This window comes from Cupriavidus phytohabitans (genome assembly GCF_000426345.1).
Taxonomy (GTDB): Bacteria; Pseudomonadota; Gammaproteobacteria; order Burkholderiales; family Burkholderiaceae; genus Cupriavidus.
The window spans coordinates 56,522-112,927 of the sequence record NZ_AUFE01000008.1; the positions used below are offsets into that span (position 1 = coordinate 56,522).

Annotated in this window: 51 protein-coding genes, 1 tRNA gene, 1 other RNA gene and 2 pseudogenes (1 of these 55 running past the window's edge); 34 read left to right on the forward strand and 21 right to left on the reverse strand. The window is 67.4% G+C overall.

Annotation, left to right across the window (positions count from 1 at the left end; genetic code table 11):
• Positions 1-31 precede the first annotated feature (31 nt).
• Entirely contained in the window at positions 32-748 is a 717-nt protein-coding gene (locus K309_RS0108380; RefSeq protein WP_029046002.1) for an ABC transporter ATP-binding protein, read from the forward strand.
• A gap of 251 nt (positions 749-999) precedes the next feature.
• On the opposite strand, the gene K309_RS0108385 is transcribed toward K309_RS0108380, so the two are convergent.
• Both K309_RS0108385 and K309_RS0108390 read right to left on the reverse strand, forming a co-directional pair.
• Positions 1,000-2,187 (reverse strand): acetylornithine transaminase, encoded by a 1,188-nt coding sequence (locus K309_RS0108385; RefSeq protein ID WP_029046003.1) that lies wholly within the window; start codon positions 2,185-2,187, stop codon positions 1,000-1,002.
• A 289-nt stretch (positions 2,188-2,476) separates the two neighbouring features.
• The gene (locus tag K309_RS0108390; protein ID WP_029046004.1) at positions 2,477-3,535 is read right to left on the reverse strand and encodes a CDP-6-deoxy-delta-3,4-glucoseen reductase; all 1,059 of its coding nucleotides are present in this window, start codon (positions 3,533-3,535) and stop codon (positions 2,477-2,479) included.
• Between the two features lie 9 nt (positions 3,536-3,544).
• Between K309_RS0108390 and K309_RS0108395 the strand changes: the two genes are divergently transcribed.
• From K309_RS0108395 to hutG, 11 genes and pseudogenes are all read left to right on the forward strand, one after another.
• A complete protein-coding gene (locus K309_RS0108395) occupies positions 3,545-4,531 on the forward strand; it encodes an NAD-dependent epimerase/dehydratase family protein (RefSeq protein WP_029046005.1) in 987 nt (328 codons plus the stop codon).
• Between the two features lie 368 nt (positions 4,532-4,899).
• Positions 4,900-5,835, forward strand: coding sequence for an ABC transporter substrate-binding protein (locus K309_RS0108400; protein ID WP_035877074.1), 936 nt, complete (start codon positions 4,900-4,902; stop codon positions 5,833-5,835).
• A 29-nt stretch (positions 5,836-5,864) separates the two neighbouring features.
• Positions 5,865-6,727, forward strand: a pseudogene (locus K309_RS36185) (ABC transporter permease).
• Positions 6,724-7,503 (forward strand): ABC transporter ATP-binding protein, encoded by a 780-nt coding sequence (locus K309_RS0108410; protein ID WP_029046007.1) that lies wholly within the window; start codon positions 6,724-6,726, stop codon positions 7,501-7,503. Before K309_RS36185 ends, K309_RS0108410 begins: the two are co-directional and overlap by 4 nt.
• A 6-nt stretch (positions 7,504-7,509) precedes the next feature.
• Entirely contained in the window at positions 7,510-8,268 is a 759-nt protein-coding gene (gene hutC / locus K309_RS0108415; protein ID WP_029046008.1) for a histidine utilization transcriptional repressor HutC, read from the forward strand.
• 64 nt (positions 8,269-8,332) lie between these two features.
• Positions 8,333-9,907: a histidine ammonia-lyase gene (hutH, locus tag K309_RS0108420; RefSeq protein WP_029046009.1), complete on the forward strand. Its 1,575-nt coding sequence runs from the start codon at positions 8,333-8,335 to the stop codon at positions 9,905-9,907.
• 169 nt (positions 9,908-10,076) lie between these two features.
• Positions 10,077-11,777 (forward strand): urocanate hydratase, encoded by a 1,701-nt coding sequence (hutU, locus tag K309_RS0108425; protein WP_029046010.1) that lies wholly within the window; start codon positions 10,077-10,079, stop codon positions 11,775-11,777.
• A complete protein-coding gene (locus K309_RS0108430) occupies positions 11,774-12,382 on the forward strand; it encodes a HutD/Ves family protein (protein ID WP_029046011.1) in 609 nt (202 codons plus the stop codon). Before hutU ends, K309_RS0108430 begins: the two co-directional genes overlap by 4 nt.
• Entirely contained in the window at positions 12,379-13,674 is a 1,296-nt protein-coding gene (gene hutI, locus K309_RS0108435; RefSeq protein ID WP_029046012.1) for an imidazolonepropionase, read from the forward strand. Before K309_RS0108430 ends, hutI begins: the two co-directional genes overlap by 4 nt.
• Entirely contained in the window at positions 13,671-15,077 is a 1,407-nt protein-coding gene (locus tag K309_RS0108440; protein WP_029046013.1) for a formimidoylglutamate deiminase, read from the forward strand. Before hutI ends, K309_RS0108440 begins: the two co-directional genes overlap by 4 nt.
• Positions 15,078-15,131: 54 nt before the next feature.
• Positions 15,132-15,947 carry an N-formylglutamate deformylase gene (gene hutG, locus K309_RS0108445; RefSeq protein WP_029046014.1) on the forward strand — a complete coding sequence of 272 codons (816 nt, stop codon included), beginning with the start codon at positions 15,132-15,134 and terminating at the stop codon, positions 15,945-15,947.
• 59 nt (positions 15,948-16,006) lie between these two features.
• On the opposite strand, the pseudogene K309_RS0108450 reads toward hutG, so the two are convergent.
• The 3 genes and pseudogenes from K309_RS0108450 to K309_RS0108460 all read right to left on the reverse strand — a co-directional run.
• Positions 16,007-16,189 (reverse strand): annotated as a pseudogene (locus K309_RS0108450) (bifunctional aspartate transaminase/aspartate 4-decarboxylase); the annotation flags it as partial.
• A gap of 293 nt (positions 16,190-16,482) precedes the next feature.
• Positions 16,483-17,226, reverse strand: coding sequence for a metalloprotease LoiP (loiP, locus tag K309_RS0108455; protein ID WP_029046016.1), 744 nt, complete (start codon positions 17,224-17,226; stop codon positions 16,483-16,485).
• Positions 17,227-17,425: 199 nt separating this feature from the next.
• Positions 17,426-17,510 (reverse strand) — tRNA-Leu (locus K309_RS0108460).
• A gap of 178 nt (positions 17,511-17,688) precedes the next feature.
• Between K309_RS0108460 and K309_RS0108465 the strand changes: the two genes are divergently transcribed.
• On the forward strand, positions 17,689-18,609 hold the full coding sequence (locus K309_RS0108465) for an alpha/beta hydrolase (protein WP_029046017.1): 921 nt from the start codon (positions 17,689-17,691) through the stop codon (positions 18,607-18,609).
• A 10-nt stretch (positions 18,610-18,619) separates the two neighbouring features.
• Here the strand turns inward: K309_RS0108465 and K309_RS0108470 are convergent, their stop codons facing one another.
• From K309_RS0108470 to K309_RS0108485, 4 genes are all read right to left on the reverse strand, one after another.
• Positions 18,620-19,504 carry an NAD(P)-dependent oxidoreductase gene (locus K309_RS0108470; RefSeq protein WP_029046018.1) on the reverse strand — a complete coding sequence of 295 codons (885 nt, stop codon included), beginning with the start codon at positions 19,502-19,504 and terminating at the stop codon, positions 18,620-18,622.
• Positions 19,505-19,545: 41 nt separating this feature from the next.
• A complete protein-coding gene (locus K309_RS0108475) occupies positions 19,546-20,715 on the reverse strand; it encodes an ABC transporter substrate-binding protein (RefSeq protein ID WP_084402379.1) in 1,170 nt (389 codons plus the stop codon).
• Positions 20,716-20,781: 66 nt separating this feature from the next.
• Positions 20,782-21,945 carry a methyltransferase gene (locus K309_RS0108480; protein WP_029046020.1) on the reverse strand — a complete coding sequence of 388 codons (1,164 nt, stop codon included), beginning with the start codon at positions 21,943-21,945 and terminating at the stop codon, positions 20,782-20,784.
• 102 nt (positions 21,946-22,047) lie between these two features.
• Positions 22,048-22,989: a CysB family HTH-type transcriptional regulator gene (locus K309_RS0108485; RefSeq protein WP_029046021.1), complete on the reverse strand. Its 942-nt coding sequence runs from the start codon at positions 22,987-22,989 to the stop codon at positions 22,048-22,050.
• 165 nt (positions 22,990-23,154) lie between these two features.
• On the opposite strand from K309_RS0108485, the gene K309_RS0108490 reads away from it, so the two are divergent.
• Genes K309_RS0108490 through cobA form a run of 7 tightly spaced genes read left to right on the forward strand, consistent with a single transcriptional unit; the run spans position 23,155 to position 30,189 of the window.
• Complete coding sequence (locus K309_RS0108490; protein ID WP_029046022.1) at positions 23,155-23,928, forward strand: sulfite exporter TauE/SafE family protein; 774 nt, start codon at positions 23,155-23,157, stop codon at positions 23,926-23,928.
• Positions 23,929-23,956: 28 nt separating this feature from the next.
• Complete coding sequence (gene nirA, locus K309_RS0108495; RefSeq protein WP_029046023.1) at positions 23,957-25,639, forward strand: nitrite reductase NirA; 1,683 nt, start codon at positions 23,957-23,959, stop codon at positions 25,637-25,639.
• 18 nt (positions 25,640-25,657) lie between these two features.
• Complete coding sequence (locus tag K309_RS0108500) at positions 25,658-26,242, forward strand: DUF934 domain-containing protein (RefSeq protein WP_029046024.1); 585 nt, start codon at positions 25,658-25,660, stop codon at positions 26,240-26,242.
• The gene (locus tag K309_RS0108505; RefSeq protein ID WP_029046025.1) at positions 26,239-27,042 is read left to right on the forward strand and encodes a phosphoadenylyl-sulfate reductase; all 804 of its coding nucleotides are present in this window, start codon (positions 26,239-26,241) and stop codon (positions 27,040-27,042) included. The genes K309_RS0108500 and K309_RS0108505 overlap by 4 nt, the downstream gene beginning before the upstream one ends.
• A gap of 12 nt (positions 27,043-27,054) precedes the next feature.
• The gene (gene cysD / locus K309_RS0108510) at positions 27,055-28,020 is read left to right on the forward strand and encodes a sulfate adenylyltransferase subunit CysD (RefSeq protein ID WP_029046026.1); all 966 of its coding nucleotides are present in this window, start codon (positions 27,055-27,057) and stop codon (positions 28,018-28,020) included.
• Between the two features lie 25 nt (positions 28,021-28,045).
• A complete protein-coding gene (locus K309_RS0108515) occupies positions 28,046-29,350 on the forward strand; it encodes a sulfate adenylyltransferase subunit 1 (protein WP_029046027.1) in 1,305 nt (434 codons plus the stop codon).
• Between the two features lie 38 nt (positions 29,351-29,388).
• Entirely contained in the window at positions 29,389-30,189 is an 801-nt protein-coding gene (gene cobA, locus K309_RS0108520; protein WP_029046028.1) for a uroporphyrinogen-III C-methyltransferase, read from the forward strand.
• A gap of 145 nt (positions 30,190-30,334) precedes the next feature.
• On the opposite strand, the gene K309_RS0108525 is transcribed toward cobA, so the two are convergent.
• From K309_RS0108525 to lptF, 3 genes are read right to left on the reverse strand one after another with little or no spacing between them, the layout of a single operon-like run.
• Positions 30,335-30,730, reverse strand: coding sequence for a sirohydrochlorin chelatase (locus K309_RS0108525; protein ID WP_029046029.1), 396 nt, complete (start codon positions 30,728-30,730; stop codon positions 30,335-30,337).
• An 8-nt stretch (positions 30,731-30,738) separates the two neighbouring features.
• Positions 30,739-31,908 (reverse strand): LPS export ABC transporter permease LptG, encoded by a 1,170-nt coding sequence (gene lptG / locus K309_RS0108530; protein WP_029046030.1) that lies wholly within the window; start codon positions 31,906-31,908, stop codon positions 30,739-30,741.
• On the reverse strand, positions 31,905-33,032 hold the full coding sequence (lptF, locus tag K309_RS0108535; RefSeq protein ID WP_029046031.1) for an LPS export ABC transporter permease LptF: 1,128 nt from the start codon (positions 33,030-33,032) through the stop codon (positions 31,905-31,907). The genes lptG and lptF overlap by 4 nt, the downstream gene beginning before the upstream one ends.
• A 187-nt stretch (positions 33,033-33,219) precedes the next feature.
• Here lptF and K309_RS0108540 point away from each other — a divergent pair, with 187 nt between their 5' ends.
• From K309_RS0108540 to K309_RS0108550, 3 genes are read left to right on the forward strand one after another with little or no spacing between them, the layout of a single operon-like run.
• Positions 33,220-34,758, forward strand: coding sequence for a leucyl aminopeptidase (locus tag K309_RS0108540; RefSeq protein ID WP_029046032.1), 1,539 nt, complete (start codon positions 33,220-33,222; stop codon positions 34,756-34,758).
• A 43-nt stretch (positions 34,759-34,801) separates the two neighbouring features.
• Positions 34,802-35,236 carry a DNA polymerase III subunit chi gene (locus K309_RS0108545; protein WP_029046033.1) on the forward strand — a complete coding sequence of 145 codons (435 nt, stop codon included), beginning with the start codon at positions 34,802-34,804 and terminating at the stop codon, positions 35,234-35,236.
• Positions 35,233-35,709 (forward strand): hypothetical protein, encoded by a 477-nt coding sequence (locus K309_RS0108550; protein WP_029046034.1) that lies wholly within the window; start codon positions 35,233-35,235, stop codon positions 35,707-35,709. The genes K309_RS0108545 and K309_RS0108550 overlap by 4 nt, the downstream gene beginning before the upstream one ends.
• A gap of 143 nt (positions 35,710-35,852) precedes the next feature.
• Here K309_RS0108550 and ilvD read toward each other — a convergent pair whose 3' ends face one another.
• Entirely contained in the window at positions 35,853-37,526 is a 1,674-nt protein-coding gene (ilvD, locus tag K309_RS0108555; protein WP_029046035.1) for a dihydroxy-acid dehydratase, read from the reverse strand.
• A 150-nt stretch (positions 37,527-37,676) separates the two neighbouring features.
• On the opposite strand from ilvD, the gene K309_RS0108560 reads away from it, so the two are divergent.
• Both K309_RS0108560 and lgt read left to right on the forward strand, forming a co-directional pair.
• Positions 37,677-38,609, forward strand: coding sequence for a LysR family transcriptional regulator (locus tag K309_RS0108560; protein ID WP_029046036.1), 933 nt, complete (start codon positions 37,677-37,679; stop codon positions 38,607-38,609).
• A gap of 41 nt (positions 38,610-38,650) precedes the next feature.
• Entirely contained in the window at positions 38,651-39,469 is an 819-nt protein-coding gene (lgt, locus tag K309_RS0108565) for a prolipoprotein diacylglyceryl transferase (RefSeq protein WP_029046037.1), read from the forward strand.
• Positions 39,470-39,488: 19 nt separating this feature from the next.
• On the opposite strand, the gene K309_RS0108570 is transcribed toward lgt, so the two are convergent.
• Positions 39,489-40,523 (reverse strand): M48 family metallopeptidase, encoded by a 1,035-nt coding sequence (locus K309_RS0108570; RefSeq protein WP_029046038.1) that lies wholly within the window; start codon positions 40,521-40,523, stop codon positions 39,489-39,491.
• A 26-nt stretch (positions 40,524-40,549) separates the two neighbouring features.
• On the reverse strand, positions 40,550-41,638 hold the full coding sequence (locus K309_RS0108575; RefSeq protein ID WP_029046039.1) for a YjgN family protein: 1,089 nt from the start codon (positions 41,636-41,638) through the stop codon (positions 40,550-40,552).
• Positions 41,639-42,431: 793 nt separating this feature from the next.
• Here K309_RS0108575 and K309_RS0108580 point away from each other — a divergent pair.
• The 5 genes from K309_RS0108580 to K309_RS0108600 all read left to right on the forward strand — a co-directional run bounded on the left by K309_RS0108580 (position 42,432) and on the right by K309_RS0108600 (position 48,421).
• On the forward strand, positions 42,432-43,139 hold the full coding sequence (locus K309_RS0108580; RefSeq protein WP_029046040.1) for a GntR family transcriptional regulator: 708 nt from the start codon (positions 42,432-42,434) through the stop codon (positions 43,137-43,139).
• Positions 43,140-43,229: 90 nt separating this feature from the next.
• Entirely contained in the window at positions 43,230-44,765 is a 1,536-nt protein-coding gene (locus K309_RS0108585) for a malonyl-CoA decarboxylase domain-containing protein (protein ID WP_029046041.1), read from the forward strand.
• Between the two features lie 151 nt (positions 44,766-44,916).
• The gene (locus K309_RS0108590) at positions 44,917-45,930 is read left to right on the forward strand and encodes a Bug family tripartite tricarboxylate transporter substrate binding protein (protein ID WP_029046042.1); all 1,014 of its coding nucleotides are present in this window, start codon (positions 44,917-44,919) and stop codon (positions 45,928-45,930) included.
• 45 nt (positions 45,931-45,975) lie between these two features.
• Positions 45,976-46,758: an enoyl-CoA hydratase/isomerase family protein gene (locus K309_RS0108595; protein WP_029046043.1), complete on the forward strand. Its 783-nt coding sequence runs from the start codon at positions 45,976-45,978 to the stop codon at positions 46,756-46,758.
• Positions 46,759-46,867: 109 nt separating this feature from the next.
• Positions 46,868-48,421 (forward strand): malonate--CoA ligase, encoded by a 1,554-nt coding sequence (locus tag K309_RS0108600; protein WP_029046044.1) that lies wholly within the window; start codon positions 46,868-46,870, stop codon positions 48,419-48,421.
• 119 nt (positions 48,422-48,540) lie between these two features.
• Here the strand turns inward: K309_RS0108600 and K309_RS0108605 are convergent, their stop codons facing one another.
• The 6 genes from K309_RS0108605 to K309_RS0108625 form a co-directional block, all read right to left on the reverse strand.
• On the reverse strand, positions 48,541-49,239 hold the full coding sequence (locus K309_RS0108605; protein ID WP_029046045.1) for an SIMPL domain-containing protein: 699 nt from the start codon (positions 49,237-49,239) through the stop codon (positions 48,541-48,543).
• Positions 49,240-49,333: 94 nt separating this feature from the next.
• A complete protein-coding gene (locus K309_RS0108610) occupies positions 49,334-50,158 on the reverse strand; it encodes a sulfite exporter TauE/SafE family protein (protein ID WP_029046046.1) in 825 nt (274 codons plus the stop codon).
• Between the two features lie 11 nt (positions 50,159-50,169).
• Positions 50,170-50,652, reverse strand: a complete 483-nt coding sequence (locus tag K309_RS0108615) for an EVE domain-containing protein (RefSeq protein ID WP_029046047.1) — start codon at positions 50,650-50,652, stop codon at positions 50,170-50,172.
• 98 nt (positions 50,653-50,750) lie between these two features.
• A non-coding RNA gene (ssrS, locus tag K309_RS39530) (6S RNA) lies at positions 50,751-50,968 on the reverse strand.
• A 304-nt stretch (positions 50,969-51,272) separates the two neighbouring features.
• Complete coding sequence (locus K309_RS0108620) at positions 51,273-51,605, reverse strand: cell division protein ZapA (RefSeq protein WP_029046048.1); 333 nt, start codon at positions 51,603-51,605, stop codon at positions 51,273-51,275.
• The gene (locus tag K309_RS0108625) at positions 51,602-51,919 is read right to left on the reverse strand and encodes a hypothetical protein (protein ID WP_029046049.1); all 318 of its coding nucleotides are present in this window, start codon (positions 51,917-51,919) and stop codon (positions 51,602-51,604) included. Before K309_RS0108625 ends, K309_RS0108620 begins: the two co-directional genes overlap by 4 nt.
• A gap of 581 nt (positions 51,920-52,500) precedes the next feature.
• On the opposite strand from K309_RS0108625, the gene K309_RS0108630 reads away from it, so the two are divergent.
• The 4 genes in view from K309_RS0108630 to cobO are tightly spaced (at most 15 nt apart) and all read left to right on the forward strand, a layout consistent with a single transcriptional unit that may run on beyond the window.
• The gene (locus K309_RS0108630; RefSeq protein ID WP_029046050.1) at positions 52,501-54,408 is read left to right on the forward strand and encodes a TonB-dependent receptor domain-containing protein; all 1,908 of its coding nucleotides are present in this window, start codon (positions 52,501-52,503) and stop codon (positions 54,406-54,408) included.
• Positions 54,409-54,423: 15 nt separating this feature from the next.
• Positions 54,424-55,443 (forward strand): FecCD family ABC transporter permease, encoded by a 1,020-nt coding sequence (locus K309_RS0108635; RefSeq protein WP_029046051.1) that lies wholly within the window; start codon positions 54,424-54,426, stop codon positions 55,441-55,443.
• The gene (locus K309_RS0108640) at positions 55,440-56,288 is read left to right on the forward strand and encodes an ABC transporter ATP-binding protein (RefSeq protein WP_029046052.1); all 849 of its coding nucleotides are present in this window, start codon (positions 55,440-55,442) and stop codon (positions 56,286-56,288) included. Before K309_RS0108635 ends, K309_RS0108640 begins: the two co-directional genes overlap by 4 nt.
• A protein-coding gene (cobO, locus tag K309_RS0108645) for a cob(I)yrinic acid a,c-diamide adenosyltransferase (RefSeq protein WP_029046053.1) crosses the window boundary here: on the forward strand, positions 56,285-56,406 show its 5' portion. 511 nt of this gene lie beyond the right edge of the window; 122 of the gene's 633 nt are visible here — the first part of the coding sequence; the start codon lies at positions 56,285-56,287; its stop codon lies beyond the right edge, outside the window. The genes K309_RS0108640 and cobO overlap by 4 nt, the downstream gene beginning before the upstream one ends.

Here is a 56,406-nt window from a genome sequence, read left to right on the forward strand (position 1 = left end):
TGGCGGGAGGAAAGCAATGAAACAGCCAGCAATGAAACAGACAGTACTGAAGATCTCCGGCCTGAAGGTCGCGTACGGCGGCATCCAGGCCGTCAAGGGCATCGACCTGGAAATCGAGGACGGTGAACTGGTCACGCTGATCGGCGCCAACGGCGCCGGCAAGACCACGACCATGAAGGCCATCACCGGCCTGCAGGGTTGGGCCGGCGGCGACGTGGAGTACATGGGCAAGTCGATCAAGGGCGTGCCCAGCTACGCGCTGCTCAAGCAAGGGCTGGCGATGGTGCCGGAAGGCCGCGGCGTGTTCGCGCGCATGACCATCACCGAGAACCTGCAGATGGGCGCCTACACGCGCAGCGACGAGGCCGGCATCAAGGCCGACGTCGACCGCATGTTCGGCATCTTCCCGCGCCTGAAGGAACGCGCCAACCAGCTGGCGGGCACCATGTCCGGCGGCGAGCAGCAGATGCTGGCGATGGCGCGCGCGCTGATGAGCCAGCCCAAGGTGCTGCTGCTGGACGAGCCGTCGATGGGCCTGTCGCCAATCATGGTCGACAAGATCTTCGAGGTCGTGCGCGACATCTCGGCGCAGGGCGTGACCGTGCTGCTGGTCGAGCAGAACGCCCGCCTGGCGTTGCAGGCCGCGCACCGCGGCTACGTGATGGAGTCCGGGCTGATCACCATGAGCGGGGAAGCCAAGCAGATGCTGGACGATCCCAAGGTGCGGGCGGCCTACCTGGGCGAGTAAGCGGCGCGCCGCCGCTCCCATTCCGACAACCCCGCTGCCGCAAGAGGGGTGAGGGAGAGGGCGGGCGCTCGCAGGCGCAAGGCCTTTCCCCTTGCCGCGGGGCCCCGCGCGGGCCGGCCAGGCCGGTGTGCGCGGGTTCTGCGGTGCTGGCCCTCTCCCTCACTCCTCTGCGGCGCTGATCGCTGATCAGGCTGCAAAGCAAAAAGCCTCGCGCAATGCGAGGCTTTTTGCCGTCTGCAGATCCTGAAGGATCAGGCCAGCTTCTTCAGCAGCGTGCGCAGCATGCCGATCATCTGGTCGATCTCTTCGCGCGTGACGTTCAGCGCCGGCATGAAGCGCAGCAGGTTGGCGCGCGGCGCGTTCAGCAGCAGGCCCTGCGGCGCCATGTCGCGCGCTTCTTCCACCAGCTGCGGGCCGATGTCCTTGCCCAGCAGCAGCGCGCGCAGCAGGCCCTCGCCACGTTCGCCCTCCAGGCCGAACTCGCCCGACAGCGCCAGCAGCTGTTCCTTCAGGTATTCGCCCTTGGCCTTGACGTCGTCCAGGAAACCCGGCGCGGTCAGCTGCCCGATCACTGCGCTGCCCACCGCGGTCATCAGCGGATTGCCGTTGTAGGTGCCGCCCTGGTCGCCGGCCTCGAAGCTGGCGACTTCGGCCTTGCACAGCAGCGCCGACAGCGGCACGCCGCCGCCGATGCCCTTGCCCAGCGTCATGATGTCCGGCTCGACGCCGGACAGCTCGTACGCGAACAGCGTGCCGCAGCGGCCGCAGCCGGCCTGCACTTCATCGACGATGAACAGCAGCTTGTGCTTGTCGGCCAGCGCGCGCAGGCCCTGCATGAACTCGCGCGTGGCGGGGATCACGCCGCCTTCGCCCTGCACCGGTTCCAGCATGATGCCGACGGTCTTGTCGGTGATCAGCTTCTCGACCGAGGCCAGGTCGTTCAGCTCGGCCTTGGGGAAGCCCGGCACCTGCGGCGCGAAGATGGTGTCCCAGCCGGCCTTGCCCGACGCGCTCATGGTGGCGAGCGTGCGGCCATGGAAGCTGTGGTCCATGGTGATGATCTCGTAGGCGCCGTTCTTGTGCTTGCGGCCCCATTTGCGCGCCAGCTTGATCGCGCCTTCGTTGGCTTCGGCGCCGCTGTTGGCGAAGAAGACCTTGTCGAAGCAGCTGTGGTCGGTCAGCTGTTTGGCCAGGCGCAGCATCGGCTCGTTGTAGAAGGCCGGGCTCGGGTTGATGATCTTCTTCGATTGCTCGACCAGCGCGTCGATCATGCCCTGGTTGGAGTGGCCCAGGCAGTTGACCGCCCAGCCCTGCACGAAGTCCAGGTATCGCTTGCCGTTGTGATCCGTCAGCCAGGAACCCTTGCCCTCAGTGAAGACGAGCTCGGGCCGGTTGGTGATGTACATCAGGGATTGGACGGGAAACTCAGCAAATGCCATGGCGGACTCCAGGGGTCGGCTTTAAACGATGGACGGACGGGCGAGGGGGCAAGCAAAAAGCAGCAAAAAGCAAAAAGCCACGGGGGTTGCCCGTGGCTCGTTGACCTGAACAGACGCAGTCGACGGTCAGCCGCGTGGCACCCCGGTGGGGAGCGACGTACGGAAGCTGCGGCGTCGGTTGAAGGTCGTATGCATGCGGGCAAATATAAGGCGCATGTGCCCGGGTGTCAAAACGAATTTTGGCGGACCCGGGCATTGTTGCGCTGACGGAACGGCGTGCCGGCCGCGGTCAGGCTGCCGGCGTGGCCGGGTGCATGTCGGCCTCGGAGGTGAACGAGTCAGCGAAGAAGGCGTCCTCGTGCAGCTTGCACTGGCGCGTGAAGTCGCCGCGCGCGGCGTTGATCATCACCGGCGCGCCGCAGGCGTAGACCTCGTGGCCTGACATGTCGGGATGGTCGGCGATCACGGCCTGGTGGACGAAACCGGTACGGCCCTGCCAGTTGTCTTCCGGCAGCGCGTCGGACACCACCGGCACGTACCTGAAGTTGGGCAGGTCGCGCGCCCATTGCTCGGCGAGCGCGTGCATGTACAAATCCTTGGGCCGGCGGCCGCCCCAGTACAGCGTCATCGGGCGCGTGATGCCGGTGTAGGCGGCATGCTCGACGATGGCCTTGATCGGCGCGAAGCCGGTGCCGGAAGCCAGCAGGATGATCGGGGCATTCGATTCCTCGCGCAGGAAGAAGCTGCCCAGCGGGCCTTCGAAGCGCAGGATGTCGCGTTCCTTCATCGCCGGGGCGCCTTCCTTGGCGCCGAACACGTAGTCGGTGAAGGCGCCGCCCGGCATATGGCGGATATGCAGTTCGATCGGGCCGTCCTCGTGCGGCGGCGTGGCGATCGAATAGCTGCGGCGCTTGCCGTCGCGCAGCAGGAATTCCACGTACTGGCCGGCCAGGTACTGCATCCGTTCGGTCGCGGGCAGCTGCAGCTTGATGGCGATCACGTCGTCGGCCAGGCGCTCCAGCGAGGTCACGCGGCACGGCACCTTCTTGATCGGGATATCGCCGGCGCCGTGGACTTCGCGGCATTCAATGGTAATGTCGGACGACGCGTTGGCGCAGCAGAAGAGCGCGCGGCCCTCGGTTTTTTCCTGCGCGGTCAGCGCGGCCGGGGCGTGGTCGCCCTGCACGATGGTGCCTTCAAGCACGCGGCCCTTGCACGAGCCGCAGGCGCCGTTCTTGCAGCCGTAGGGCAGGCCGATGCTGTGGCGCAGGGCCGCGCCGAGGATGGTTTCGTCCGAGGCCACTTCGAACTTGTGGCCACTGGGCATGACGGTTACTTGATAAGCCATAATCGGTCTATGAGCCAAATTCAGTCGATGCTGCAGCCCTCGCGCCTCCCGGTCCTGCCGAAGCCCAGCCGCAGGCTTGGTCGTCCGCGCCTGTTGATCGTCGGGTGCGGGGATGTGGGGACGCGCTGCCTGCGAATCCTGTCGTCGCGCATGCGCGTGTTCGCCGTCACGTCGCAGCCGGCGCGCCGCGCCGAACTGCACGCCGCCGGTGCGGTGCCGCTGGTGGCCGACCTTGACCGGCCAGCAACGCTGGCGCGGCTGCGGGGGCTGGCCACGCAGGTGCTGGACCTGGCGCCGCCGCCCGGTCAGGGCGAGGGCGATCCGCGTACGCGTGCCTTGCTCGCCGCCTTGCGCCGCAAGGCCTGGCGGCAGGGCGGCACGTTTAGCGGCGAGCCCGCCATTCTACCCGACCGGGGCCTTCGCCGCCCTGCGTTTGTCTACGCCAGCACCTCGGGCGTCTACGGCGACCGTCAGGGCGCGCGGGTGTCGGAATTCCATGCCGTGCGCCCGCAGACGGCGCGCGCGCGCCGCCGCGTGGCCGCCGAGGGCGCCGTGCGCGCCTTTGGCCGCGCTGCCGGCTGGCGCACCAGCATCGTGCGCATCCCGGGCATCTATGCCGCCGAGCGGCTGCCGGTGGCCCGGCTCAAGCGCGGCACGCCCGCGCTGGTGCCGCAGGACGATGTCTACACCAGCCATATCCATGCCGACGACCTCGCCCGCATCATGGTTGCCGCGCTGTTCCGCGGCCGCCCGCAGCGGGTGGTCCATGCCAGCGATGATACCGAGCTGCGCATGGCCGACTACTTCGACCTGGTGGCCGACCGCCGCGGCCTGCCACGCCCGCCGCGCATCACGCGGGGACAGGCGCGCGAAGTGATCGAGCCGACGCTGCTGAGCTTCATGAGCGAATCGCGCCGGCTCGACAACCGCCGCCTGAAGCGCGAGCTGCGGCTGCGGCTGCGCTTTCCCACGGTCGCCTCCTTCTTCGACGCCTGACCGCGCCTGCGCTCGCATCCCGTGCCCATGGCACGGGGTTTGCTCATCCTGCCGTCGCTTCAATCCTGTCTATACAGCAACACTTCCAGTGCGCCAACGCGGTGCTTCCTGCACCCGAGGCAAGCCGAGGCACGGTTGTAGTCGTTGATACATCCGCTCTGTAGCGCCGATTCCTGCGGTGATGTGACGTACAGTCCCTCGGTGGAAGCCCTACATTGACTTGTATATACAGGCATTGTTTAATGCCCGAAAGCGAGCGCGCCACAAGCATGGCCTGCCGTCGACGGACACACCAAAGGAGCGTATCGATGAGGATGGAAAGCCGCATGCAAGGCAGGATTCAAGGCAGGGTTCGTGGCCGCAAGGCAATGCAGGCCGCGCTATTTGCCGCGGCAGTCACCATGGCCGGCACCGGCCACGCGCAGACCACCAAGGTCACGCTCGGCATGAGCGGCTGGACCGGCTTCGCGCCGCTGACGCTGGCCGACAAGGCCGGCATCTTCAAGAAGAACGGCGTCGAGGTCGACATCAAGATGATCCCGCAGAAGGATCGCCACCTGGCGCTGGCCGCCGGTGCGATCCAGTGCGCGGCCACGACCGTCGAGACCCATGTGGCCTGGAACGCCAACGGCGTGCCGATCACCCAGATCGTGCAGCTCGACAAGTCCTACGGCGCCGACGGCCTGGCCGTGCGCGGCGACGTCAAGAGCTTTGCCGACCTGAAGGGCAAGACCATCGGCGTCGATGCGCCGGGCACCGCGCCGTACTTCGGGCTGGCCTGGATGCTGAAGAAGAACGGCATGTCGCTGAAGGACGTCAAGACGACGACGCTGTCGCCGCAGGCAGCGGCGCAGGCCTTCGTGGCCGGCCAGAACGACGGCGCCATGACCTATGAGCCGTACCTGTCCACTGTCCGACAGAACCCGGACAAGGGCAAGATCCTGGCGACCACGCTCGACTACCCCATGGTGACCGACACGCTGGGCTGCGCGCCCAAGTGGCTCAAGGAGAACCCCAAGGCGGCGCAAGCGCTGGTCGACAGCTACTTCGAGGCGCTGGAAATGATCAAGAAGGAGCCGGCGAAGGCCAACGAGATCATGGGCGCCGCGGTCAAGCAGTCCGGCGAGCAGTTCGCCAAGTCGGCCGCCTACCTGCGCTGGCAGGACCGCGAGGCCAACAAGAAGTTCTTTGCCGGCGAACTCGCCAGCTTCAGCAAGGAAGCGGCGGGCGTGCTGATGGACATCGGCGTGATCCGCCAGGTGCCCGACGTGACGGCGTTGTATGACGCGCGTTTCCTCAAGTAAGCAACGCAGTCGCAAGGAGGCGTGACGTCATGACGCAAGCCCGAATCGGTTCCCACGCGCCCGCGGCGGCGGTGCCCGTCCAAACGGCGGCACCGGCGCGCCGGCGCCATCCCTGGCTGGCCCCGCTGGTGCCGGTGCAGCCCACACGCGCTGGATGCTGGGCCTGTCTTTCTTCGTGCTGTTCTTCGGCGTGTGGGCCGCGGTGACGCTGGGCGGCTTCGTGCCGCGCACGTTCCTGGCCGATCCGCTGACAATGGCCAAGGAGGGCCTGGTCCTCTTCACCGAGCACAACTTCATCGGCGACATCGGCATGACGGTGTGGCGCGTGGTCGGCGGCTTCGTGCTGGCGGCGGTGCTGGCGGTGCCGCTCGGCATTTTCATGGGCGCGTACAAGGCGGCCGAGGCGTTCTTCGAGCCCTTCGTGTCGTTCTGCCGCTACCTGCCCGCGTCGGCCTTTATCCCGCTGCTGATCCTGTGGGCCGGCATCGGCGAGACCCAGAAGCTGCTGGTGATCTTCATCGGCTCGTTCTTCCAGATCGTGCTGATGGTGGCGGTGGCGGTCGGCGGCGCGCGCAAGGACCTGGTCGAGGCAGCCTACACGCTGGGCGCGAACAGCGCCGGCATCGTGCGCCGCGTGCTGATCCCGGGCGCCGCGCCGGAAATCGCCGAGATCCTGCGGCTGGTGCTGGGCTGGGCCTGGACCTATGTGATCGTGGCCGAGCTGATCGGCTCGTCGTCGGGCATCGGGCACATGATCACCGACAGCCAGGCGCTGCTCAATACCGGGCAGATCATCTTCGGCATCATCGTGATCGGCTGCATTGGCCTGGTCTCAGACCTTGTCTTCAAGCGCGCCAACCAGCGCCTGTTCCCGTGGAGTTCGATCCAATGAGCGCACTGTCCATCCAGCAGGTCTCGCGTACCTTCTCCAACCCGCGCGGCGGGCAGACGCTGGCGCTGCAGCCGGTCGATTTCGAAGTGCGCGACAACGACTTCGTCACCATCCTGGGCCCGTCGGGCTGCGGCAAGTCCACGCTGCTGCGCATCGTGGCCGGGCTCGACACGCCTTCCACCGGCCGCGTGCTGCTCGACGGCCAGCCGGTCACCGATCCGGGCGCCGACCGCGGCATGGTGTTCCAGTCGTACACGCTGTTCCCATGGCTGACGATCGAGCAGAATGTGCGCTTCGGCCTGCGCGAGCGCGGCATGAGCGCGGCGGAGCAGAAGGAGCGCAGCGACTTCTTTATCCAGCGCGTCGGGCTGCGCGGCTTCGAGCACCATTACCCGAAGCAGCTGTCGGGCGGCATGCAGCAGCGCACCGCGATCGCGCGGGCGCTGGCCAACGATCCCAAGATCCTGCTGCTCGACGAACCCTTTGGCGCGCTCGACAACCAGACCCGCGTGCTGATGCAGGAGTTGTTGCTAGGCATATGGGAAGCGTCGCGCAAGACGGTATTATTCGTGACCCACGATATCGACGAGGCCATTTTCATGGCCAACCGGGTGGCGGTGTTTTCCGCCAGGCCGGGTCGGATCAAGAGCGATATCGCGGTCGATTTCCCGCATCCGCGCCATTACACCATCAAGACCTCTCCGGAGTTTTCCGCGCTCAAGGCGCGGCTGACCGAGGAAATCCGCGCCGAGGCCATTGCCGCGGCCGAGCACTGAAACGCCATGAACCACGCCGTCGGCTCCGCCACCCCCGCTTCCTCTCCCACCGCGCTCTACCAGCAGGTGAAGGAGTACATCGCCCGCCAGATCCAGAGCGGCGCGTGGCAGCCGGGCGACCGGGTGCCGTCGGAACAGGAGCTGGTGAACCGCTTCGGGGTCTCGCGCATGACCGTCAACCGGGCCCTGCGCGAACTGTCGGAGCAGGGCCGGGTGGTGCGCGTGGCAGGGGTCGGCACCTTCGTCGCCGAGCACAAGCCGCAGTCGACGCTGCTGTCGGTGGTCAACCTGCAGGACGAGATCCGCATGCGCGGGCATGACTATGCCTGCGACGTGATCCTGGTCGAGCGGGTTTCGGCGTCGATCGAGGTGGCCGCCGCGCTGGAGCTGCATACCGGCGAGTCGGTGTTCCATTCGGTCTGCGTGCATCGCGAAGACGGCGTGCCGGTGCAGCTGGAGGACCGCTACGTGAACCCGCGCGTGGCGCCGGATTTCATCGGCCAGGACTTCAGCGCGACCCAGCCCGGCGAATACCTGTTGCGCCACGTTCCCTACGATCAGGTGGAGCATGTGGTCGATGCCATTGCCGCCACGCCGGAGCAGGCCGCGCAACTGGAAATGCCGCCAACGCAACCTTGCCTGATGCTGACCCGCCGCACCTGGACCAATGGCGTGCCAGTGACATTCGTTCGTTGCCTGCATCCGGGCAACCGCTACCGCCTCGGCAGCCGCTTCCGCGCCGACGGCAATCCCGCTTTCGGCTGATTCCCTCGTGGGATCGGCCTTTGGTTCAATTTTTAGCCTAAGCTGTATAGACAGGAACATACAAATGACTGCGAGCCAACACGACCAAGCCTCCCGCCCGCTGCTGACCTTGCAGCCGGGCCAAGTCACCCTGGCCGACCTGCGTCGCATCTACCGCGGCGAAGTGCGCGTGGCAATGGCCGATTCCGCCTGGGCCGGCGTACGCGCGGCGCAGGCCACCGTGCAGGACATCATCGATGCCGACGCCGTGGTCTACGGCATCAATACGGGCTTCGGCAAGCTGGCGCAGACCCGCATCCCCAACGACAAGCTGGCGCAGCTGCAGCGCAACCTCGTGCTGTCGCACAGCGTCGGGACCGGTCCGGACCTGGCCGGGGATACGGTGCGCCTGATCCTGGCCACCAAGGCGGTCAGCCTGGCGCGCGGCCATTCCGGTGTGCGTCCGGAACTGATTGAGGCATTGCTGGCGCTGGTCAACCATGGCGTGACGCCGTGCATTCCCGCCAAGGGTTCGGTCGGTGCCTCGGGCGACCTGGCGCCGCTGGCGCATATGTCGTGCACGCTGATCGGCGTGGGCGACGTGCTGGTCGACGGCAAGCGCGTGCCGGCCGCCGAAGGCCTGGCCCATGCGGGCCTGAAGGCGTTCGAACTGGGCCCGAAGGAAGGCCTGGCGTTGCTCAACGGCACGCAGGTGTCGACCGCGCTGGCGCTGGCCGGCCTGTTCGCCGCCGAGGACACCTTCGCCGCCGGGCTGGTGGCTGGCGCACTGTCGCTGGAAGCGATCAAGGGCTCGGTCAAGCCGTTCGACGCCCGCATCCATGAGGCCCGCGGCCAGGCCGGCCAGATCGCCGTGGCCGGCGCCGTGCGCGCGATGCTGGATGGCAGCGAGATCGTCGATTCGCACAAGGCCTGCGGCCGCGTGCAGGACCCGTATTCGATCCGCTGCCAGCCGCAGGTGATGGGTGCTTGCCTGGACAACCTGCAGCACGCCGCGCGCATCCTGCAGATCGAAGCCAATGCCGCGTCGGACAACCCGCTGGTGTTCTCCGAGCAGGGCGACGTGGTCTCCGGCGGCAACTTCCACGCCGAGCCGGTGGCCTTCGCCGCCGACATCATCGCGCTGGCGATCGCCGAGATCGGTGCGATTTCCGAGCGGCGCCTGGCGCTGCTGCTCGATACCGGCCTGTCCGGCCTGCCGCCGTTCCTGGTGCGCGATGGCGGCCTGAATTCGGGCTTCATGATCGCGCAGGTGACCGCGGCGGCGCTGGCTTCCGAGAACAAGTCGCTGGCGCATCCGTCGAGCGTGGACAGCCTGCCGACCTCGGCCAACCAGGAAGACCATGTGTCGATGGCCACCTACGGCGCGCGCCGGTTGGGCGACATGGCGGCCAACACCGCCGTGGTGGTCGGCATCGAGGCGATGGCCGCGGCACAGGGCATCGAGTTCCACCGTCCGCTGAAGTCGTCGCCGCTGGTGGAGCAGGAGCTGGCCCGCATTCGTGCGCGGGTGGATTTTGTGGAAGGCGACCGTTACCTGGCGCCGGATATCGAAGCGATGAAGCAGTGGGTGGTGCAGGGCGATGCGGGAGCGGGGTGGCCGCAGGCGGTCAGGGCGATTTTGCCGACCAACGCAAGTTGATGCGCCGGCCCTCACCCCCGCCCCTCTCCCGCAAGCGGGAGAGGGGAGACCCCAAACTGTGTTGGAGGGGCCGGGGGTGAGGGCCAGCGTATCCGGAAGCCGCCGACGTACCAAATGCCGTGCCACCGATCTGATCGCACCACCAGCGCCATCCAAAGGAGAACAACACATGAACGCTCCCGAATCCCAATCCCTCCAGCGCGGCCAGCGCGAAATCCGCGCCCCGCGCGGCACCCAGCTGCACTGCAAGAACTGGCTGATCGAAGCCGCCTACCGCATGATCCAGAACAACCTGGACCCCGACGTGGCCGAGCGCCCGCAGGACCTGGTGGTGTACGGCGGGATCGGCAAGGCCGCGCGCAACTGGGAATGCTTCGACGCCATCCTTGACAGCCTGCGCCGCCTGGGCGAGGACGAATCGCTGCTGGTGCAGTCGGGCAAGCCGGTCGGCGTGTTCCGCACGCACCCGGACGCGCCGCGCGTGCTGATCGCCAACTCCAACCTGGTGCCGCACTGGGCAACGTGGGACAAGTTCAACGAGCTCGATCGCGCCGGCCTGATGATGTACGGCCAGATGACCGCGGGCTCGTGGATCTACATCGGAACGCAGGGCATCGTGCAGGGCACCTACGAGACCTTTGTCGAAGCCGGCCGCCAGCACTATGACGGCGATTTGTCGGGCAAATGGATCCTGACCGCCGGCCTCGGCGGCATGGGCGGCGCGCAGCCGCTGGCCGGCGTGCTGGCGGGTGCCTGCGTGCTGGCGATCGAGTGCCAGGAATCGCGCATCGACTTCCGCATCCGCACGCGCTACCTCGACAAGAAGGCCACCACGCTGGACGAGGCGCTGGCGATGATCGCCGAGGCCACGGCAAGGAAGGAGGCAATCTCCGTCGGCCTGCTCGGCAACGCCGCCGACATCGTGCCGGAACTGGCCAAGCGGGCGCAGGCCGGTGGCATGCGCCCGCATATCGTCACCGACCAGACTTCCGCGCATGACCTGGTCAACGGCTACCTGCCGCAAGGGTGGACTGTCGAACAGTGGGAGCATGCGCGCCAGCACGATCCCAAGTCGGTGGAAGCCGCTGCGCGCCCCTCTATCGTCAAGCACGTGCAGGCCATGCTCGACTTCCAGAAGATGGGCGTGCCGACGGTCGACTACGGCAACAACATCCGCCAGGTCGCGTTCGACGAAGGCGTGCAGAATGCCTTCGATTTCCCCGGCTTCGTGCCGGCCTATATCCGCCCCCTGTTCTGCCGCGGCAAGGGCCCGTTCCGCTGGGTGGCGCTGTCGGGCGATCCCGAGGATATCTACAAGACCGACGCCAAGATGAAGGAGCTGTTCCCCGAGGACAAGCACCTGCACCGCTGGCTCGACATGGCGCACGACCGCATCGCCTTCCAGGGCCTGCCGGCGCGCATCTGCTGGGTGGGCCTGGACGAGCGCCACCGCGCTGGCCTGGCCTTCAACGAGATGGTGAAGTCGGGCGAGCTGAAGGCGCCGGTGGTGATCGGCCGCGACCACCTGGACTGCGGCTCGGTGGCGTCGCCCAACCGCGAGACCGAAGCGATGCGCGACGGCTCGGATGCGGTGTCCGACTGGCCGCTGCTGAACGCGCTGCTCAATACCGCCGGCGGCGCCACCTGGGTCAGCCTGCACCACGGCGGCGGCGTGGGCATGGGCTTCTCGCAACACTCCGGCGTGGTGATCGTCTGCGATGGCACCGATGCCGCCGCCAAGCGCATCGAGCGCGTGCTGTGGAACGACCCGGCCACCGGCGTGATGCGCCATGCCGATGCGGGCTACGACATCGCCATCGACTGCGCGCGTGAGAAGGGCCTGAACCTGCCGATGGTGAAGGGCGTATGAGCACTGTGATGTCACAGTACTTCAAGCTCGCCGCCATCGACCCGACGCGCTGGAAGAACGGCGGCGGCAACACGCGCGAGATCGCGGTGTGGCCGCCGGGTGCAGGCATGGATGACTTCGTGTGGCGCCTGAGCGTGGCCGATATCGAAGCCGACGGCCCGTTCTCCGCCTTCCCCGGCATCGACCGCCAGATCGTGCTGCTCGACGGCGCCGGGGTGATGCTGCGCGCCGACGACGGCAGCTTCAGCCACCGCCTGGTCCAGCCGGGCGCACCGTTTGCCTTCTCGGGCGACACCGGCCTGCAGGCTGCGCTGCTCGATGGCGCCACGCGCGACTTCAACGTGATGACGCGGCGTGGCCGCTGCCGCGCGCGCGTCGACGCCTTCCGCGACGGCTTTACCGTCAGCACCGGTGCCGATACCGTTTGCCTGCTTGCCGTGTCCGGCACCTGGCTGGCGCAGGATGCGCAGCCGGCTGTCACGCTGGACGCGGGGCAGGGCGTGCTGTATCCGGCCGGCGAACCCGCTGGCCGGCAAGCCTTTGCACCAGGCGCCGACGACGCGCTGTGCCTGTGTGTCACGCTGGAAATGGAGCCCGACCAATGACGCTGCCTTCCGTACCTGGCACCGCCAACGCCGCCAACGCCACCAGCGCCGCCAGCGCCGATGGCCTCTGGCACAACTGCCACCTGTTGTCCGATGCCGACCCCGCGCGCGCCATCCGCGATGCCGCGCTCGTGGTAGAACAAGGCCGAATAGCCTGGCTCGGCGCTGCCGCCGAATTGCCGCAGCAGTATCGCGACCTCGCGCGCCACAACGCCAACGGCGCGTGGATCACGCCGGGACTGGTCGATTGCCACACCCACCTGGTCTACGGCGGCCAGCGCGCCGACGAGTTCGCGATGCGCCTGGCCGGTGCCGGCTATGAGGAAATCGCGCGCGCCGGCGGCGGCATCGTCTCGACCGTGCGCGCCACCCGCGCCGCCGACGAAGACACGCTGTTCGCGCAGGCCGCCGCGCGCCTGCAACCGCTGCTCGCCGAAGGCGTGACTGCCATCGAGATCAAATCCGGCTACGGCCTCAGCCTGGAAGCCGAGCGCAAGCAATTGCGCGTGGCGCGTCGCCTGGGCGAGCAGTTCGGCGTCGCGGTGCACACCACCTTCCTCGGTGCGCACGCGCTGCCGCCCGAGTACGCCGGCCGCGCCGATGACTACATCGACCTGGTGTGCGGCACCATGCTGCCGGCGCTGGCCGAAGAAGGGCTGGTCGATGCCGTCGATGCCTTCTGCGAATCGATCGGCTTCTCGATCGCGCAGACCGAACGCGTCTTCGATGCCGCTGCGCGCCACGGCCTGCGCGTCAAGCTGCACGCCGAGCAGCTCAGCAACCTCGGCGGCGCGGCGCTGGCGGCACGCCATCGCGCGCTGTCGGCGGACCATCTCGAACATCTCGACGAGGCCGGCGTCGCCGCGATGGCAGAAGCCGGCACGGTCGCGGTGCTGCTGCCCGGCGCCTACTATTTCCTGCGCGACACCAACCTGCCGCCGATCGCGCTGTTGCGCCAGCACGGCGTGCCGATGGCGATCTCGACCGACCACAACCCCGGCACGTCGCCGGTGACGTCGCTGCTGCTGATGATGAATATGGCCTGCACGCTGTTCCGCCTGACGGTGCCCGAGGCGCTGGCCGGCGTGACCCTGCATGCGGCACGCGCGCTGGGCGCATCGGATCGCCACGGCAAGCTGGAAGCGGGGCGCGTAGCCGACTTCGTGCTGTGGCGCGTCGATTCGCCGGCAGAGCTGGCATACTGGTTCGGCCGCAACCCTGCGGCAATGGTTGTGCGGCAAGGGCGCGTATATCCGGCGCAAGAAGGGGCACAAGCGGAGGCACAGGCATGAGCACATCGCTGCTGTTCGCAGACTGGGCCCTGCTGCCCGATGGCTGGGCGCGCAATGTGCTGCTCGCCTGGGACGAGCAGGGCCGCCTGGCCACCGTGCAAGCCGGGTCCACCGCAAGTGCCGGTGTGCCGCGCGCCGCGGGCCCGGTGCTGCCGGGCATGCCCAACCTGCATTCGCACGCATTCCAGCGTGGCTTTGCCGGCCTGACCGAATACCGCAGCCGCCCGCAGGGTGACAATCCCGGCGGCGCCGATTCGTTCTGGAGCTGGCGCACGCTGATGTACCGCTTCGCGCAGCGGATCTCGCCAGACACGCTGGAAGCCATCGCCACCCAGCTCTACATCGAAATGCTGCGTGCGGGCTATACCAGCGTGTGCGAGTTCCACTACGTCCACCACGATGCCAACGGCAAGCCCTACGCCGATGCCGCCGAGATGTCGCTGCGGCTGCTGCGCGCGGCGCAGCGCACCGGCATCGGCATGACGCTGCTGCCGGTGCTGTACCAGACCGCCGGCTTCGGCGGCAAGCCGCCGCTGGCCGAGCAGCGCCGCTTCCTGCATGACACAGACGCCATGCTGCGGCTGCTGGAGCGGCTGGCGCCCATGTGCGCGCAGGCCGGCGCACGTCTCGGGCTGGCGCCCCATTCGCTGCGCGCGGTGCCCGAAGACAGCCTGCTGCATGCGCTGGCAGGGCTGAAGGCGATCGACGCGCAGGCGCCGGTCCATATCCACATCGCCGAGCAGCAGCGCGAAGTCGACGACTGCATCGCCTGGTCCGGCACGCGCCCGGTGACATGGCTGTTCGATCATGTCGACGTCGATGCGCGCTGGTGCCTGGTGCACGCCACGCACATGGACTGGGATGAGCGCCGGCGCCTCGGGCACAGCGGCGCCGTGGCCGGCATCTGCGCGACCACCGAAGCGAACCTCGGCGACGGCGTGTTCGAGGCGGAGCCTTACCTCGCGCAGCACGGCGCGTGGGGCATCGGCTCGGACAGCCATGCCAGCGTCAGCGTGGCCGAGGAACTGCGCCTGTTCGAGTACGGCCAGCGGCTGGGCCTGCAGCAGCGCAACGTGCTGGCCTCGGATACCCACCTGCAGGTGGCCGACCGCCTTTATCTCGAAGCCGTGGCAGGCGGCGCGCGCGCCAGCGGCCGCGACGTGGCCGGGCTGGCGCCCGGCCAGCAGGCGGACTTCGTGGTGCTGGACGGTGCGCACCCGACGCTGGCCGGCCTCGACGGCGCGCAGGCGCTGGCCACCCACGTGTTCGCGAACCACGGTCATGAGACACTAGCGGAGGTCCGCACCGCCGGCTGCAGCCGCGTGCAGCATGGCGCGCATGCGCTACAGGCCGATGCGGCCCGGCAGTTCATCGCCGCGCGCGCCAGCCTGCTGGCCGACTGATACGCGACAAAATAGGCGACAAATCCGGGCACCGCCCGACGCATTGCAAAGAACATGTCCTTCTCCACCGATACTCCCGCCTTCACCCTGCATCGCGGCACGCGCCCGCTGCTGATATCGATGCCGCACGTCGGCACGCACCTGCCGGCTTCGGTTTCGCAGCGCCTCACGGCCGAGGCGCGCACCGTGCCCGACACCGACTGGCACCTGGAACGCCTCTACGGTTTTGCCCGCGAACTCGGCGCGTCCGTGCTGGTTGCCACGCATTCTCGCTACGTGGTCGACCTGAACCGCCCGCCCGACAACGCCAACCTGTATCCCGGCCAGGACACCACCGGCCTGTGCCCGGTCGACACCTTCGACAAGACGGCGCTGTACGCCGATGGCAGCAACGGCCCCGACGACGCGGAAATCGCCGCGCGCCGCGACGCGATCTGGCGTCCGTACCATGAGGCGCTGGCTGCGGAACTGGCGCGCCTGAAGACCGAGCACGGCACCGTCGCGCTGTGGGACGCGCATTCGATCCGCTCGGTGCTGCCGCGCTTCTTCGAAGGCAAGCTGCCGGATTTCAACCTCGGCACGGCCAATGGCGAGAGCTGCGACGCGGGGCTGGCGAGCCAGCTGCTCGAGCAGGCCAGCGCGGTGCCCGGCCATACCGCGGTGCTGAACGGGCGCTTCAAGGGCGGCTATATCACGCGCCAGTACGGCAAGCCGCAGGATGGGGTGCATGCGGTGCAGCTTGAGCTGTCGCAATGTGCATATATGAGCGAGACGTATCCGTTCGCCTATGACGAGGCGCGGTCGGCGGGGTTGCAGCCGGCGCTGCAAGGCATGCTGGCCACGGTGCTTGCGTTCGTCGAGTCGCGGTAAGGCGCAGTGCATAAAAAAGGCCCGGCGTCATGCCGGGCCTTAGGCACGCCAACGAAGGCTTATTTCTTCACGACGTTCTTGTTCGCCTTGCTCCCCGTCGACGCGTTGTACTTCTCCACATACTCCTCGAACAGCTTGCAGATCGCGCTGCCGATCTTGGCGTAATCCGCTTCATTGAGGTTGGCCAGCGACACCCGGCCAGACGGATGCCGCGTACCGAACCCGCGGCCCGGCAGCAATACAGCTAGTCGACGCCTTCAGGCATGCAAGAGAACTACCCTCCGATTCGTGCATGGCAAGCAGGCCCAGCTGCCAGAAGCCGTGGCGCGGCACGGTAGCCAGGAAGTGGCATTATCCCCCCGGTTTCGGGCCGTCATATTGAAAGCTTTCTTGACTGAGTTAAATGCTGTCAACATTCCGCGCGCGGCGATTGCGCGCGGCATTGCGCATGACGAGTGTGCTGTCTGGAGGGGGAAATACAGGGTGCGGCCGCGTTCCCCGGGCGGGGGCGGCGGCGCAAAAGAATGCGGCGCGCTCAGCGCCCGCCGGCCAGGCGATCCTCGATATGCTTGGCGCGCTCCAAAGAGCCGGGGTGCGTGCTGAGCATGCTCGACTGGCCGCCGTCAAGCTGCGACATCTTGCGGAACGCCGACGCCAGCGCCTGCCGGTTGGCGCCGTTCTTGGTCAGCAGGTTGAAGGAGTAGTCGTCCGCAGCGGATTCCTGGCGCTGCGAGAACTGCGCATTGACGAACGTTTCCGCCAGGTCCCCGATCTGCGACGACGACAGCGCGGTCAGCGAAGCAATGCCGGTAGATCCGAGCAGGCCGCGCGCCGCGGCAGTGGTGTAGGCCACCTGCATCGCCGCCTTGGTGTGGCCCAGCGCCACATGGCCGATCTCGTGCCCGACTACGCCGCGCACTTCGTCGTCGCTGAGGAAGTCCATCAGCCCGCTGTAAACGCGCACGCACCCATTGGCCATGGCCCACGCGTTGATGTCCTTGGTCACGTAGACCTTGGCATTGAGGGGCAGCCCGGTATTGCCCAGCCCGCTCATCACAGTCGCGAGCCGCTTGGCATAGGTGCTGTCGGCCGGCGCAATGGTGTTCTTCTGGTCCATTTCCGCGCACGACTGGTCGGACAGCGTCTTGACGCTGGTGTCCGACAGCGTGGCCGCGGTGAACAGGCTGCCGCCGGCCTGGGACAGGTTTTCCATATTGGTGCCGGCGCAGCCGGCCAGCAGGGTCGCGCAGGCGAGGGCGGGAAGGGTCAGTCGGCTCATGGTGGCTCCGTTTCGCGGGATTTTCGCGGGATGGCAATGCCATAGGATAGGAAGCCAGGCGCACGGGCACCAGTGGGCGCTGTCCGACACACCTTCAAATTTCGGCCGGAAGGGGGGCGATGTGACGCGATAGGCCGGAGATGCCGGGCTATGCGGCGCAGCCGCCCATGTGGACGGCTGATTGCTTTGGAAGGAAATCTGGTGCCCGGGGTCGGACTCGAACCGACACGCCTTGCGGCGGGGGATTTTGAGTCCCCTGCGTCTACCTGTTTCACCACCCGGGCAGGTGTGACGGCATCGGAACCGATGCCGGGCTGAGCCGGCGATTATGCCGCAATTCCCTCCGACCGACAACCGGCCGCTATGGCCATGGTAGTGGCCCGGATAACTTGTGCATGGCGAATCGGATTAGCATCGCCGTCACCGCGCCGCCTCGCCCACCCTCCGCACGCACCGACCGCCATGACCGACCCATTGTCGAGCCTCGCCAGCCTGCCCTCGCAGGATCCCGGCTTCTACGACCGCGAATACAACAACCGCGCCAACGTGCCGGACAACCCGGCGCATATGGCGCGCTGGGGCGAATGGTCGGCGCGGGTGCGCGAGCGCGGCAGCTTTATCGCCGACCTGGGCTATGCCGATGCAGCTTCGCGGCATCCGCAGGATGAGACGCTGGACTATTTCCCGGCGCCGACGCCGGCAGGTGGCGGAGTGGCACCGCCGCTGCTGGTGTTCGTCCACGGCGGCTACTTCCGCGCGCTCGACAAGCGCGACCACAGTTTCGTCGCCAGCGTGCTGCCGGCGCTGGGCGTGTCGGTGGCGGTGGTCAACTATTCGCTGGTGCCGTCGGTGACGGTGCCGGACATCGTGCGGCAGGTGCTGCGCAGCGTGGCGTGGCTGTACCGGCAATCCGACGAACTGGGGCATGACCCGCAACGGCTGTTCGCCGCCGGGCATTCCGTCGGCGGCCACCTGGTGGCGATGCTGATGGCGGCACGCTGGCCGCAGCTGGCGCAAGACCTGCCAGCGGACCTGGTCAAGGGCGGTCTGTCGGTCAGCGGGCTGTACGACATGGAGCCGCTGCGCCGCGCCGCGTTCCTGCAATGCGACCTGCGGCTGTCCGAGGACGACGTGGCGCGACTGTCGCCGGCGTACATGACGCCGGCCACCGCCGCGCCGCTGTCGCTAGCGGTGGGCGAACTGGAAGCGGCCGAATACCACCGCCAGCATGCTCTGATGCGGGCGGCGTGGCCCGCCAATGTCCGCAGTCCGGCAGCGAGCGATCTGGTGCTGCCGGACTGTCATCACTTCAACGTGCTCGATGGCTTCATTGATGCCGACAGCGCGCTGATACGCGCCGTCCTGCGCCTGACAGCTACCTGAGCGCCGGCTCTCAACCCTCCAGCACGCGCAGAAGCGACGAGGTATCGTCCTTGCCCCAGCCGTTGGCCATCAGCGTGCGCAGCTGCGCCGAGGTGGCCTGCATCGCCGGCAGGTCCAGGCCGATTTCCTCGGCGATATCGCGCGCCAGCCCGAAGTCCTTGTCGTGCAGCCGCGCCTCGATGCCGGCGGCGAAATTGCGCGACACCATCTTGGGCCCCATCAGGTCAAGCATGCGGCTGCCCGCCATGCCCGTCGACATGGCCTGCAGCACGCGGCCGGTATCGACGTTCTGCGCCGAGGCAAAGCGCATGGCTTCGGCGATGCCTTCGATATTGACTACCTGCGCGATCTGGTTGCACAGCTTGGCGACCTGGCCGGCGCCGTTGCCGCCGATATGCGTGATGGTCGTGCCCAGCAGTTCCAGCAGCGGCAGCACGCGTTCCAGCACGTCGAGCTTGCCGCCGACCATGATGGTCAGCTTGCCGGATGCGGCGGCGGTGGTTCCGCCCGAGACCGGGCAGTCGAGCGCCTCGAGGCCGCGCGCGGACAGTGCCGCGGCGATCTCGCGCGTGACCACCGGCGAGATGGTGCTGTGGTCGACGCATACCGTGCCGGGCGCCGCGCCGTGGACCACGCCTTGCTCGCCCAGCAGCACTTCGCGCACGTCTTCGGACGAGGTCACGTTGGTGAAGACGACGCTGGCGCCGCGCGCGGCCTCGGCGGGCGTGAAGAACGGCTCCGCACCCATGGCGCGCGCCGCATCGGCGGCCTCGGGACGGCGCACGAACGCGCGCACGGTGTGGCCGGCGGCCAGCAGGTGGCGGACCATGTGCGAGCCCATGGCGCCCAGGCCGATGAAGGCAACCGTGACGGACGGAGTGGAAGTGGTGATCATGCGATGCTTCCTTTCAGAATGCCGGATGCGGCGGGCGCTGGCTACTTGTCGCCCGCGTAGGCGAACTTGCCGTTGCGGATCACCCCCATCACGCGCGAACGCTGGTCGAAACCCTGGTGGTCCTTCGCGTTCAGGTTCAGCACGCCGTTGGGGATGGTGAGATTGGTGGTGGATTCGAGCGCATCGCGCATGGCGGCGCGGAATTCGCGCGTGCCGGGCTGGGCGCCGGTCTTGAGCGCGCGGCGCGCGGCATCGTCCAGCAGCAGCCACGCGCCCCAGGCGTCGCCGGCGAACTGCGTCACGCTGTCGGCGCCGTACTTGCCCTCGTAGCGATTGACGAAGTCCAGCGCGACCTTGCGCACCGGATGGCTTTCAGGCAGCTGGCGCGCGACCACGACCGGCCCGGTCGGGAACAGCGTGCCCTCGACATCCTTGCCGCCCATGCGCAGGAATTCCCAGGTGGCGATGCCATGGGTCTGGTAGACCTTGCCCTTGTAGCCGCGCTCGCCCAGTGTCTTCTGCGGCAGCACCGAGGGCGTGCCGGCGCCGGCGATCAGCACGGCGTCGGGGTTTGCCGCCATCAGCTTGAGCACCTGGCCGGTCACCGAGGTGTCGTTGCGCGAGAAGCGCTCGTTGGCGACGACCTTGATCTTGCGCACTTCGGCCAGCTTCGAGAATTCGCGCCACCAGCTTTCGCCATAGGCGTCGGCAAAGCCGATGAAGCCCACGGTCTTGATGCCGTGGTTGCTCATGTACTCCGTCAGCACGGTCGCCATGTGCGAGTCGTTCTGCGGCATCTTGAACGCCCACCGGCGCTTGGCATCCGTCTGCGGCTCGACGATCGACGCCGACGCGGCCAGCGCCACCATCGGCGTCTCGCCTTCGGACACGGCGTCAAGCGCGGCCAGCGCGGTCGGCGTGATGTTGGGGCCGACGATCACGTCGACCTCTTCCTCGGAAATCAGCTTGCGCACATTGCGCACCGCGGCGGCCGGGTCGGAGCCGTCGTCCAGGATCACGTAGTGCGCCTTCTGGCCGCCCAGCGTCTGCGGCCACATCAGCACGGTGTTCTTGGAGGGGATGCCGATCGAGGCCGCCGGCCCGGTGGTGGACACATCGATGCCGACGCGGATATCGGCCAGCGCGGCGGCGCTGGCGCAGAGCAGGGTAGCCATTGCGAGGGTGGGCAGCAGGCTGGGCAACTTCGGCATCTTGTCTCCTCCGGTCTTGTTTGTGACGGGAAGGATAGCCGAACTCCGCCGGCAAGGGCACACGCGTCAGCGCACGCCCAGCCGCCACAGCGAGGTCACTTCGGCCGACCGCGCCGCATGTAGCGGATCGCTGGGGTCGGCGGCGCGCGGGTGACGCGGGCGGATATCGGAGCGGCCCAGCACCTTCAGCCCTGCGGCCTCGATCCAGCCTTCCAGCTGCTCGCGCGGGCGCAGGCCCAGGTGCTCGGCCAGGTCGGACAGCAGCAGCCAGCCTTCGCCGCCGGGCTCGAGATGCGCGGCCAGCCCATCGAGGAAGCCGCGCAGCATGGCGCTGTCGGGGTCATAGACGGCACGCTCGACCGGCGAGCTGGGCCGGGCCGGCACCCATGGCGGGTTGCACACCACCAGCGGTGCGCGGCCTTCCGGGAACAGGTCGGCCTGCACGATCTCGACGGGGCCGGCGTAGCCGAGCTGGCCGATATTCGCGCGTGCGCAGGCCAGCGCACGCGGATCCTGGTCGGTGCCGACGATGCGCTGCACGCCACGCCGGGCCAGCACGGCGGCCAGCACGCCGGTGCCGGTGCCGATGTCGAAGGCCAGCGTCCTGGACGGCAGCGGCTCGGCGGCAACCAGGTCGACATACTCGCCCCGCACCGGCGAGAACACGCCGTACCAGGGATGGATGCGGTCTTCCAGTGCCGGGATCTCCACGCCTTTCTTGCGCCATTCATAGGCGCCGATCATGCCCAGCAGCTCGCGCAGCGATGCCACATACGGCTCGCCCGCCGGGCCGTAGACCTGCTCGCAGGCTTCGCGCACATCGGGGGCGCGGCGCAGCGGCACGCTGTGATCGGCCTCGAACGGCAGCAGCAGCATGCCCAGCGTGCGGGCGCGCTGCGACTGCGCCAGCCGATGCAGGTGGAAGGCCTCGGCGGCCGAGCCGGGCGCGCCCTTGGCCTTCTGGCCCGGCCGGCTCGCCTTTTTGGGTTTGCGCTCGGTGCGCCGCGCCATGGCGTTGAGCAGCTGGCGCGCGTTCTGGAAGTCGCCACGCCACAGCAGCGCAGTGCCTTCGCAGGCGAGCCGGTAGGCGGTGTCGGCGCTGGTGGTGTCGTCGGCGACCACCACGCGGCGCGGCGGCGGGTTGCCGGCCTCGGAGCGCCAGGCGGCGCTGCGCTCGGTGCCGTCCTCGGTCCAGTGGATGCGGGGCAGTTCGCTGGTGGCTTCGCTCATGGGTTCGCTCACAGCGCCTCCGGCCGGCGGGGCATGATGGATTGGGAATGCATGTCGGGTTCTGCTTCTTATATAGAGAGGAGAGGCGGCGGGCTGCCGCGCTCAGAGTTCGTAGGCTTCGTGCTCGCCCGACATGGCCTGTTCGACCAGCTTGCGGTTCAGCGTCGGCGAGAACAGCTCGATGAAGGTGTAGACAAAGCTGCGCAGGTAGGCGCCTTGCTTGACCGCCAGGTGCGTCACATTGCTGCCGAACAGGTGACCGGCCGGGATCCCGCGCAGTTTGCTGTCGCGCTCGGCATCATAGGCCACGCCGGCGACGATGCCCACGCCCAGGCCGATCTCCACGTAGGTCTTGATCACGTCGGCGTCGATCGCCTCGAGCACGATGTCCGGCTTCAGGTGGCGCAGCTGGAAGGCCTTGTCGATCTTGGGCCGGCCGGCGAAGTTGGGGTCGTAGGTGATCAGCGGGTAGCCCATCAGGTCTTCCAGGGCCAGATGCTTCTTATCCAGCAGCGGATGATCGGGTGGCGTAATCACCATATGCGTCCACTGATAGCCCGGCAGCGACACCAGGTTCTTGTCGTCGGTGATGCCTTCCGTGGCGATGCCGATATCGGCCTGGTCGTGCAGCAGCATGTCGGCGATCTGCGTGGGGTTGCCTTGCTGGATCGACAGCCGGACCTTCGGGTAGCGCTTGGTGAATTCGCCGATCACCCGGGGCAGCGCGTAGCGCGCCTGGGTATGGGTGGTGGCGATGGTGAAGTTGCCCTGGTCTTGTGCCGCATAGTCCATGCCGACCCGCTTCAGGCTCTCGACTTCCTGCAGGATTTTCTCAACGGAGGTGAGAATGCGCCGCCCCGGCTCGGTCAGGCTGCGGATGCGCTTGCCGTGTCGCGTGAAGATATCGACACCCAGCTCTTCTTCCAGCTCGATGATGGCCTTGGACACCCCGGGTTGTGATGTGTAGAGCGCTTTGGCGGCTTCGGTCAGGTTGTAGTTCTGCCGGACGGCCTCGCGCACGAAGCGAAACTGGTGCAGGTTCATATAACTCGGGTCGTATAAACAAACAACTTCTTATTAGTTTGAGGTATGAGGCCAGTTTATTACGATTCTCGAACTTTGTTAATGAACGTCCTGCCCTCAGTGCGTCCGCTCGCAGCCCCCGGATTGTGATGCGAGCCTCACGGGCCAGGATCCACCGAGCCCCTCATGTCGCTGGCCTATACCGTTTCCGGTCTGTTTGTAGGCGTCCTCGTCGGTCTGACCGGCGTGGGTGGGGGCTCGTTGATGACGCCTTTGCTGACGCTGCTGTTCGGCTTTTCGCCGGCGACGGCGGTCGGCACCGACCTGGCCTTCGCGGCCATCACCAAGGGTTTTGGCACCATCGCGCACCGGGCCCACGGCCATGTGCAGTGGCAGGTGGTGCGGCGCCTGTGCATCGGCAGCCTGCCGGCGGCGGTCGTGTCCATCCTGGTGCTCAAGAGCGCAGGTGAGCTCAACGCGCAGTGGCTGCACGCGATCCGCGTGACCATCGGCGTGTCGGTGCTGCTGACCGTATTGTCGCTGCTGTTCCGCAAGCAGATGCTGGCCTGGCTCGAACGCAACCCGCGCTTCCAGCTGCACGGCCGCGCCCAGGTCATCGCCACCATCCTGGTCGGCGCGGTGATCGGCGTGCTGGTGACGGTGTCGTCGATCGGCGCGGGCGCGGTTGGCGCCACGCTGATCCTGCTGCTGTACCCCCATATGAAGCCGGCCGAAGTTGCCGGCACCGATATCGCCTACGCCGTCCCGCTGACGGCGCTGGCCGGGCTGGGCCACGTGTGGCTCGGTACCGTCAACTGGAATTTGCTGCTGGCGCTGCTGGTGGGTTCGATCCCCGGCATCTGGCTGGGCGCGCAACTGTCGCGGGCGCTGCCCGAGCGGCTGGTGCGTGCCGCACTGGCGACCACGCTGACGCTGGTCGCAATCAAGCTCGTTTCCTGAATCCAACGAATACTGAACGGACCCCGCCATGTATCAGTACGACCAATATGACCAGCGCATCGTCAACGAGCGCGTCGCCCAGTTCCGTGACCAGGTGCGCCGCCGCCTGTCGGACGAGCTGACCGAGGAAGAATTCCTGCCGCTGCGCCTGCAGAACGGCCTGTACCTGCAGCGCCATGCCTACATGCTGCGCGTGGCGATCCCGTACGGCCTGCTTTCTTCGACGCAGCTGCGCAAGCTGGCCCACATCGCCCGCGAGTATGACCGCGGCTACGGCCACTTCTCCACCCGCCAGAACATCCAGTACAACTGGATGGAGCTGGAGCGCGTGCCCGACGTGCTGGCCGAGCTGGCCAGCGTCGAGATGCACGGCATCCAGACCTCGGGCAACTGCGTGCGCAACATCACCACCGACCACTTCGCCGGCGTGGCGCCGGACGAGTCGGTGGACCCGCGCGTGCTGGCCGAGCTGCTGCGCCAGTGGAGCACGTTCCAGCCGGAATTCGCCTTCCTGCCGCGCAAGTTCAAGATCGCGATCTCGGCTTCGAAGGATGACCGCGCCGTGGTGCAGATGCACGACATCGGCATCTACGCCTACAAGAACGCCGACGGCGAAACGCGCCTGCGCATCCTGGCCGGTGGCGGCCTGGGCCGCACGCCGATCCTGGGTTCGATCATCAAGGAAGACCTGCCGTGGCAGCACATGCTGACCTACGTTGAATCGGCCATCCGCGTGTACAACCGCTACGGCCGCCGCGACAACAAGTACAAGGCCCGCATCAAGATCCTGGTGAAGGCCATCGGCGTGGAGAAGTTCGCGCAGGAAGTCGAGGAAGAATGGCAGCACAGCAAGGACGGCCCGGCCACGCTGACGCAGGTCGAGTTCGACCGCGTGGCGCAGTACTTCACGCCGCCGGCCTATGAAAAGCTGGCCGATACCGATGCCTCGTACGAGAACCACCTGCTGGAAGACAAGGCGTTCGCGCGCTGGGTCAGCCGCAGCGTGCACGGCCACAAGGTGCCGGGCTACGCCGCGGTGACGCTGTCGACCAAGCCGGGCGTGGCCTCGCCCCCGGGAGATGCCACCGATGCGCAGATGGAAGCGGTGGCGGACCTGGCCGACCAGTTCGGCTTCGGCGAACTGCGCGTGGCGCACGAGCAGAACCTGGTGCTGCCGGACGTGAAGAAGCACGACCTGTACGCGCTGTGGCAACTGGCGAAGAAGGCCGGCCTGGCGACCCCGAACATCGGCCTGCTGACCGACATCATCGCCTGCCCGGGCGGCGATTTCTGCTCGCTGGCCAACGCCAAGTCGATCCCCATCGCGCAGGCGATCCAGGACCGCTTCGACGACCTGGACTACGTCTATGACCTGGGCGAGATCTCGCTGAACATCTCGGGCTGCATCAACGCGTGCGGCCACCACCACGTCGGCAACATCGGCGTGCTGGGCGTCGACAAGGACGGTTCGGAGTGGTACCAGGTCACGCTGGGCGGCGCCCAGGGCAACAAGACCGCGCTGGGCAAGGTGATCGGCCCGTCGTTCAGCGCCGAGGAAATGCCCGAGGTGGTGACGCGCATCATCGACACCTTCGTGGCCAACCGCATCGAAGACGAACGCTTTATCGAAACCCTGTCCCGCATCGGCATCGCCCCGTTCAAGGAGCGCGTCTACGCAGACAAGCAGCCGCGCGAGCGCGCCGAAGCCTGAGGACCGGAGAGACTGAACATGGCTAAGATCATTCAACTGCAACGCGACGGTGCGAACGTCACCCCGGTGATCGTCGAAGACAACTGGACCGTGCTGCGCGCCACTGAAGAGCAACCGCTGACCGAAGAGCGCATCGCCGCCGCCGCGCAAGGCCAGGACGCCGTGCTGTTCCCGCTGTCGGTGTGGAAGGCCAATGAAGCGCTGCTGGCCGGCCGCGATGCCGCCCGCACCGGCGTGTGGCTGGCCCCGGAAGACGAGCCGGGCGACGCCGCCGCGTACTTCGACCGGGTGTCGCTGGTGGCGGTGGACTTCCCGGTGTTCCGCGACGGCCGCGGCTTCTCCACGGCCTACCTGCTGCGCACCCGCTACAAGTGGGAAGGCCAGCTGCGCGCCGTCGGCGACGTGCTGCGCGACCAGCTCAACTTCATGAAGCGCTGCGGCTTCGATGCCTTCGCGGTCCGTGCCGACAAGAATATCGACGACGCCATCAAGGGCTTCACCGAGTTCACCGTGACCTACCAGGCTTCGGTCGACGAGCCGCTGCCGCTGTTCCGCCGCGCCCGCACCGAAGGCGGTGCCGTGCAACCGAAGGCGACGGCATGAGCACGGTGCTGACCGATATCCCCGTGGTGGATGCCGGCGCGGTGTCGGCGCTGCGTCCGCCCGCGCTGTGGGTCGCGCCCGAGTACACCGGCAGCATCGAAGCGCTGGAGCAGAAGGAGCGCGAGCTGGGCGAGCGCCTGGCCGGCATCGCCGCGCGTTTCTTCCGCGCGCGCTTTGCCTCGAGCCTGGCGGCCGAAGACATGGTGCTGACCGATGCCATCCTGCGCGGCACCCCCGCCGTGCGCGCCGGCATCCGCGTCTTCACGCTGCAGACCGGGCGCCTGCACGCCGAAACGCTGGCGGTGCTCGACAAGGTGCAATCGCACTACGGCTACAGCATCGAGCAGTACACGCCGGACGCCGAGGCGGTCGAGAACTACCTGAAGAAGCATGGCCTGAACGCCTTCTACGACAGCATCGACCTGCGCAAGGAATGCTGCGGCATCCGCAAGGTCGAGCCGCTCAATCGCGCGCTGTCGCACGCCGACGCGTGGCTGACCGGCCAGCGCCGCGAGCAGGCCGTGACGCGCGCCGAGCTGCCGTTCGAGGAGCAGGACGACGCCCGCGGCATCCCGAAGTTCAATCCGCTGGCGGACTGGAGCGAGGCCGAAGTGTGGGCCTACCTGAAGCGCCACGACGTGCCGGTCAACGACCTGCACGCCAAGGGCTATCCCAGCATCGGCTGCGAGCCGTGTACGCGCGCGGTGCGCGCGGGCGAGGATATCCGCGCCGGACGGTGGTGGTGGGAGAGCAAGGACTCGAAAGAGTGCGGGCTCCACGAACAGAACATCAAGCATTGAGGGCGTAAGAAAATGGGCATCATGAACGACATCGCAGAAGCCACCTCCAGCGTGGCGCACCTGTTGCAGGTACAGAACGACCATCTCGACCGCCTCGAAGCGGAATCGATCTACATCATCCGCGAGGTGGTGGCAGAGTGCCGCAACCCGGCGCTGCTGTTCTCCGGCGGCAAGGACTCGATCGTGATGCTGCACCTGGCGCTGAAGGCCTTCCGCCTGGGTGACCGCAAGATCGAGCTGCCGTTCCCGCTGGTGCATATCGACACCGGCCACAACTACCCGGAAGTGATCGCGTTCCGCGACCAGCGCGTGGCGGAACTGGGCGCGCGCCTGGTGGTGGGCCATGTGGAAGACTCGATCAAGCGCGGCACCGTGCGCCTGCGCAAGGAAACCGATTCGCGCAACGCCGCGCAGGCCGTGACGCTGCTGGAAACCATCGAGGCGCACAAGTTCGACGCGCTGATGGGCGGCGCCCGCCGCGACGAAGAGAAGGCCCGCGCCAAGGAGCGCATCTTCTCGTTCCGCGACGAGTTCGGCCAGTGGGACCCGAAGGCCCAGCGCCCCGAGCTGTGGAGCCTGTACAACGCCCGCATGGCGCAGGGCGAGCAGATGCGCGTGTTCCCGATCTCCAACTGGACCGAGCTGGACGTGTGGCAGTACATCGCCCGCGAGAAGCTGGCGCTGCCGCCGATCTATTATTCGCACCAGCGCGAAGTGGTGCGCAAGAACGGCCTGCTGGTGCCGGTCACGCCGATCACGCCCAAGCAGGATGGCGACGTCAGCGAAGTGCTGTCGGTCCGCTTCCGCACCGTTGGCGACATCAGCTGCACCTGCCCGGTGGCCAGCGTTGCCGACTCGCCGGAAGCGATCATCGCCGAGACCGCGGTGACCGAGATCACCGAGCGCGGCGCCACCCGCATGGACGACCAGACCAGCGAAGCTTCGATGGAGCGCCGCAAGAAGGAAGGCTACTTCTAAGCCGCACGCAGCAAAGGATCCAGACATGACTCACCAAGCAACCCACCAAGGCCTGCTGCGCTTCATTACCGCCGGCTCCGTCGACGACGGCAAGAGCACGCTGATCGGCCGCCTGCTGTACGACAGCAAGGCCGTGCTGTCCGACCAGCTGACCGCGCTGGCCAATGCCAAGAACAAGCGCACCGCCGGCGAGCAGATCGACTTTTCGCTGCTGACCGACGGCCTGGAGGCCGAGCGCGAGCAGGGCATCACCATCGACGTGGCCTACCGCTATTTCTCGACGGCGCGCCGCAAGTTCATCATCGCGGATACGCCGGGCCACGAGCAGTACACCCGCAACATGGTCACCGGCGCGTCGACCGCGCACGCGGCCATCGTGCTGGTCGATGCCACCCGCGTGACCGTCACCGACGGCCGCGCCGAACTGCTGGCGCAGACCAAGCGCCACTCGGCGATCCTGAAGCTGCTGGAAATCCAGCACGTGATCGTCGCTGTCAACAAGATGGACCTGGTCGACTACAGCGAGCAGACCTTCAACGAGATCCGCACCGCCTACGCCGAGCTCGCCGAGCAGCTGGGCCTGAAGGATGTGCGCTACGTGCCGGTGTCCGCGCTGCGCGGCGACAACATCGTGCACGAGAGCGACGCCATGCCGTGGTACCAGGGCGAGCCGCTGCTGCCGCTGCTGGAAGAGCTGCCGGTGGAAGAAGCCGCGCCCGAAGACGACGCCGCGCTGCGCTTCCCGGTACAGCTGGTGATCCGCCAGGACGGTTCGCAGTCGGACGACTTCCGCGGCTATGCCGGCCGTGTCGAGGCCGGCACCGTGCGCGTCGGCCAGAAGCTGCGCGTGCTGCCCGCCAACCGCGAGGCCGTGGTGGCCGAAGTGCTGACCCCGAATGGCGCCGCTGAATCGGCCAACGTCGGCGACACCGTCACCGTGCGCCTGGCCGAGGACGTCGATGTATCACGCGGTGACATGTTCGTTGCCGCCGATGCGACGGCGGCTTCCGCCAAGAAGCTGCAGGCCGACCTGTGCTGGTTCGACGACGAGTCGCTGAACCCGTCGCGCAAGTACGTGCTCAAGCACACCACGGCCAGCGTGTTCGCGCGCGTGTCGGCGGTGGACCGCGTGCTGGACGTGCACACGCTGTCGCACGAGACCGGGCGCCACGAGATCAGCCTGAACGATATCGGCTCGGTGCAGATCTCGCTGCAGAAGCCGATCGTGTGCGATGCCTATGGTGACAACCCGGCGACCGGCGCCTTCGTGCTGATCGACGAGGCGACCAACCACACGGTGGCCGCAGGCATGATCCGTGCGTTCTCCTGACCGGTAACGAACAGGAACGAGCGGACAAGGGGCAACAGATGGACAAGCAGGCGCGCAAGACTTACGGCAAGGTGTACCTGATCGGGGCAGGCCCCGGTGCGGCAGACCTCATTACGGTGCGTGGTGCACGGCTTTTGGGCGAAGCCCAGGTGGTGCTGCACGATGCACTGGTGTCGCCGGAGATGCTGGCCTGGTGTCCGCAGGCGGAGCTGGTCGAAGTCGGCAAGCGCTGCGGCCAGCGCTCCACCGCGCAGCTGTTCATCAACCGGCAGATTGTCGACCTGGCCAGCAAGTACGAGCGCGTGGTGCGCCTGAAGGGCGGCGACCCGATGTTGTTCGGCCGCGCCGACGAAGAACTGCAGGCGCTGGAAGCGGCCGGCATCGAGTATGAGGTGGTGCCGGGCATCACCGCCGCGCTGGCTGCTGCTTCCGCGATCGGCAAGCCGCTGACCAAGCGCGGCGTGTCGCGCAGTGTGGCGTTTGCCACGCAGGCCAAGGCGGCGGACGGCGAGGGCTCGCCCGATATCGAAGCCGCGGTCAAGGCCGACACGCTGGTCTACTACATGGGCCGCGACCAGGCCGCTTCGATCGCCGCGCAGCTGATCGGGCACGGCAAGCCCGCGTCGACGCCGGCATGGGTGGTGGAAGCTGCCACCACGCCGCGCCAGCGCAGCCGCGAATTCACGCTTGGCCAGATGGCGGCCGGGGAAGCGGCGGCGTGGATCGATCCAGTGCAGCCGAGCTTGCTGATGATCGGCGCGGCGCTGGCCGCTCGCGCGACCGAAGCGCCGCAGGAGGATGTGGGCGGGATTGAAGTCTGTACGCCGCGCGCTGCCTGATTTTAGGCTCCTGCGCTGGCACTGCGAGGGTTTGCTCCCCTCTCCCATTCATGGGAGACAACCAGTCCCATCAGCCTGCCGTCAACAATAGTGACCCCGTGCCGGGATTCCGGCACGGGGTTTTTTCGTTAGGGTTTTGAAGTCTTCAGGACTGCGCAGCAGCCCCCGGCAGCGACGCAACGCAGTAAGCCGCAATCGCATCCAGCACCGCATCAGATTCGCCCACCGCGGCAGCGCAATGAATGCGCAGGCCGGGATAAGCCTGCCTGCACTGGTCGAGCAGCGCCGGCAGGTCGCGCCGGATATGCCCGCCCTGGCCGAAGAACACCGGCACCACCGTGACCTCGCCCACGCCGCGCGCGGCGAGTTCCGCCAGCGCATCGGGCAGCAGCGGCGACATCAGTTCCAGGAACGCCAGCCGCACCTCGCAGCCGGGCAGGGCGGCAACCAGCTTCTGCCGCAGCCGGTCGAACGGCTCGCGCCAGCGCGCATCGCGCGCGCCGTGCGCGAACAGGACCAGGGCACGGTCGCAAGCTGCCATGGCCGTCCTCAGTGCCGGTCGACCCAGCGCAGCGCCAGCAGCGCCACCGTCAGGTAGAGCGTGCCTGGCACCAGCGCGGAGATGATGGGCGGCCATGTGTGCAGCAGGCCGACGTGCGAGAACAGCGTATTGGACAGGTGGAACGACAGCCCCAGCATGATGCCGCCGAACACCTTCACGCCTACCGCCCCGGCACGCGCGTGCAGGTAGGCGAAGGGCAGCGCCAGCGCCACCATCACGAACAGCGTCAGCGGGTAGATCACCTTCTTCCAGAACGCGATCTCATAGCGCTGCGTGTCCTGCTTGTTGTCGCGCAGGTGGCGGATATAGCGGAACAGGTCCAGCGTCGACATCCGCTCCGGCGTCACCAGCAGCACCGACAGGATCTGCGGCGTCAGCTCCGAGTGCATTGCCACGCGCGGGAATTTCAGCTGCTCGGCGCGGAAATCCGGTGCCAGTGCATCGCGCGGCGGCGCGGGCTTTGCCGGATCGGCCTGCGGCATCAGCTCGGTGAAGCGCGTCTCGCTGACCCCTTGCAGTTCCCACGACTGGCCGCCCTGGTAGCGGCCTTCCTCGGCCACGCGGATCACGCGCAGCCGGTATTGGGGGTCGAACTCGTAGATGGTGATGCCGGTGATGGTCTGGTCCGGCTGCAGCCCGGCTACGTTGACGAAGCGGGTGATCTCGCCGCCGCCGGCCGGGTCCTGGTCGCGGTCCTTGACCCAGACGCCCGAGCGGAAGCCCGCCGACACCGTCGCGCCGATCGCCTCGAGCTTGATCTTCTGCGCGTACTGCTCCGCGCGCGGCCCGATGAACTCGCCGAAGATAAAGGTCACGATCGCCAGCGGCACAGCCAGCTTGAACAGCGAGAACAGCGCCTGCCGCGTGTTCAGGCCGGCGACGCGGAAAATGGTGAACTCGGACTGGCTGGCCAGCTGCGAGAACACGTAGATCGCACTGATCAGCACCGCGATCGGCAGCACCTCGTAGACCCGGGTAGGGGCCTGCAGCAGCACGTGGAACAGCGCCACCAGCGAGGTGTACTGGGCGTTGACGTTCTCCAGCTCGTTGAGCATGTCGAAGAACACGAACAGCGACAGCACCGCGAACAGGATGAAGGCGAACACGCCATAGACCAGCCGCCCGAAGTAGCGTTCATAGACGCGCAGGATCCTCATGCCCGGCTCCCGCTGGTGGCGGCACTGCCGCGTTTCAGGCCGAACACGGCGCGCCAGCCGCCCAGGCTGCGGTTCTGCCGGTAGCGGAACAGCACCAGCGCCCCCAGGAACACCGTCAGGTGGATCGGCCACCAGGCCAGCCAGAACGGCACCGAGCCGTTGCGCACCCAGGATTGGGTCAGGTTGATCAGGTTGCTGTACGTGAGGTAGATCAGCACCGCGAACACCAGCGGGGTATAGCGGCCCAGGCGCGGGTTCACGTAGGCCAGCGGGATCGCGATCATCACGAAGTTAAAGGCCAGGATCGGCAGCGAGATGCGCCAGATCAGCTCGCCCAGGTTCTCGCGCGTGGGGTTGCGGATCAGCTCGATGGTGTCGCGGCTCTTGGGCGGCAGCTTGGCTTCGGACTCGGGCGGCTTGTTGTCCACCTTGACCGCATAGCGTTCGAACTCGACGATGCGGTAGTCGACCTGGCCGGGCGTGCCGGAATAGCGGCGGCCGTTCTCCATCACCACCAGGCGGTCGCCGTTGGGCATGGTCTCGAACTTGCCCTGGTGCGCCAGCGCCACGCCGATCTTGTCGGCCTCGGCATTGGCGACGAAGACATTGCGCGCATACTTCATGTCGGGGTCCATGCCCTCAATGAACAGCACGTAGTTGGCCTTGGCGGGTTCGATGAAGCGGCCGGCGGCGATCATCGACATCACCCCGCGCTGCTCGAAGCGGTCGCGGAACAGCGCGCTCTGCTGGTTGGCCCACGGCCAGGCGAACATGCCCAGCAGCAGCGCCAGCACGATGAACGGCGCGGCGAACTGCAGCACCGGCTTGACCAGGTCGCGCAGCGAGATGCCGGCCGAGAACCACACCACCATCTCCGAATCCTTGTACCAGCGCGTGAGCACGATCAGGGTGGAGATGAAGAGCGTGGCGGACAGCAGGATCGAGAGATAGCCGATCGTGGCCAGGCCGATCAGCATCAGCACGTCGTTGGGACTGGCCTTGCCGCTCGCGGCCATCCCCAGAATGCGGATCACGAGCGACGTGAGCATGAAGGTCAGCATCACCAGGAACACCGCCCCGGCGGTGTAGGCGAGCTCGCGTCGCAGGGCTTGTTGAAGGATCATGCGGATTCGGTTCCGGGCTGCCGGCCGGAGCGGGCGATGTGCCGTGCGAGGTGCCTGGCAGAACAGCGGACTGGTAGCACAAGTGGCTGTCAGCGTGACCGGGGCGTATCAGCGGCGGCAGGTCGCGGGGTAAAAATCGCGGATAATGGAGGCTTTCGTGTCTAACGAGCCCCTGGAAGGAAGCGCGATGGAATTTAGCACAAAAGCCCTGGATTTGAGCAAAGCCGGCCAAAATGGTTTCCTGGCGACCAAGACTGACTGCCTCGTGGTCGGCCTGTTCGAGGGCCAGAACCTTGCCGGCGTGGCCAAGGCGCTGGACACGGCCACCAAGGGCTTGGTGGCGCGCCTGGTCAAGCAGGGCGATTTCGAAGGCAAGCGCGGCACCCACCTGATGCTGCACGAAGTGGCCGGCGTTGGCGCCGCGCGCGTGCTGCTGGTGGGCCTGGGCAAGGAAGCCGAGTTCTCGGACAAGGCCTTTGCCGACGCCGTGCGCACCGCGGTGCGTGCCTTGTCGTCCACGCGCGCCACCACCGCGCTGTGGTGCCTGGCGCAGCAGGCGCCGCAGCAGCGCGATGTTTCGTGGGCCATCATCAGCACCATCACGCTGGTGCGCGACGCCGGTTACCGGTTGCTGGAGCGACATCCTGGCCTGAAGCGCGCCAATGCCAACGGCAAGTCCAACGGCGCCGACAAGTCGTTGCTGCGCAAGGTCGTGATCGCGGTCGACAGCAGCGACGCCCGCGCCGCCACCCAGGCCGCGGTGCGCGGCACCGCCATCGCCAACGGCATGGAAGTGACGCGTGACCTGGGCAACCTGCCGTCCAATATCTGCACCCCGACCTACCTCGCCAATGCCGCGCGCAGCATCGCCAAGCGCCACAAGCTCAAGGCCGAGGTGCTGGGCCGCAAGCAGATCGAGGCGCTCAACATGGGTGCCTTCCTGGCCGTGACCAAGGGCAGCCAGGAGCCGCCGCAGTTCATCGTGCTGCGCTATGACGGCGCCGGTGCCAAGCAGGCGCCGGTGGTGCTGGTCGGCAAGGGCATCACCTTCGACACCGGCGGCATCTCGCTCAAGCCGGGCGAGGGCATGGACGAGATGAAGTACGACATGTGCGGCGCCGCCTCGGTGCTCGGCACCATCCAGGCCGTGGCAGAGATGGGCCTGAAGCTCAATGTGGTGGCCGTGGTGCCGACCTGCGAGAACATGCCCAGCGGCATCGCCACCAAGCCGGGCGATGTCGTCACCAGCATGTCTGGCCAGACCATCGAGATCCTGAACACCGACGCCGAGGGCCGCCTGATCCTGTGCGACGCGCTGACCTATGTCGAGCGCTTCAAGCCGGCCGCGGTGATCGACGTGGCCACGCTGACCGGCGCCTGCATCATCGCGCTGGGGCATCAGAACAGCGGCCTGTATTCGCGCTCCGACATGCTCGCCGACCAGCTGCTGCAGGCCGGCCGCCACGCCATGGACACCGCCTGGCGCATGCCGCTCGATGACGAGTACCAGGACCAGCTCAAGTCCAACTTCGCCGACATGGCCAATATCGGCGGGCGCCCGGCGGGCAGCGTGACCGCGGCCTGCTTCCTGTCGCGCTTCACCGAGAAGTACGACTGGGCGCACCTGGACATCGCCGGCACCGCCTGGAAGAGCGGCGCGGCCAAGGGTGCCACCGGCCGCCCGGTGCCGCTGCTGACGCAGTTCCTGATGGACCGCGCGGCCTGACGGCCGCGGTCAGCCAACCCGGCAACGCAAGCAGCAAACGTCCATGACGCGCATCGACTTCCACAGCAACGTGCCGGACCTGCTCGGCTATGTCTGCCGGCTGGTCCGCAAGGCCTACGGCGCCGGCCAGAAGGTCGTGATCCACGGCACGCCGGCGCAGCTGGCGGACCTGGATGCACGCCTGTGGACCTTCTCGGCGCTGGATTTCCTGCCGCATTGCGGGCTGGAACACCCCAATGCGGCGGTCACGCCGATCCTGCTGGCCGCCACCACCGAAGGCGTGCCGCATCACCAGCTGCTGATCAACCTGTCCGACCAGCCGCCGGCGCAATTCGCCAGTTTCGAACGTTTGATCGAAGTGGTGGGGTCGGGCGACGCCGCCCGCGAAGCCGGCCGCCAGCGCTACCGCTTCTACCGCGAACGCGGCTATCCGCTGACGCATCACGATATCGGCCAGCCCAAGGGAGACGCAACATGAGCGAACGCACCACATCGCGGGTGATCCCGCGGCCCGGGCCCAACGACAGCATTCCGCTGCTGACCGAAGTGGTCGAACTGCCGGACACGGAACCGGCGGCGCAGCCGCTGGCCGCTTCGCAGGAAGGGGTCATCGATACCTTCGGCATGGCCGAATCCGGCATGGTCATGCACGTGGGCGATACCGGGGAGCCGCAGGCCGAAGCACCGCCGCAAGCCCCGGCGGCGGTGGCCGATCCCGGCGAGGACGACCTGCGCGCCATGCGCAGCGAGCTGCTGTCGCGGGTGATGCTGCGCTTCCGCACCGAATGGCCGCAGGTGGTCGAGGCCCATACCGAAGCCACGCTGCAGGCGCGGCTGGCGCCGCTGACCGCGCAGCTGGCCAGCGAACTGACGCAGTCACTGGAGGCCAGGCTGGTGGAGTGGCTGGACGCGACGCTGGAGGAGATCGAGCGGACGCCGGGCGGGGACTGAGGAGAGCCATCGTCGCCCTGGCGCGGCGAAGGGTTTCTCCCCTCTCCATTTGGGAGAGTGGAGCAAACCGCCGGCATGCAAGACGCCTCGCCAACAAAAAAGCCCGCGATCTTGCGGGCTTTCTTGCATACGGCAAAGGCGCCTCAGTCCGTCACCGCGCCCTTGCTGGCCGTCGACGCCAGGCGCGCAAACTTCGCCAGCACCCCGCGCGTATAACGCGGTGCCGGCTGCTTCCAGTTGGCCCGGCGCCGGGCCAGCTCCTCGTCCGCCACATTCAGCTGCAGCAGCAGCTTGTGCGCATCGATGGTGATCGAATCCCCTTCCTGCACCAGCGCGATCGTGCCGCCGGCGAACGCTTCGGGCGCCACGTGGCCGACCACCATCCCCCAGGTTCCGCCCGAAAAGCGGCCATCGGTAATGAACCCGACCGACTCGCCCAGCCCCTTGCCGATGATGGCCGACGTCGGCGCCAGCATTTCCGGCATGCCCGGGCCGCCCTTGGGGCCGAGGTAGCGCAGCACCAGCACGTCGCCGGCGTTGATCTTGTCGGCCAGGATGGCTTCCATCGCGCTCTGCTCGTCCTCGAACACGCGCGCCGGGCCGGTGATGACCGGGTTTTTCAGCCCGGTGATCTTGGCGACCGCGCCTTCCTCGGCCAGGTTGCCCTTCAGGATGGCGAGGTGGCCTTCCTTGTAGAGCGCCTTTTCGATTGGCAGGATCACGTCCTGGTCGGCGCGCGGGGTGTCCGGCACGTGTTCGAGTTCTTCGGCCAGCGTGCGGCCGGTAATCGTCAGGCAGTCGCCATGCAGCAGGCCGGCCTTGAGCAGGATCTTCATGACCTGCGGGATGCCGCCCGCCTTGTGCAGGTCGGTGGCCACGTACTGCCCGGACGGCTTCAGGTTGCAGATCACCGGCACCTTGCGGCGGATGCGCTCGAAGTCCTCGATGGTCCATTCGACTTCCGCCGAGTGCGCGATGGCGAGGTAGTGCAGCACCGCGTTGGTCGAGCCTCCGGTGGCCATGATCAGCGCCACGGCGTTCTCGATCGACTGGCGCGTGATGATGTCGCGCGGCTTGATGTCCTTCTTGATCGCCTCGACCAGCACGCGCGCCGATTCGGCCGCGCTGTCGACCTTCTCCTGGTCCGGGTTGGCCATGGTCGACGAGTACAGCAGCGACATGCCCAGCGCCTCGAACGACGAGCTCATGGTGTTGGCGGTGTACATGCCGCCGCACGATCCGGTCGACGGGCAGGCGTTCTTTTCCACGCCCTCGAAGTCTTCCTGGCTCATGCGCCCGGCGGTGAATTCGCCCACCGCCTCGAACGACGACACGATGGTCAGGTCCTTGCCCTTCCAGTTGCCCGGCTTGATGGTGCCGCCGTAGACGTAGATGCCCGGCACGTTGGTGCGCGCCAGCGCGATCATGCCACCGGGCATGTTCTTGTCGCAGCCGCCGATCACGACCACGCCGTCCATCCACTGGCCCTGCGCCGCGGTCTCGATGCAGTCGGCGATGACCTCGCGCGAGATCAGCGAGTACTTCATCCCCTCGGTGCCCATCGACATGCCGTCCGAGATGGTGGGCGTGCCGAACACCTGCGGGTTGGCGCCGGATGCCTTGATCGCGTCGATCGCCGCGTCGGCCAGGCGCTGCAGGCCGGCATTGCAGGGGGTGATCGTGGAGTGGCCGTTGGCGATGCCCACCATCGGCTTGTCGAAGTCTTCCTGCTTGTAGCCGAGGGCGTAATACATCGAGCGGTTGGGGGAACGCGCCACGCCTTGCGTGATGTTCCGGGAGCGTTTGTTGAATGCCATGGTGGTCTCCGGGGGAATGTCCGGCGCCGCGGAGTCGGGCGCTGTCACGCGGGCAGCCGATGTTGTGCCGGAGAGCATGCCCCTTGCATTTTGGAGTGTCAAATATATTATTTGCCCTTTATTGAGTCGAAAAACATATCAGGAGGCGGGTTGGACCTGCGTCAGCTGCGTTACTTCGTCACCGTGGCGGAAGAGTTGCATTTCGGCCGCGCCGCGCAACGGCTGTCGATGACGCAGCCGCCGCTGTCGCAGCAGATCCAGGCGCTGGAGGAGGAACTCGGCGTGCCCCTGTTCGTGCGCACGCGCCGCTCGGTGGCACTGACGCCGGCCGGCGCGCAATGGCTGCCCGAGGTGCGCCGGGTGCTGGCCGATGCCGCGGCGCTGCCCGGGCTGGCGCAGCGGCTGGCGCGGGGCGAGCTGGGTTCGCTGTCGCTGGCCTTCGTCAGCACGGCCGACTACGGTATCCTGCCCGACCTGCTGCGGCGCTTCCGGGCGCGTCATCCGGCGGTGCAACTGCAACTGCGCGAGGCCACCAGCGACGTCCAGCTCGAAGCGCTGCTGGAAGGCACGATCGACGCGGGCCTGGTGATCCGGCCCCAGCTGCCGGCGATGCCGCACGGACTGGCCTACCTGCCGCTGGTCAGCGAACCGCTGGTGCTGGCCGTTCCCGACGGCTGGCTGCCGCCGGGCGGGCTCGCACAGGACGGCAAGGTGTCGCTGCGCGATGCGGCATCCGAACCGCTGATCATCTTCCCGCGCCGAAGCGCGCCGGCGTTTTATGACATCATTACGGGCTACTATGCGCGCGAGGGCCTGGTGCCGGCGATCGCGCAGGAAGCCATCCAGATGCAGACCATCGTCAGCCTGGTGTCGGCCGGCATGGGCGTGGCGCTGGTGCCGGCATCGCTGTGCAACCTCCGGCGCACCGGCGTGTCGTACCTGGCGCTGCGCGAGTCCGGCCCGCAGATCGAGACCGGGCTGGCCTGGCGCGACGGCGGCAGCGCCGGCGTGGCGCCGGTGCTGCGGTCGTTCATCGAGATCGCAGGCGCACTGGCCAGCGAGGCCGCCGCGGCGCCGCGCTGAGCGCGCGGCTGGCCCATACAGATAACTTCATTCACGCCAACATGCTGATCCATCCCCAGTTCGACCCGGTTGCCATCCACCTGGGCCCGCTTGCCATCCGCTGGTACGGGCTGATGTACCTGGCCGGGTTCATCATGTTCCTGTGGTTCGGGCGCCTGCGCATCCGCCAGCCGCATATGGCGGCCAAGGGCTGGACCACGCGCGACCTCGACGACATGCTGTTCTTCGGCGTGCTGGGCGTGATCCTGGGCGGGCGCCTGGGCTACGTGCTGTTCTACAAGCCGACGTACTACCTGGCGCACCCGATGGAGATCTTCAAGGTGTGGGAGGGCGGCATGGCCTTCCACGGCGGCTTTCTCGGCGTGATCGTGGCCATGTGGCTGTTCGGCAAACTGCGGCGTCGCCACTGGATGGAGGTGACCGACTTCATCGCGCCGATGATCCCGTGCGGGCTTGCCGCCGGCCGCATCGGCAATTTCATCAACGGCGAGCTGTGGGGCCGCGCGACCGACCTGCCCTGGGGCATGATCTTCCCGCAGGCGGGCGACAACATCCCGCGCCATCCGTCGCAGCTGTACCAGTTCGCCGGCGAGGGCGTGGCGCTGTTCATCATCCTGTGGCTGTTCGCGCGCAAGCCGCGGCCGATGGGCGCGGTGTCGGGCGTGTTCCTGATCGGTTATGGCGCGTTCCGCTTCGCCGCCGAATTTGCGCGCGAGCCGGACAGCTTCCTCGGCCTGCTGGCGCTGAAGATGTCGATGGGACAGTGGCTGAGCCTGCCGATGATCCTGGCCGGCATCGCCATGGTGATCTGGGCCTACCGGCGCCAGCCGGGCGCGGGCGCGCCGCAGCCGGCGGCCTGAGCGCAGGCGCCGCGGCGGATTACCTGCCGGCGCGGCGCAGCGCGTCGATGCGCGCCTGTGTATGCGGGTGCGTCGACAGGAAGTCCTGGCCGCGGTCCGGTGCGGCTTCCGATGCCGACGACGTCGCGCCGGCGCTCGCACGCTGTTCCAGCCTGACCAGCACATCGGCCAGCGCCGCCGGCGGCAGCCCATTGCGCTGCATGACCTCGATGGCGAAGTCGTCGGCCTCGCGCTCGTGGTCGCGTGAGTAGCGCAGCGTCAGCATGGCGGCCGGCACGCCGGCCAGTACCGTCGAGATGTCGCCGAACAGGTAGGCCGACAGCGCGCCCAGCGCCGAAGCCTGGATCACCTGCTGCAGGCCGTGGCGGCGCGCCACATGGCCGGCTTCGTGCGCCAGCACCCCCATCATTCCCGCGCCGGTGCCTGCCAGGCTGACCAGCTCGTCGGTGACCACGATGGTGCCGCCGGGCAGCGCCAGGGCATTGGCGCCGATTTCACCGCCCTGGCGGAACAGGATCTGGTAGTCGTGTCCCGCGTCGGGCGGCCGCCTGAGCGCGGCAAAGCCCTGGCGGATGCGTTCCTGTTCGGCCTGCGGCAGCTGCGTCGGCTTGACCACGCCGTTGTCCAGGCTCGCCAGCGTCAGCCTGCCCAGATGGGCCTCCACTTCCGCCGGCACCGTGCGCGCCATCACGCCCGCGCCCCACGGCAGCAGCACGTAATAGCCCAGCACCAGCACCGCCACCAGCGCCGCCACCGCCATCCCCGCCAGGCGCCAGCTGTTCTGCGCGCGCGACACCAGCCCTTCGCGGTGGCCGGTGGCGGCCAGCATGTGGTCGAAGGCGGCGTGTTCGTTGATTTCGCAGAAGGCGCCGTCGGCGAACGTGACCAGCCGCGGCGCGCGCCGTACGCGTTCGGATACGCGCACATCGGACAGCGCGGCGCGGCGCAGTTCGGCGCCGCCGGGATCGCGCAGCACGGCCTGCCGCGCTTCCACGGCCAGGGTCGCGGGATGCGCACGCGAGGTGCGGCCATCGAAGTAGGTGACTGGGATCATGGTGCCAGGGCTGGCGGGCGCGGCAATCACAGCGCGATGTCGATGTCGTACCAGTCTACTGCGGCATCGCCCAGCGCACCGACCTGCTGCACCTCGCCGGCGACAAAGCTGTCGAGCGGGCTGGCGGCCAGCATGGTCACGCTTTCGGCCCGGTAACGCGCGGCGCGGACCCGCGCGAACGGCAGGTACAGGCCCAGCGTGAGCGCGATGGCGATCAGGTTGGTGACGAAGATAAAGATCATGCGGCCTGCGCCGACCTGGCTGCGGAAGGCGTGCGGGGCGAGCGTGGTGTGGCTCCACACGACGTTCTGCAGGCGCGCCATCAGGTAGGGGCTGACCGCCAGCAGGCCGAGGTAGAAGCCGGCAATCGCGAAGCCAAGGATTACCGCGGCGGCAAGGCCCTTGGCCCCGGGTGCCACCACCGCGCCCAGGACAAAGCTGAGCACGATGCCGGCGACAGCCGTGGCCAGCACCACGCCGAAAGCCCGCAGGTAGACGCCGTAGAACTCGCCGGCGCCGGCGGCAAAGCCGAACGGCGCCGTGCCGAAGCGTGTGTTGCGGTGCTGGTATTGCTTGAATCGCTGGTGCGCCAGCGGCCCGAGCAGCCCCAGCGTGAACACCGCTGCCAGCGGCCACAGCACGAATACCTTGTAGGCCCCGGCATCGCCGCCCGTGAAGGCAAAGCGCAGGCCGCGGTAGCTGGAATTGGCCATGCGGAAGCGCAGCGAGCGCACCAGCAGCAGCGGGAATACCGCCAGCAGGGCTACCAGCATCGCCAGCGCGAGGAAGGGCGATACATTCGAGGCCAGCTGGAACGCAAGCGCGAGGCCGAACACGATGGCACGCCCCTTCAGGATGGCGGAGGCCTTGCCGTGGTAATCGAAGCTGGCCCCATCGAGCCGGGTATTGCGATAGAAATACTGCAGCGTGCGCACCTTGGCCCAGGCGGAATAGATACCGAAGGTGACAACGGTCAGCAGTACGTTAACGATCCAGATACGGAAATACTCCGATCCCGAACCGGTGAAGGACAGCCGCAAAGGCTGCGGCAACGCCGGCGCCGTGTCCAGGGCCGCGGACGAAGAGAATGTGAAATCGCTGCTGCCGGCGTGCATGGGCAGGCTCCCGGGTAAATAGAAATGCGGTTTGGCGAACGAAACGCGGCAAATATCGCTCCGCGCTTGTATCAGATATGCAACCGATTGAAATCAGGCTATTGCGGTGCGTCGTGCACATTCTCGCATCGATAAATTAAGATCGCGGCACATTTTCCATATGCAATTGCCGACAGTCGGGTTTGCCTCGTTGGCCCCATGGGAAAACCCTCGTAACAATCGAGAAACATCCTGTTACACTGGTCGTAATCTGTAACAAGTTTCGGATGCGTGCCATCAATAAATTCAAGGACTTAGAGCCACTGGCACGGTAATCGCTAACGATACTGTTACAAGATGAGCGGCAAGCCACAGCCGCCACGGAAGCATTCAGGGAGGGTCCGGCAGGACCACTGGGGTCGGATGCTTCACGCCACCGAACAGGGCAACGGGAAAATCCGCGCGCAAGCGCGTTTCAAGGGGGGCGCCGGGCCAGCGCCAGGTTTGAATGATGACCCACGCGGCGGATACGGACGTACCCGCAGGCGATGCAAGCAGTTCAGTAGTCCTTTCAGGCGCGGGCGTTTCTTTGCAGGGAGGCATGGAAACGCCCGCCGCACCTCCTTCTCGCCATGCCGGCGCCTGTCACGCCCGGTCTCACTCGTTATCTCCGGCGCTTGTTCCGTATTGATCCTGTGTTCCGCGATGCAGCATCGAAATCGCTTGTATCGTCGCCGTCCTAATCCATAATTATGAATTATGGCGACCGGGACGCATTGGTTCCGGCCAACGGAGTACTCAACCGGGGGTGGCAATGCGCATTGTCCAGCAGGCCCTGTACCTCGAAGTCGCAGACCGGCTGCGCGCAATGATCGATGCCCATACGTTGACGCCCGGCGCCTGGATCGACGAAAGCGCGATGGCCGAGTTGCTCGGCATCTCGCGCACGCCGCTGCGCGAAGCGTTAAAGGTGCTGGCTGCCGAAGGGCTGGTCCGGCTCGAGCCGCGACGCGGCTGCTTTGTCAACAAACTGTCCGAGCAGGACCTGGACGAGATCTTCCCGCTGATGGCGCTGCTCGAAGGCCGCTGCGCCTACGAGGCCGCGCGCAACGCCACGCGCGCCGACCTGGATGCGCTGGACGGCCTGCACGCCGACCTGGCCCGCTACGCGCAGGCCGGCGACATCGACGCCTATTACGAAACCAACGCGCAGATCCATGAGGCGATCCAGCGCCTGGCCGGCAACCGCTGGCTGTCGGGGCTGATCAGCGATCTGCGCAAGGTGCTGCGGTTGTCGCGCCACAAGAGCCTGAAGCTGCCGGGCCGCATCCACGAGTCCTGCGCCGAGCACCTGTCGGTGTTCGCCGCACTCAAGGCGCGCGACCCTGAAGGTGCCGAGGCGATGATGAAGACCCATCTGCTGCGCCAGCGCGCGGCACTGCAGGCGCTCGACAACGCCGCCGGCACGGCGCAGCCGACCCGGGCACCACCGGCGCTGCGCGTGGCCAGTGGCGACGACTAGCTGCCCACGCCACACGTTTCACAGCTCACGCCTCTCACCGCAGCATGGCAAGTCTTCTACGTTCCGATCGATGCACAAGGCAGGTACCGCATGAACTCCTTCGACACGGGTGACCAGAAAATCAGCGCGCCGCTGGGCGAGAGCGAGCCGGCCGGCAGTAATTTCCTGTCGCGGCTGGGCCGCTGGTGGGGCCGCAAAGGCGAAGCCGAGGCCGCGGCCAAGGCAGCCAACGACGTCGCGCATGCCGACGGCGAGGTGCCGCTGGCACCGCGCGTGGCGCGGCGCCAGCGCGAGCAGTTGCGGCTGTGCTTCGATGCCCGACTGACCGACGGTGCCGCCAATGCCGCCGCGCAGGCATGGCAGGCCGAGTACGAGGCAGCGGGCGAGGCCACCCGGCGTGCCATGCTGGAGTTGCTTGCCGAGGTGGCCAGCAGCAGCGGCGAAAAAGCCGCCGACGCCAAAGGCGAGGGCAAGGGCGACGCAAAGGGTGAAGGCAAAGGTGAAGCCAAGGGTGAAGGCAAAGGTGAAGCCAAGGGTGAGGCGAAGCCCGACGGCAAGGGCGGCCATTCCGGGCTGACCCATGCCCTGTCCAGCGCCCGCATCCGCTTCTTCAAGCGCCTGGCCGCGCTCCACGGCCAGCGCGGCAGCAGCGCGTGCGGGCTGCACTTCCTGATCCAGCTGCGCGCCGACATGCTGCGCTGGCAGCGCCGGGTGCCGGGGCTGCGCGTGCTCGACGACGACCTCGAGGCGCTGTTCTCCAACTGGTTCGACGTGGGCCTGCTGGAATTGCAGCCGATCACCTGGGACTCGCCCGCCTCGCTGCTGGAGAAGCTGATCCGCTACGAGGCCGTGCACGAGATCGCCTCGTGGACCGACCTGCGCAACCGGCTCGACTCTGACCGCCGCTGCTACGCCTTCTTCCATCCGCGCATCCCGCGCGAGCCGCTGATTTTCGTCGAGGTCGCGTTCGTTCCCGAGATGGCCGCCAATGTCCAGACATTGCTCGACGAGGCCGCGCCGCTGGAAGACCTGCGCCGGGTGAAGTGGGCCATCTTCTATTCGATCAGCAACACGCAGCCCGGCCTGCGTGGCGTCAGCTTTGGCAATTTCCTGCTCAAGCGCGTGATCGAGGAACTGCAGCGCGAATTCCCCAAGGTCAAGCAGTTCGCCACGCTGTCGCCGATTCCCGGGTTTGCCGACTGGCTGCGCAAGCAGGACGCGGATACAGTGTCGCGCGCGCTCGGCGACAAGCGCCTGGCGCGCTGGCGCGAGCGCCACGGCGAGGCGCCGGCGGACGGGGCCGGGTGGCTGGCGGCGCTGTCGGCCGACGCGCCCGCCGATGCCGAGCCGCTGACGCGCGATACCGCGATGGCGCTGGCCGCGCATTACCTGGTACGCGAGCGCCACCAGGCGCTGCCGGCGGATCCGGTGGCTCGCTTCCACCTGGGCAACGGCGCCTGCGTCGAGCGGCTCAACTGGGCCGCCGACCTGTCGCGAAAAGGCCGAAGCCAGAGCTGCGGCATGATGGTGAATTACCTTTACGTACCCGAGGCGCTGGATGACAATCTGGCACGTCTGGGTGCAGGCAACCCGCGCATCGGCCGTAGCGTCGGGAAGCTGCTGTGACCCTGGTCAGGTCACGGGGATCGCCCCCGCAGCCGCGGCGCCACGCGCGCCGCGTTTTCTTGCCGGGACCATGCAGTAGACCCATGCCGCGGCGCGTGCTCGCGGCAATCTAATCGACTTTCCGAAGAAAAGAGAGAGAGGAGACAGCAAGATGAATCGTCGTCAGTTCAGCCTGGCCGCGTGCGCGCGGGCAGCGGGCATGGCTCTGGGCGTGGCCGGCATCGGTGCCGCCACCCTGTTCGCGGCACCCGCGGCCCATGCCGATACCTGGCCGTCCAAGCCCGTCACGGTGATCGTGCCGTTCCCCGCCGGCGGCGGCACCGACGCTTTCGCGCGGCCGCTGACCGCGCAGCTGTCCAAGCAGCTGGGCAAGCAGTTCGTGATCGACAACCGCGGCGGCGCCGGCGGCACCGTTGGCGCCAGCCTGGCGTCCAAGGCCGTGCCGGATGGCTATACCGTGTTCATCGGCGGCGCGCACCATGCCATCGCCCCGTCGTTCTACAAGAAGCTCGACTACGACATCGAGAAGGATTTCATCCCGGTCACCGTGATCGCCCAGCCGCCGCAGGTGGTGGTGGTCAACCCCACCCGCGTGCAGGCCAACACGCTGCAGGAACTGATCGCCTACGCCAGCAAGAACCCGGGCAAGCTGAACTATGGATCGGCCGGCAACGGCTCGTCGCACCACCTGGCGGGCGAGCTGTTCAAGCTCCAGACCAAGACCTTTATCACGCATATCCCGTACAAGGGCGCCGGCCCGGCGCTGTCCGACCTGATCGCGGGCCAGGTCGACCTGATGTTCGACGGCCTGGGCTCGTCGGCGCAGCATATCCGCGCGGGCCGCATCAAGGCGCTGGCGGTGGCTTCCAGCAAGCGCTCGCCGGCCTTCCCCAATGTGCCGACCGCGGCCGAGGCCGGGGTGCCGAACTACGAGGTCTCGACCTGGTATGCGATGTGGGTGCCCAAGGGTACGCCCAAGGAGATCGTCGACCGCTTGTACGTCGAAACCGAAAAGGCGCTGAACACGCCGGAAATGAAGCAGATCTGGCTCAACAACGGCTCCGAGACGCCGGCCTTCACGCAGGAGCAGTTCGCGCAGTTCCAGCGTGCCGAGATCCGGCGCTGGGCGCAGGTGGTGCAGCAGTCCGGCGCCAAGATGGACTGAACGGAGCGACCAGGCCATGCTGATCCGATGCACCGGGGCGCCGCGATGAGCGGCACCGTCGTCTTTGCCACGCAGGGCGCCACGGCGACCGTGACGCTGTCGCATGCCGGCAAGCTCAATGCCATTTCCGCGCAGATGTGGCGCGAGCTGGCCGCGGGCTTCACCCGGCTGGCCGCCGATTCTGCGCTGCGCTGCGTGGTCGTGCGCGGCGCCGACGGCAACTTTGCCGCCGGCGCCGACATCGCCGAGTTTCCCGCCGAACGCGGTGACGAGGCCGCGGTGCGGCACTACCACATGGCTACCATCGCGCCGGCGCTGGCCGCGGTGGCGCAATGCCCGCACCCGACCGTGGCGATGATCGAGGGCGTATGCGTAGGCGGCGGCCTGGAGATCGCGTGCCATTGCGACCTCCGCATCGCCGCCTCGGACAGCCGCTTCGGGGTGCCGATCAACCGGCTCGGCTTTCCGATGGCGCCCGGGGAACTGCAAGGCCTGCTAACGCTGGCCGGGCGCGCCGCCACGCTGGAGATCCTGCTGGAAGGCCGCGTCTTCGACGCCGCCGAGGCGCGTGCCAAGGGGCTGCTGACGCGCGTGGTCGAGCCGGGCGCGCTGGCTGCCGAAGTCGATGCCACGGTGCGCCGCATTACCGCCGGCGCACCCGCGGCGGCGCGTATCAACAAGTCCACCATCCACCGCCTGGCGCCGATGCCGGCGGCGCTGTCTCCGGCCGAACTCGACGCGCATTTCGCCTACGCGGAGGGCGCCGACCATGCCGAAGGCGTGGCCGCCTTCCTGGCGCGCCGGCCGCCGCAGTTCCGGGGAGAGTAGTCCGGCAAATCTGCCAGAATGCGGGATTGCCATGCCCGCACAGCCTGGCATCGGGGGCATTGCCCCTGCCTGACCCGTACCGTTCCAAGTCTTTCGTTCGATCCACACCATGAACGCCAACCTGTTCGCCCTGTTCGAATCCCGCTTTCCCGCCGACCGCACCGCCTGCTGCATCGAGACCCATGACGGCCTGTACTACAGCTGGGATGACCTCGACCGCGCCACCGCCAAGCTGGCCAACCTGCTGGCCTCGCTGAACCTGCCCGAAGGCGCGCGCGTGGCCGTGCAGGTCGAAAAATCGCCCGAGGCGTTGTTCCTGTACCTGGCTACGCTGCGCGCGGGCTATGTCTACCTGCCGCTGAACACTGCCTACCAGGAGGCGGAGATCGACTACTTCGTCGGCAACGCCGAGCCGTCGGTGGTGGTGTGCAGCAGCAAGAATTTCGGCTGGGTCTCCAAGGTGGCGTTCCGCCACGGCGTCAACCACGTGTTCACGCTGGATGAAGATCGCAGCGGCTCGCTGCTGGCGCGCGCCGCCGGCAAGGACGACACCTTCGCCACGGTTGAACGCCAGGACGATGACCTCGCCGCCATCCTCTACACCTCGGGCACCACCGGTCGCAGCAAGGGCGCGATGCTGACACACCGCAACCTGGCGTCCAACGCGCAGACACTGCACGAATACTGGGGCTGGCGCAGCGACGACGTGCTGCTGCACATGCTGCCGATCTTCCACGTGCACGGCCTGTTCGTGGCCTCGCACGGCGCGCTGCTGGCCGGCGCCAAGATGATCTGGGCGCCCCGGCTCGACATGGCGCAGGTGCTGAAATTCCTGCCGCGCTCGACCGTGATGATGGGCGTGCCGACCTACTATGTGCGCATGCTGCAGGAGCCTCGCTTCGACGACGACACCTGCCGTCGCATGCGGCTGTTCGTGTCAGGCTCGGCGCCGCTGCTGCTGGAAACCTTCGATGCTTTCCGCGAACGCACCGGCCACACCATCCTGGAGCGCTACGGCATGAGCGAGACGGTGATGCTGGTGTCCAACCCGTATGACTCCGCGCTGGGCGAGCGCATCGGCGGCACCGTCGGCATGCCGCTGCCGGGTGTGTCGGTGCGCGTGGTCGATGGCGAGGGCAAGGCGTGCGCGCCGGGCGAGATCGGCAATGTCGAGGTCAAGGGCCCGAATGTGTTCAAGGGCTACTGGCGCATGCCGGAGAAGACCAAGGAAGAGTTCACCGACGATGGCTGGTTCAAGACCGGCGACGTCGGCCGCTTTGGCGGCGCCATCGTCAGCCAGGCGGGTGAGCGCCAGGTGCCGGACAGTTACCTGACCATCGTCGGCCGCAGCAAGGACCTGATCATTTCGGGTGGCTACAACGTCTACCCGAAGGAAATCGAAAGCTTTATCGACGAGATGCCGGGCGTGGCCGAGAGCGCGGTGATCGGCGTGCCGCACGCGGACTTCGGTGAGGCGGTGGTGGCGGTAGTGGTGAAGAAACCGGGCGCGCAGATCGATGAGTCGGAGCTGATCGGTACGCTGAAGGGACGCATCGCCAACTTCAAGGTGCCCAAGCGCGTGCACGTGGTGGACGAGCTGCCGCGCAATACGATGGGGAAGGTGCAGAAGAACGTGTTGCGGCAGCAGTTTGCGGTGCTGTGACACGCTTGTGGTGCTGAAGGTGTTCTCCCTCTCCCCGTGAGGGAAGAGGGAGAACACCTTGCTTGGGCTAGCTCGGACGGCTTGGGAGCACCCAAAACCGTTTGCCTTTTTGCGGGTGTTTACTTCAGCATCTGCACCGACCCGTTCACCGACACCGTCACCTGCGTCTTGCCGCCTTCCACCGGCACCGGCACCGCCGCATCGGCCATCATCGCCTTGGCTGCGCCATACATGCGCGGCATCGGCGGCACCACGCCGCTTTCGCTCACGTTGACTTCCCGGATGGTGTAGCTGTTGTAGCCAAACAGCTTGGTGGTCGACTGCGCCTTGTTGCGGAACGACGCCACCGCCTGTTCGGCCAGCTTGGCCTCGGCCGCTTCGCGCGCTTCACGCGACAGCGAGAAGGCGATGTTCTGCACCTGCATCTGGCCGGCCAGCTCGCCCGCCAGCTTCGACACCGCGGAGAAATCGCGCGACTTCAGGATGATCTCGGAACGTCCGCGCCACGTGCTGATGCGGCCGTTGCGGTCGGTGCTGGGGTGGATGGTGAAGCCGCCCGATTCCGCGGTCACGCCCTGCGTGCGCTTGGCCTGTGCCAGCACCGCCTGGGTGCGCGTGGACAGCGCCGTCGAGATCGCCGCGGGCTCCGCGCCTTCCTGTTCGGCAGCGAGCGTCAGGTGCACGATGTCGGTCGGCACTTCGCTTACAGCCTGTGCCGACAGCGACATTACGCCGGACGGCGTCTCCGTCGGCCCGGCATGCGCCGAAGCGACGATGGCGGTGGTGCCCAGCAGGGTGGCGGCAAGCCAGTGTTTCATCTGGTTCTCCCGAAAAAACGTAGTGGCTGTCAGACGGAACCAGCGCATGAAACGTTCCGCGAGATTGCAAACGAATGTTGCAGGCTCCGTGCCGTCAGAATGCCTGCCAGGCCTTCCACAGCATGTAGGACGCCAGGCACAGCAGCAGCACTGCGAAGGCCTTGCGCAGCTGCCCGACATCCATCCGGTGCGCGGTGCGCGCCCCCAGCGGCGCGGTCAGCATGCTGGCCGCGACAATGACGAGCAGCGCCGGCAGGTAGATGTAGCCGATCGATCCCGACGGCAGTCCCGGCATCTGCCAGCCGCTCCAGACATAGCCCGCCACGCTGGCGGCGGCGATCGGGAAGCCCAGAGCCGCCGACGTCGCCACCGCGCTGTGGATCGGCACGTTGCACCAGGTCATGAACGGTACCGAGACAAAGGCGCCGCCCGCGCCGACCAGGCTCGACAGGAATCCGATCACGCCGCCTGTGCCCAGCATGCCCGCCGCGCCCGGCAGTTGCCGGCTCGGAACGGGGCGGCGGCTGCGCAGCATCTGCAGCGCGGAAAACCCGACAAACACGGCAAAGGCAAGCGACAGCCAGCTGGTCTTGAGCGCGGCAAAGACCTTGCCGCCCCCGACCATGCCGCCGAGCACGATGCCCGGTGCCAGCGCCAGCACCACCGGCCAGCGCACCGCGCCACGCTGGTGGTGCGCGCGCACCGACGACAGCGATGTGAACAGGATGGTGCCCATCGAGGTGGCGATCGCCATATGGACGATGGCTTCCGTGGGAAAGCCCAGCGCGGTGAACAGCAGCGTCAGGAACGGCACCATCATCATGCCGCCGCCGACGCCGAGCAGCCCGGCGCAGAAGCCGGTAAAGGCGCCGAGGGCCAGCAGCGCAGGGATCAGCACCGGCAGGGTAGCAAGCTGCATAGGACCCGGCCTCAGCGCATCAGCTTGCCGGTGATGAAGCGCCATTCCGCCGGCGTGACCGGCGTGATCGAGAGCCGGTTGCCACGGCGCAGCACCACCATGTCGGCCAGTTCCTCATGCTCGCGCAGCGCTGGCAGCGGAATCAGCGTGCTCTTGCGTTCGTAGCGGACATCGACCAGCAGCCAGCGCGGCGCATCGGGCTTCGACGCGGCGTCGTAGTAGGGGCTGCTGGAATCGAACTGGGTCGGGTCGGGGTAGGGCGTGGAGCAGACCTCGGCCAGGCCGGCAATGCCGGGCTCGGGGCACGACGAGTGATAGAACAGCACGCCATCGCCGATCTGCATGGCGTCGCGCATGAAGTTGCGCGCCTGGTAGTTGCGCACGCCGGTCCACGGCAGCGTTCCCTCGCGGGCGAGGTCGTCGATGCTGGCCTCATCCGGTTCCGATTTCATCAGCCAGTACTGGCGGGCGCGTTTGTTCTGGTTCGGGCTCACGGCGCGGTTCGTGGATGAAGGGGTCGGGGCGCGCGGGCATGGCCACGCGCGCGCGCAAAGAAAAAAGGCGATGGTTCAGAAAACCACCGCCTTTTTAAGGGGTCCCCGCCTCGGCCGCTGGGTCGGCATCCTGAACCCAAGTGAGGTTCAGAGTGGCTGCGGAAGTCGCATTTCGGGTACATCATCCACTCAGGGAGTCCAAGCCAGGCCCGGACTATGAATGCGACGACGCGCTCGCCCACGCGACATGATCCCGCACCATGCAATGCATATCGGTTCAAGGAGTTTATGACCCTCACGAACCAGGCAGGGAAACTGTCAAACGTCTGACGCTACAACCGCTTCGACCGGTCGGGTAGGTGACCTGCCTGCGGGATGTCAGACGTTTGCCGTTTCTAACTAGGATGGGATGAAAACGGCGGCCGGGCGCGATAACCTGGCCAGTTAGCTGCACTTCTGTGGTGCCTCGTGCAGTCTGGCTACACTATACACCGCGCTGCAGGCCTTACCAAGTCCACACGCGCGTATCGTTACATTTTGCGCGACAGCGCGGCATCCGCTGCACATCCCTCCATTTTCACGGTATATGGGGCTGACAGGGCGGGCCTCAAGCGGTCCGCTCAGCCCCTCGTGCCGGTGCCCACGTGCGCGTATTGCCGCAACGCTTCGTCGGCGCGTTCGTTCAGCTCGCGGATGCGTGCGTGGATGGCCTCGACCGGGATCGTGCCCTCGGCCTGCTGCTTGCGCTGCAGAGCCAGCAAATCGGATGCGATCGAAATGGCGGCCATCACGGCCACGCGCTCGACGCCCTTGGCGGCGATGCCGTTGCGCAGCTTGTTCATCTGCGTGTCGACCAGTGCCACGGCCTCGAGCAGCGCAGCCTCGTTCTCGGGCGCGATGGCAAAGCGGTACGGCTGGCCGGCAATGTTGACTTCGACTTGCTTGTTGCTCATGCGTGTTCTCCGGAGGCCTTGTGCGGCTCTGCGCCTGTCGCGGCGCCCTCGCCCAGCAGGTCGAGCTGGCGCGTGTCGCTGGCCGTCGGCAGCTTGTCAAGGATGGACTGGATGCGCAGCTGCGCTTCCTCGATCTTGATGTTGAGCAACTCGCGGTCGGCTGCCATGGCCTCGCGCTCGCTGCGCAATTGCGCGGCTTCACCCTCCAGCCGGGCGATCTCGTCGCGCAGCCGCTGGTTTTCCGCCGCCAGGGTGTCCGCATGGTGCAGCACGCGCCCGATCTTCGCGGCCAGTTGTTCGAGTTCGTTGAGCATAGGGCCTGTCATGATGGGATAAAAGTCAGGTAACGCGATTCTAGCCGATGCGCCGGCGCGCACAATGCGAAGGAAAGCGTTTCTGACCGGGCACCTGCATGGAAGTTGCAGCCTTCTGCACCCAAAACCCTGCCAGAGTTGTGACAAATCACTACGGGCGCCGCGTTGACGCGGGTTGCGAAACTCCCTACACTCGCGCACGTTCCAGGTGCTCGCCCTTTTCGTCCGTGGCGAAAGGGCAGTTCAACGGGAAACAGGGAGCCTTGCCAGCCGCGCGCCGGAAGGGCCAACCTGTGCTGCCCCCGCAACGGTAAGCGACCGCGTGCGCATTCGCCGGCGCCAGCCACTTCCGCAGCCAGCCTGCCGGAAGGGCGGCCGGCAACAACCGGGATCGCATCCCGGCCACATGCCCACGCAGGACCGGCCACACGCCACTGAACCTCAGGTTCGGGAAGGCGCCGGTTCCGAGTCGCCAGCCCGGATACCGGCCTGAACGCGGGCTGCCGCCCGTGCGCGGCACGCCTCATCGCCATATGGTCCGCGGGGGAACGGGCCCGGCCGTTCCTACCTAGTCCTGCATCATGCGTTCATCGCTCCACAGGTCGACCCGCCCGGCAGCCCCGGCGGTGCGTCCGCTCGTGCCCGCAACCTCGTCTGCGATTGCGGCAGCCATTGCCTCGTTCACCCTGGTCCCGGCCACCTCGTTCGCGCAAGCCGCCGACAGCGGCACCGCCCAACAGCTGGCCCCGGTGGTGGTGACTTCCACCCGCACCGCGCAATCCATTACCGAGGCGCTGCCGCACACGACGGTGGTGACGCAGGAAGATATCGTCAATTCGCAAGCGCCGGACCTGCGCACGCTGCTGCGCAACCAGGCCGGCGTGGAATTCTCGGCCAATGGCGGCATGGGCAGCAACACCACGCTGTTCATGCGCGGCGCCAATTCCAACCAGACGCTGATCCTGATCGATGGCGTGCGCGTGTCGGCGGCCAGCAGCGGCACCGCGCAGCTGGCCAACATCCTGCCCGACCAGATCGACCGGATCGAGGTGGTGCGCGGCAACGTGTCGGCACTGTACGGCTCGGACGCGATCGGCGGCGTGGTGCAGATCTTTACCAAGAGCGGCGCGGGCCAGGCTCCGGCGGCCAATGCGTCGGTGGAGTACGGCAGCAACAACACGCGCCAGGGTACCGTTGGCTACGGCGGGCAGGTCGGCGATACCTCCTTCAACCTGACCGGTTCGGCGTTCAAGACCGACGGCTTCTCGTCGATCAATACGCAGCAGGCGCCGGGCGCCAACCCCAACGACAACCCGTACGAGAACCAGAGCGTGTCGGGCCAGGTGAAGCACCGCTTCACGCCCGACTGGGATGCGGGCTTCAGCGGCTACTACTCGAAGAGCAAGCTGTCGTTCGACAGCGCCTTCGGCCGCCCGACCGACGACAACCGCACCAACAGCGAGCTGTATGCGCTGTCGGCCTTCGTCAACGGCAAGGTCGGCGCCGACTGGACCACGCACTTCAAGCTGTCGCAGAGCGCGGACAACAGCGACACTTTCCTCAACGGACGTCCCAACGGCACCTTCAATACCCGCAACCGCCAGTTCAACTGGCAGAACGAGTATGCGGTCGCCGCCAACCACACGCTGCTGTTCGGCACCGACTACCTGCAGCAGGAGCTGGTTTCGAGCGCCTACGGCGCGCCCACGCGCAACGTGTTCTCGGTGTTCGGTGGCTATGACGGGCGCATCGGCAAGCACCAGCTGCAGCTCAACGCGCGCAATGACCACTATTCCGACTTCGGCAACCAAAGCAGTTTCTTCGCCGGCTACGGCTATAACGTGACCGATGCGTTCAAGCTGATCGCCAACGTCAGCAACGCCTTCCGCGCGCCGACCTTCAACGAGCTGTACTTCCCCAATTTCGGCCAGCCCAACCTGCAGCCCGAGCGCGCCAGGTCGGTCGAGGCGGGCGTGCAGTACACCACCGCCACGGCGGGGCTGCTGCGCGTGACGGCGTTCGAGACCCGTTACGACGACCTGATCGTGTCGGCGCTGCAGCCCAACGGCATGTTCCTGGCCGAGAATGTCAACAAGGCCAAGGTGCAGGGCATCGAGGCGTCGTGGCGCGCCACCGTCTACGGCACCGACCTCGGCGCCAGCGTGACCTTCCAGAATCCGGTCGACGAGCAGAACAACACCCAGCTGCTGCGCCGCGCCCGCCGCCATGCCGCGCTCGACGTGGGCCGCAACTTCGGCAACTGGCGCTTCGGCGGCGAATGGCTGGTATCGTCGTCGCGCATGGATGCCGGCTCGCGCCGCCTGGGCGGATACGGTATCGTCAACCTCAACGCTCGCTACAACATCGACAAGCAATGGTTCGTTGCCGCCCGCGTCGAAAACCTGTTCGACAAGGACTACCAGCTCGCCTACCCCTACAACACGCAGGGGCGCGCGGGCTTCATCACGCTGGGCTGGCGCCAGCGATGAGCGCACGGGCGCGCCATGTCTGAGTTCCGGCGCGCCGTGGCGTTGTGGCTGGCGCTCGCCCTGGCGTCAGTCGTAGTCTTCGCGGCCTCGCTCGCGCTGGGCAGCGTCTCGCTCGATGCGCGCGAACTGTGGCAGGCGCTCAGCGGTGCCGATACGGGCACCGACGGCGGCACCGCCAGTGCCATCGTGCGCGAACTGCGCCTGCCGCGCGCGGCCGCGGCCTTTGCCTGCGGCGGGCTGCTGGCGCTGTCCGGCGCGCTGATGCAGGTGCTGCTGCGCAACCCGCTGGCCGAGCCTTACGTGCTGGGCGTCTCCGGCGGCGCGTCGGTCGGCGCCTTGCTGGCGATGCTGGTGCTGGCGCCGTGGTGGGGCGTGCAGATGGCCGCCGCGGTCGGCGCGCTGTGCTCGATGCTGCTGGTGGCAACGCTGGCGCGGCGCGACCTGCTGCACCCTCAGGTGCAGGGCGGCCATCGCGAAGCCGGTGCGCGCTTGCTGCTGACAGGCGTGATCCTTGCCGCCGGCTGGGGCGCGGTGATCACGCTGATCCTTGCCGTGGCGCCGGAATCGCGGCTGCGCGGCATGCTGTTCTGGCTGACCGGCGACCTGGGCGGCACCGCCAGCTATGGCGGCGCGCTTGCCACGATGGTCGTCGCGCTGCTGCTCGCCATGCCGATGGCGCGCGCGCTCAACGTGATGCTGCTGGGCGAGACCGTGGCCCAGTCGCTGGGCGTGCGCGTGGGCCGGGTGCGGCTGCTGACCTTTCTGCTGGCCTCGGTGTGCATCGCGGTGGTCATCACTACCGCCGGTTCGATCGGCTTCGTCGGCCTGGTCGTGCCGCACCTGGTGCGGCTGGCGTGGGGCAACGACCAGCGCATGCTGCTGCCGGCAGCGGTGCTGCTGGGCGGTGCGCTGCTGATGGCGGCCGACCTGATCGCGCGCACCGTGATCGCCCCGGCACAGCTGCCGGTGGGCGTGATCACCGCGCTGCTGGGCGTGCCGACTTTCCTGTATCTGCTGTTGCGGAGGCCGCGATGAGCGCGAACGCCGATTGGTCGCAGCCGCTCGCGGCCTGCCCCGTGCTGGCGCTGCGCGAGGTGCGGCTGCGCACCGGCCAGCGCGTGCTGGTCGAGCACCTGACGCTGGACATCGGCCCCGGCCAGCTGTGGTGCATCGCCGGGCCCAACGGCGCCGGCAAGTCCACGCTGATGACCGCGATGGCGGGGCTGCGCCACGTGGATGGCGGCGCTGTCGAGATCGATGGCAGGCCTGCCGTGCAGGTAGCGCCGTCGGCGCTGGCGCGACAGCGTGCCTACCTGCCGCAGGCAGTGCACGATACGTTCTCCATGTCGGTGCTCGATGCGGTGCGCGTAGGCCGCCACCCGCACCTGTCCGGCTGGGGCTGGACCGGCAGCGAGGACGACCGCGTCGTGCGCGACACGATCCGCGCCGTGGATATCGAGGCACTGGCGGCCCGCGACGTGCTGACGCTGTCCGGCGGCGAGCGGCAGCGCGCATCGCTGGCCGCGGCGCTGGCGCAGCAGGCGCCGCTGCTGCTGCTCGACGAGCCGGTCTCGCACCTCGACCTGCGCCACCAGATCCTGGTGCTGGAGCGGCTTGCCGCGCTGGCCCACGCCGGTCGCCACGCCATCGTGGTGATTCTGCACGACCTGACGCTGGCGCTGCGCTACGCCACGCACGCCTTGCTGATGGCTGAGGACGGCACCGCGCTGCGCGGCCCGGCGGCACAGGTACTGACTCCCGAACATTGCTCCCGCGCGCTGTGCACCCGCATCGTCAGCGTCAGCGACGGCGTGCATACCGCACTGATTCCCGATGGCGCCCCGGCGCCGCGACTCTTTACGCAAGACCCGAACCCATGACCGATTCCCACAACCCCGCCACCGACGACCCGGAGCGCGACGCGCGCCACAAGGCGCGCATGGCGCGCAAGAAAGAAGTGATCGACGCCAAAATCGCCGCCGCGCAGGACGAGCGTGG

Coding starts and splice junctions, on each gene's coding strand:
- K309_RS0108380 (WP_029046002.1), top strand. CDS start 32: ATGAAACAGACAGTACTGAAGATCTCCGGCCTGAAGGTCGCGTACGGC.
- K309_RS0108385 (WP_029046003.1), bottom strand. CDS start 2,187: ATGGCATTTGCTGAGTTTCCCGTCCAATCCCTGATGTACATCACCAAC.
- K309_RS0108390 (WP_029046004.1), bottom strand. CDS start 3,535: ATGGCTTATCAAGTAACCGTCATGCCCAGTGGCCACAAGTTCGAAGTG.
- K309_RS0108395 (WP_029046005.1), top strand. CDS start 3,545: ATGAGCCAAATTCAGTCGATGCTGCAGCCCTCGCGCCTCCCGGTCCTG.
- K309_RS0108400 (WP_035877074.1), top strand. CDS start 4,900: ATGCAGGCCGCGCTATTTGCCGCGGCAGTCACCATGGCCGGCACCGGC.
- K309_RS0108410 (WP_029046007.1), top strand. CDS start 6,724: ATGAGCGCACTGTCCATCCAGCAGGTCTCGCGTACCTTCTCCAACCCG.
- hutC (WP_029046008.1), top strand. CDS start 7,510: ATGAACCACGCCGTCGGCTCCGCCACCCCCGCTTCCTCTCCCACCGCG.
- hutH (WP_029046009.1), top strand. CDS start 8,333: ATGACTGCGAGCCAACACGACCAAGCCTCCCGCCCGCTGCTGACCTTG.
- hutU (WP_029046010.1), top strand. CDS start 10,077: ATGAACGCTCCCGAATCCCAATCCCTCCAGCGCGGCCAGCGCGAAATC.
- K309_RS0108430 (WP_029046011.1), top strand. CDS start 11,774: ATGAGCACTGTGATGTCACAGTACTTCAAGCTCGCCGCCATCGACCCG.
- hutI (WP_029046012.1), top strand. CDS start 12,379: ATGACGCTGCCTTCCGTACCTGGCACCGCCAACGCCGCCAACGCCACC.
- K309_RS0108440 (WP_029046013.1), top strand. CDS start 13,671: ATGAGCACATCGCTGCTGTTCGCAGACTGGGCCCTGCTGCCCGATGGC.
- hutG (WP_029046014.1), top strand. CDS start 15,132: ATGTCCTTCTCCACCGATACTCCCGCCTTCACCCTGCATCGCGGCACG.
- loiP (WP_029046016.1), bottom strand. CDS start 17,226: ATGAGCCGACTGACCCTTCCCGCCCTCGCCTGCGCGACCCTGCTGGCC.
- K309_RS0108465 (WP_029046017.1), top strand. CDS start 17,689: ATGACCGACCCATTGTCGAGCCTCGCCAGCCTGCCCTCGCAGGATCCC.
- K309_RS0108470 (WP_029046018.1), bottom strand. CDS start 19,504: ATGATCACCACTTCCACTCCGTCCGTCACGGTTGCCTTCATCGGCCTG.
- K309_RS0108475 (WP_084402379.1), bottom strand. CDS start 20,715: ATGCCGAAGTTGCCCAGCCTGCTGCCCACCCTCGCAATGGCTACCCTG.
- K309_RS0108480 (WP_029046020.1), bottom strand. CDS start 21,945: ATGAGCGAAGCCACCAGCGAACTGCCCCGCATCCACTGGACCGAGGAC.
- K309_RS0108485 (WP_029046021.1), bottom strand. CDS start 22,989: ATGAACCTGCACCAGTTTCGCTTCGTGCGCGAGGCCGTCCGGCAGAAC.
- K309_RS0108490 (WP_029046022.1), top strand. CDS start 23,155: ATGTCGCTGGCCTATACCGTTTCCGGTCTGTTTGTAGGCGTCCTCGTC.
- nirA (WP_029046023.1), top strand. CDS start 23,957: ATGTATCAGTACGACCAATATGACCAGCGCATCGTCAACGAGCGCGTC.
- K309_RS0108500 (WP_029046024.1), top strand. CDS start 25,658: ATGGCTAAGATCATTCAACTGCAACGCGACGGTGCGAACGTCACCCCG.
- K309_RS0108505 (WP_029046025.1), top strand. CDS start 26,239: ATGAGCACGGTGCTGACCGATATCCCCGTGGTGGATGCCGGCGCGGTG.
- cysD (WP_029046026.1), top strand. CDS start 27,055: ATGGGCATCATGAACGACATCGCAGAAGCCACCTCCAGCGTGGCGCAC.
- K309_RS0108515 (WP_029046027.1), top strand. CDS start 28,046: ATGACTCACCAAGCAACCCACCAAGGCCTGCTGCGCTTCATTACCGCC.
- cobA (WP_029046028.1), top strand. CDS start 29,389: ATGGACAAGCAGGCGCGCAAGACTTACGGCAAGGTGTACCTGATCGGG.
- K309_RS0108525 (WP_029046029.1), bottom strand. CDS start 30,730: ATGGCAGCTTGCGACCGTGCCCTGGTCCTGTTCGCGCACGGCGCGCGC.
- lptG (WP_029046030.1), bottom strand. CDS start 31,908: ATGAGGATCCTGCGCGTCTATGAACGCTACTTCGGGCGGCTGGTCTAT.
- lptF (WP_029046031.1), bottom strand. CDS start 33,032: ATGATCCTTCAACAAGCCCTGCGACGCGAGCTCGCCTACACCGCCGGG.
- K309_RS0108540 (WP_029046032.1), top strand. CDS start 33,220: ATGGAATTTAGCACAAAAGCCCTGGATTTGAGCAAAGCCGGCCAAAAT.
- K309_RS0108545 (WP_029046033.1), top strand. CDS start 34,802: ATGACGCGCATCGACTTCCACAGCAACGTGCCGGACCTGCTCGGCTAT.
- K309_RS0108550 (WP_029046034.1), top strand. CDS start 35,233: ATGAGCGAACGCACCACATCGCGGGTGATCCCGCGGCCCGGGCCCAAC.
- ilvD (WP_029046035.1), bottom strand. CDS start 37,526: ATGGCATTCAACAAACGCTCCCGGAACATCACGCAAGGCGTGGCGCGT.
- lgt (WP_029046037.1), top strand. CDS start 38,651: ATGCTGATCCATCCCCAGTTCGACCCGGTTGCCATCCACCTGGGCCCG.
- K309_RS0108570 (WP_029046038.1), bottom strand. CDS start 40,523: ATGATCCCAGTCACCTACTTCGATGGCCGCACCTCGCGTGCGCATCCC.
- K309_RS0108575 (WP_029046039.1), bottom strand. CDS start 41,638: ATGCACGCCGGCAGCAGCGATTTCACATTCTCTTCGTCCGCGGCCCTG.
- K309_RS0108580 (WP_029046040.1), top strand. CDS start 42,432: ATGCGCATTGTCCAGCAGGCCCTGTACCTCGAAGTCGCAGACCGGCTG.
- K309_RS0108585 (WP_029046041.1), top strand. CDS start 43,230: ATGAACTCCTTCGACACGGGTGACCAGAAAATCAGCGCGCCGCTGGGC.
- K309_RS0108590 (WP_029046042.1), top strand. CDS start 44,917: ATGAATCGTCGTCAGTTCAGCCTGGCCGCGTGCGCGCGGGCAGCGGGC.
- K309_RS0108595 (WP_029046043.1), top strand. CDS start 45,976: ATGAGCGGCACCGTCGTCTTTGCCACGCAGGGCGCCACGGCGACCGTG.
- K309_RS0108600 (WP_029046044.1), top strand. CDS start 46,868: ATGAACGCCAACCTGTTCGCCCTGTTCGAATCCCGCTTTCCCGCCGAC.
- K309_RS0108605 (WP_029046045.1), bottom strand. CDS start 49,239: ATGAAACACTGGCTTGCCGCCACCCTGCTGGGCACCACCGCCATCGTC.
- K309_RS0108610 (WP_029046046.1), bottom strand. CDS start 50,158: ATGCAGCTTGCTACCCTGCCGGTGCTGATCCCTGCGCTGCTGGCCCTC.
- K309_RS0108620 (WP_029046048.1), bottom strand. CDS start 51,605: ATGAGCAACAAGCAAGTCGAAGTCAACATTGCCGGCCAGCCGTACCGC.
- K309_RS0108625 (WP_029046049.1), bottom strand. CDS start 51,919: ATGCTCAACGAACTCGAACAACTGGCCGCGAAGATCGGGCGCGTGCTG.
- K309_RS0108630 (WP_029046050.1), top strand. CDS start 52,501: ATGCGTTCATCGCTCCACAGGTCGACCCGCCCGGCAGCCCCGGCGGTG.
- K309_RS0108635 (WP_029046051.1), top strand. CDS start 54,424: ATGTCTGAGTTCCGGCGCGCCGTGGCGTTGTGGCTGGCGCTCGCCCTG.
- K309_RS0108640 (WP_029046052.1), top strand. CDS start 55,440: ATGAGCGCGAACGCCGATTGGTCGCAGCCGCTCGCGGCCTGCCCCGTG.